The sequence below is a fragment of the Paenibacillus sp. YAE3 genome, from assembly GCF_057546105.1.
The window spans coordinates 1-57,671 of record NZ_BAAIYF010000001.1 but is presented as its reverse complement, the minus strand read 5'-3'; the positions used below and the strand labels follow the sequence as shown (position 1 = coordinate 57,671).

The following is a 57,671-nucleotide window of genomic DNA, read 5'->3' as shown; positions in this document are numbered from 1 at the left end:
GCCGAAATTAAGGCGTCGCTGGACCGGGGAATTGGAGCCGTGTTCTGGAAGGACTGCTTTGCCGTTGCAGCCGGATATGACGACGAAAAAGGCATCCTGTATTACGACGACGGCTCCGGGCATGGGCTGCAGCGATTGCCGTACGGGGAATTCGGACAGAATCGTTCCCCCTACTGGTATTATCAGATACTCGAAGATACGGTTGAGCTCGATCCGATCGAAATTTATAAGGAATCTCTTATGCAAGCAATCTACAAATGGGAGACGCATGACCGGATGCTCCCCGAAGCGGATTATGCCTGCGGCTCTAAGGCTTATGATGCGATCAAGCAGGCACTCCATGGAGGTGCATTCGATCCCGTTCAGGCCGGCGAGGTTTTCGAATGTTATGCGGCCGCCAAAAGGGATGTCGGCGAATATACAGGCGTGCTGGCGTCTTTATGGCCGCAGCTTGAACCGGCGGCCCAAGCTTACCGAAAGACGGCACAAGCGTTTCGCGAGGTGCTGGGCCTCATTGCCGAGGATCCAAGCATGAAACGACAGGCCCGAAATCTCGTTCGATTATTCGATGAAGCGCAGCGTGCGGAGCAGGAGGCGATCGGACGGATCAAGACGTTTATGCATGAACGGATCCGGAACCGCTTTGACCATGTCGGGCTGAGATAGGGTTTCGGGTTGCCGGCATCGTATTGAAGATAAGCACGATTTACCTCCATACACGAAAGAAAAAAGGCGTCCCCGAGCCATGCATCATGGCTGGGGACGCCTTTTTCATTAAGCTTATTATTGGTTTGCGATCATTTGGCGAAGCACGGTTTGCAGAATACCGCCGTTGTGGTAGTAATCCACGTCCACCATGCTGTCCAGACGGGCCGTAACCGGGAATTCGAAGGTCGTGCCGTCCTCGCGCGTCGCTTTCACGGTCAGCGTCTGGCCAGGTTGCACCTCGTTGCTCAGACCCACGATGTCGAAGGTCTCCCTGCCGGTCAGGCCAAGGCTCTTCCAGCCGGTTCCTTCTTGGAACTGCAGCGGAAGCACGCCCATGCCGACGAGGTTGCTGCGGTGAATCCGTTCGAAGCTTTCGGCGATAACGGCTTTGACGCCAAGCAGGAACGTTCCTTTGGCCGCCCAGTCGCGGGAGCTTCCCGTGCCGTATTCCTTGCCTGCGATGACGACCAGGTTGCGGTCTTCGTTTTGATACTTCATGGATGCATCATAAATGGACATCACTTCATTCGTCGGCAGGTACGTCGTAACGCCGCCTTCCGTTCCAGGCGCAACCTGGTTGCGGATCCGGATGTTGGCGAACGTGCCGCGCATCATGACTTCATGGTTGCCGCGGCGGGAGCCGTAGGAGTTGAAGTTTTTGCGTTCAACGCCGTGCTCTTTCAGGTACAGGCCTGCAGGGCTTGTCGGCGAGATGTTGCCGGCAGGGGAGATATGGTCGGTCGTGACGGAATCTCCGAGCAGTGCCAGTACGTTAGCGGCGTTGATGTCCTTAATGTCATCCAGCTGCGTGCCGAGGTTCTTGAAGAACGGCGGATTCTGGATGTAAGTGGATTTTTCGTCCCACTCGTACAGTTCGCCTTCCGGAACCGGAATCGCGTTCCAGCGTTCGTTGGCGGTAAAGACGTTCGCGTATTTTTTGCGGAACATTTCCGCGTCCATGGATTGGTTCATGGCTTCCTTGATTTCCGCGGAAGTCGGCCAGATATCCTTCAGATAGACAGGCTCGCCTTCCTGGTCATGGCCGATCGGATCGTTTTGCAGATCGATGTTGACCGTTCCGGCCAGCGCGTAGGCTACGACGAGCGGAGGCGAAGCCAGGTAGTTGGCTTTGACCTGCGCATGGACGCGGCCTTCGAAGTTCCGGTTGCCGGACAATACGGCGGCTACGGTCATGTCGTTGTCGGCGATCGCCTGGCTGACTTCGTCCGGCAGCGGGCCGGAGTTGCCGATGCAAGTCGCGCAGCCATAACCTGCAACGTAGAAGCCGAGGGCCTCCAGGGATTCAAGCAGGCCTGCTTTTTCCAAATATTCGGTAACAACCAGGGAGCCCGGCGTCAAGCTGCTTTTTACGTAGCCCGGTTTTTTCAGGCCGCGTTCAACCGCTTTTTTCGCCAAGATGCCCGCGCCCAGCATAACGCTTGGGTTGGACGTGTTGGTACAGCTCGTGATCGCGGCGATGACGACGGCGCCGGTTCCCATTTGGCTGGTGGTGCCGTCCGCATGTTTCACGGTCACTTTCTCTTCGATTTTGGCATCGCTGAGACCGTATCCGCCTTTTTCGATCGGCGTGCGCACGATATCGTTGAAGGCTTTTTTCATGTTCGTCAGCTCGATGCGGTCCTGCGGACGTTTAGGTCCGGCAAGGCTCGGTACGACGGAAGCCAGGTCGAGTTCGATGATGTCCGTGAACTCAGGGTCTTCCATGTCGGCCGTACGGAACATGTTTTGTGCTTTATAGTAAGCTTCAACCAGCTCGACTTGCTCGTCGGAGCGGCCGGTGTTGCGCAGGTAGGCCAGCGTTTCGCTGTCAACCGGGAAGAAGCCGATGGTCGCGCCGTATTCCGGTGCCATGTTGGCTACGGTCGCGCGGTCCGCCAGGCTGATGTTGGCAAGCCCAGGGCCGAAGAATTCGACGAATTTGCCGACGACGCCTTTTTTGCGCAGCATTTCGGTGACCGTCAGGGCCAGGTCGGTAGCGGTTGCGCCTTCTGTCAGGCTGCCTGTCAGCTTAAAGCCGATGACGTCCGGCGTGACGAAATAAAGCGGCTGTCCGAGCATGCCGGCTTCGGCTTCGATGCCGCCGACGCCCCAGCCCACGACGCCGAGACCGTTGATCATCGTCGTATGGGAGTCCGTTCCGACGAGGGAGTCAGGGTAAACGACGGTTTCGCCGTCAACCGTTTTGGTGGCTGCCACGGACGCAAGGTATTCCAGGTTGACCTGGTGAACGATCCCCGTTGCCGGCGGAACCGCGCGGAAGTTATTGAACGCCGTTTGCGCCCAGCGCAGGAAGCGGTAGCGTTCTTCGTTGCGCTCGAATTCGACTTCCATGTTATAGTTCAGCGCCTGGCTTGTGCCGAAGGCATCAACCATAACGGAGTGGTCGATAACGAGGTCGACCGGTACGAGCGGGTTGATCTTCTTCGGATCGCCGCCGGCTTTTTTCACGGTGTCGCGCATCGCGGCAAGGTCGACGACGACCGGAACGCCGGTGAAGTCCTGGAGCACGATCCGCGCCGGGATAAACGGAATTTCTTTGTTGCGGCCTACGCCTTCGTTCCATTTTGCCAGCTGTTTGATATGCTCCTCGGTAATCGCGCGGCCGTCAAATTGGCGGACGGCGGCTTCCAGAAGCACTCTGATCGAGAACGGGAGCTTGGAAATGCTGCCGAGTCCCTGTTCTTCAAGCGCCTTCAGGCTGTAGTAGCGGTATGTTTTGCCGCCGACTTCCAGGCTGCGGGCTGTGGAGAATTGATCCTTTGCTGTCATACATGTACCTCCTTAAGAATGTGCTCTCGTGAACATTTTCGGTGGGATGCGGTAAGCGATAGGGCAATCACTTTGCCGTTCCTGTTTCACTAGATGAAACATAATTTCAAAATAGTGAGGTTTGCTTTTAGTATACCGTTTACAAGCCGGGGAGTAAAGAACTTTTTGCGTCTATTTATATGAAACGAAAGGCGGGATAAAAGGAAGAAGGACGACTGCCCGGGAGGCCTCCCGATCCTTGCGGCGCCAAGGAATTCGCATTCCCAAAAACCGCCGGATATCATTCTTTCCCCGGGCCGCCCCTTTCAACCGCGGATGAATGAAGTTCATAGCGGCTCGTTTCGGTTCATATACGTTATATTAGGAAGCCGTTTCATGGCTTGTTCGAGCCTGAAGCCCGTTCAGGGCCTGAAAACGGCTGCAAGTAACGGAAACGAGAGGGGATTAGAGCGGATGGAGAAGGAATGGAAACAGACACTCTACACCTATGTGAACCAATATAATCAGCTGCAGATCGATTACCGGTCGCAGCAAGGGGAGCAGGTCGTCACCGACCCGGGTTATCTGATGGCCAAGGCGGAGCGTTCCTTCCGGCTTTCGCAATGGTACGAAGCGCGCGGGGCCCGGCCGCTTCGCAGCGAAACAAGGGCCAAGCTGCTGCGGACGATCCAGGACGCCCCGGATCAAGCGGTCGTCGACGTACAGCTCCATGTGCAGCTTTTTTATGAAAAAGGAGGGGTGACCCATGCGGAGGAAACGATCCAGAGGGAGCGCCTGACGCTGATCCGCGACGGCGACGATTGGGTCATCGTGTCCGTGGAACATCTCACGCCGGAAAAGCATCCGTCGGCGGCGGGCATCGACGTCTTGGCGGAACCGCAGCAGTCCGGTGACCCGTCCTACGGCAGCAGTCCCCAGCCTTACCTGAACCCGTACATTCTGGGCGGGGGAATCAACCGGAAGTCCGTCCGGTACCGCCGGGAGGAAGCGGCTGCGTATGCCGACCGCTGGTGGAATTCCTATAATCCCGAGTTTGCGGTTTTCGACGTGGATTGCACGAATTACATCTCCCAATGTCTCTTTGCAGGCGGTGCGCCAATCAACTATACTGGTAGAAGAGAAACGGGCTGGTGGTACAAGGGATATGTCGGCGGCAAGGAATGGTGGAGCTACAGTTGGGCCGTGTCCAACGCGTTGTCCGCTTTTCTCGCGGCGAGCACCTGGGGAACCCGGGGGGAATTGGTGGAACGTCCGGAGCAGCTGATGCTCGGCGACGTCATTTTTTATGATTGGGACGGGGACGGCTCCTTCCAGCATTCGACGATCGTCACCGCTTTCGATGCCGGCGGGCAGCCGCTGGTGAACGCGCACACGGTCAGCAGCCGGCACCGTTACTGGGATTACAGGGATTCCTATGCGTGGACCGAAAATACCGCGTACCGTTTTTTGCATATCCCGGACTACTTCTAGAGCGTTATAATGATAAGGTACGACAGCAGGAGCAGCCTGCAATACAGTAAAAAAGAGAGAGGTTAGGCATGGGGAACAACAAAACAACCGTAGGGCTGGTATACGGCGGCAAATCAGGCGAACACGAGGTGTCGCTGCAAACGGCTTTTGCGGTCATGAACGCCTTTGATTACGATAAATACGAGCTGATTCCGTTTTACATCACGAAGCAGGGGGAATGGAAAAAGGGACCCGCGCTGTCCGCTCCGCTTGACAAGGTGGAAAAGCTGAAGCTGGAGGAAGGCGGGGAAGGCACCGAAGCGGCGCTTGGCGCGATTTTCAGCCGATTGTACGGCGGAGATCCGGCCGTAGATCTGATGTTTCCGCTCCTTCACGGAACGTTCGGCGAGGACGGCACCATCCAGGGGCTGTTCGAAATGGCGAATATCCCTTACGTCGGGGCGGGCGTGCTGGCATCGGCGGCCGGGATGGATAAGGTCGTGATGAAAAAGCTCTTCGCGCAGGCCGGCCTTCCGCAGTGCAAGTTCTGCCATTTCACCAAACATCAATGGGAACAAGGCAGCTTTAATCTGATCCGAGGCGTAGAAGACGATCTGGGGTACCCATGCTTCGTCAAGCCGGCCAATCTCGGCTCGAGCGTCGGCATTTCCAAAGCGAGAAACCGCGAGGAGCTGGAGCGTGCGGTCGAGCTTGCTTTCCGTTACGACCTGAAGGTCATCGTGGAGGAATTCGTCGATGCCCGCGAGGTGGAGGTGGCCGTTCTCGGCAACCAGGAGCCGATGGCTTCGGTTCCGGGGGAAATCGTATCCTCCGCCGATTATTACGATTACGCCGCCAAGTACACCGACGGCCAGTCGGAGATGATCATTCCGGCTCCGGTGGATCCGGACGTGGCGGACCGCCTGCGCGAGGCGGCTTTGGTCGCGTTCCAGGCGATCGAAGGCAGCGGCATTACCCGGGCGGACTTCTTCCTCCGCAAGTCGGACGGCGCGATTTTGATCAACGAGGTCAACACGATGCCGGGCTTTACGCCGTACAGCATGTATCCGCTGCTCTGGCGGGAAACGGGGCTCGGCTATCAGGCGCTTCTCGACCGGATGATCGAGCTGGCGTTCGAACGCTACGAAAACAAGCAGGCGCTGAGCTACACGAACGAACCGTAAGCGGCTGCCCCGCTCGAAGATGAAGAAACGTTTCATAAGGTGTCCGGCCGGCGCAGTCAAAGGCCCGGGCACCTTTTATGCATGAGGGAACGCCATTATATGGGGAAAGGGAAGGTGCATGGATGGGATTTCAAACGGAATTCAACTCGGTATGCAAGTTCAAGAGCGACCAGGAGCTGTACGAACTGATGGAATACGGGCGCGGCAAAATGGTGAAGCAGGGCTTCCGCGTTTTTCCGACGGGGCAGAAAGTGATCGCGTATACGCCGGACAACGTCGCGGTGGCCATCGTAAAAATCGTGGGGTGCATTGCCGAAATCAACTTTCAGGGGCAAGAGGTGACCGAGGTCGAAATGGAGCTGATCCGCAAGCTGAATGACGAGGAATCGCGGATTCAAACGGCTTTGGCTTACGAAATGTTTTTTGGGGAACATAATCCTTAAGGTATAATCATTTACTAAGACCCTAAGGAGCGGAATTATGATCGTAAGGTTCGGCTACGTGGCCATGTCGATGGAGGTTCAGGACGCTTCCCCGTCCAAAACGATGACGATGACGAGTTTTCGCAAGCTGAGCGACCGGGATGCGGCCATTCGCAAGCTGGAGAGGATCGCGGAAGGGAATCTGCACAACACGCTGCGGCTTCTGAAGCATAACCATGCCCATGACATCCGGGTATACCGCTTTTCCTCCAAGCTGATCCCGCTGTCGACCCACGAGGACTTGCAGGATTGGGACCCGTTTGCGGCGCTGCATGGGGCTTTCGGAGAAGTGGGGCAGTACGTCCGCGACCATGGGATGAGGGTGTCTTTTCATCCGGATCACTTTACGGTGCTTAGCACGCCGAGGCCGGAGGTATTGCGCAATTCGGTACGGGATCTGAAGCATCACGTCGCGATGCTGAAGGCTATGGGACTGAATGCCACCGCGAAAAACAACATCCACATCGGAGGGGCCTACAAAGACAAGCCGTCCGCCGCCGATCGCTTCAAAGAGCATGTCGCTATGCTGGATCGGGAAATCCAGGAGCGTTTGACGCTCGAAAACGACGACAAAACCTTTACCGCGGCCGAAACGCTGGAGGTCTGCCGGGCGACGGGCCTGCCCATGGTGCTTGATCTGCATCATCAATGGGTCAATAACGACGGCGAACAGCCGTGGGAGCTTTGGCCGGGCATTCAGGAAACGTGGGCCGGAGAGCTGGCGCAAAAAGATGCGGATCCGAACCACCCGCTGCCGCCGAAAATTCATGTATCCAGCCCGAAAAGCGAAAGCGATCCGCGCAGCCATGCCGACCTGGTGGATCCGGGCCCGCTGCTTGCCTTTTTGCGGCATATCGCAGGCAGCACGCCCGCCATCGACGTGATGATCGAAGCCAAACGGAAGGATGCCGCCCTTTTTGACTTGATGAATCGTTTAGCCGATTACGAATCGGAAGGAGTCCGGATGCTGGACGGGGCGAGCATCGAAATTTCGGGTTGAATCCCGGATGGAGCGAAGCGGCGATTGTGGACTGTCGCCAAGGCCTTTTCAGGCTGCCGCCGGATTTGAACCGCCTTGTGAAAAAGGGCGAAACTTTAAATCTTTCATCACGTATATTTTTAAAGATAATAACTGCAAGAATCGGTCTGTCTTCAAGGAATCACATCGATCAGATGTTTGACTTACGATAACACGGAAAGTAGAGTGAGCGCTTTGAACCAAAAGGAAACAACTCCTTATGTCGTGACGAGCAAAAGCTATACCGCTGTGGCGATCAATGCCGCTTCCAAAGCGGGGGAATGGATTAAAACCAGATTGGGCACCGTAAAACAATTAAATACCAAGTCCGCGGTGAGCGATCTGGTCACGGAAGTGGACAAGGGTGCGGAATCGATGATCCGCAAGCTGATTTTTACCCATTTCCCGGATCACGCCATTCTCGGCGAAGAGGGCGTTGCGCCCGGTCCGGAGGCTTCGGCCCAAGCGCTCGAGAAATATGCGGAAGAAGAATACTTGTGGATCGTCGATCCCGTGGACGGCACGACCAATTTCGTGCACGGCTTCCCGTTTTTTTCCGTATCCATTGCGCTTGCGCATAAAGGCGAGGTGATCGTCGGCGTCATTTACGATCCTTCGCGGGACGAAATGTTTGTCGCCGAAAAAGGCAAGGGAGCTTACGTCCACGGCAAACGCATGCAGGTATCCGGCGAGGCCAAGCTGGAGGAAAGCCTGCTGGCGACGGGATTCCCCGTAGGCCGCGAGAGCACGCTTCCGGTCAACATGGCGGGGCTGATGCATTTGGCTCCGAAGGTCCGCAATATCCGCTCCGGCGGTTCGGCGGCGCTGCATCTGGCTTATGTCGCCGCGGGCCGGCTGACGGGATTCTGGGAAATCGGCCTGAACGCCTGGGATACGGCCGCGGGCGCGCTGATGGTTACCGAATCCGGCGGACAAATCACCGATACGGCAGGGAACCCTTATTCCCTTCGTACGCGCCATGTTGCCGCCACGAACAAAGCGGTGCATTCGGAGCTCATTCAGGCTTTGAAGGAAGCCGCGGCCACCGGACTGGAAAACGCGTGATCATGCCGGAAGGCGTTTCATTTCCCGATTGACGGGATAACACATATCGTAAGCACCTACCCCGGTGCGGAATCTATCGCAAGGAGTGTCTTTGCTATGAGTGAAAAACATGAACTGGAGCGTCAGCTTAGTGAGATGCTAACCGAAGGCGAAATGGAAGATCAGGGTGACCGCAAGGAGCAGGAGCGGGAGCTTATTTCCCCCCGATATGAAATCCGGATTCAGACGAAAATGGATCCGATCGTGGAAGAAACGTTGAAATACCGCAGCATCGCGCGCGAGCTGGATGACCGGTACGACCGGTATCTGGAACGGGCGAAGAAATGGGAACACACGCCCGATCACGAGGCGAATCAGGAATAAGAGGCAAAGCGGACGGAGTGGATATGTCACTTCGTCCGCTTTTTTTTGCGTCGTCAAGAACTTGATTGTACCTTCAGGCGCGTTCAGTCAAACATCCGCCAAAATTTTGCGACATGCAGTCCGCTTTTACGGCTTAAACGTTGCTATTAGTGAACCAGGACGCGGTAAGGCATCCGGATATGCTCCGCATACCGCTGCCCTTCTTGCCGCAAGCGGGAACCGTCCGCCCGGTTGGCATCGTAAACGACGAATGGGGGGAGAAACACGCCGCTGCATTTGTTGACCGTCCCCTGAATCGGTTTCAGATATTCGCTCATCGCATACCAGTTGTCTCCGCCGGCTTGGAAGGATTTCTCCGTTCCGCCCGCCGTGGTGGCCACCATGAATTCCTTCCCCTTCAAACGGTCCCCGCCGGGGCCGTAAGCCCAGCCGGATAGGATCACGTCGTCGAACCACTTTTTGAGGAGGGGCGGCGTGCTGTACCAATAAAAAGGAAACTGCAGCACGATCCGGTCATGTTCGGTCAACAGCCGATGCTCGCGGGCGACGTCGATGTTCCAGTCGGGATATTCCGCGTAAAGGTCGTGGACGAAAATGCCCTGCTCTCCTTTCACCGCGTCAATGAGCGCTCGATTGGCTTTGGAGACGCCAAGATCGGGATGTGCCGCAATAATCAATGTTTTCATATGGAATCATCCTTTCGTCGGTTAACGTGGGTTTCAAAATGATGCATGCGTTTGATTCATCTCCAGTATGGTTCCGATTCCGTTTTCTGAAAAGTACGCTTTTTTTTCATACCAGGTCTCTCAAACCGTACCATCCGTTCGGACGCGGGTTGCGGAATGGTACCAAAAAACGTACTATGTCCGAGAAATGAGAGTACTGTAAGATAACGGTGCGTTTTGGTAAAATGGCAAAAAAGCCGAAACCGCATCAAAGGGAAGGGGGACGAAAGAACGTGAGCACGGACGAACGCCGCCCCGGGAACACGGAAGGAATCATGGCGACGCTGCATGCGATCGGGGGGAAATGGAAGCCGTTGATATTGTTCATTTTGCTCCACGAGGGAACGAAACGGTTCGGGGAACTGCGGAGGCAGCTTCCCAACATAACGCAGGGCATGCTGACCAACCAGCTTCGCGAACTGGAGCGCGACAAGCTGATCACCCGGAAGATTTATCAGGAAATTCCGCCCAAGGTCGAATATTCCCTGACGGAGCACGGCAAGTCGTTAAGCTCGGTGCTTAAGGATATGTGCTCCTGGGGATTTAAGCACCGGGATTATGTGGAAGGTTATGAGGAGGAGCGGGCAAGCAGGTAACTCGTCATGCCTGATTCAGCACCGCCCGTTTTCGGATTGAACTGAATATGGAGGCGCCGGGGGGAATCCTTCGGCGTTTTTTTTGCGCCGTAATAATTTCAACCTCGAATCGAAATATTGTCTCCTCAAAATTTATGGCCCCCTCGATTAGACTAAACCTTAGACGACGTCAAACTTATTTTCGAGAGGGGCAAAAGAAAAATGAAACGAGGCAAAAAATGGCCGCTGCTGCTGCTGTCGCTGCTGCTTACGGCATCGCTCGCGGCATGCGGCGGAAACGGCGGCAAGCAAGAAACCCAAACGACGCCCGGGAACACGACGGACAACAACGCCGCGCCGTCCGGCGATGCAAAAGGGGACTCCGGCGAAAAAGTGGAGCTGACCTTCTGGTCGCTCGGAACGACCAACTACGAGGAACTGGGCAAGGAATACACGAAGGAACATCCGAACGTCACGATCAAGTTTCAAAATACGTCGGACCAGACGGCCCATCACAACAACCTGACGACGGCGCTGTCCGCAGGCTCCGGGGCGCCCGACATCTTCATGCTTGAAATCGGATTCATGGAGCGGTTCATCACCGCCGAGGACAAGTTTTACAACCTGAACGAATTGGGCGCCAAAGATATCGCCGGCAACTATCTGGACTGGAAATGGAAACAGGGGTCTTCCAAGGACGGCAGCTTCCAGATCGGCCTTCCGACCGACATCGGCCCGACCGTCGTCTATTTCCGCACCGATTTGGCGGAGCAGGCCGGGCTCCCGACCGACCCGGAGGCATTCGGCCAAACGATCGATACATGGGATAAATTCGCCGCTACGGCGAAGCAGTTCAAAGAAAAGACGGGCAAACCGTTCGCGGATCTGACCGACCTGGTATACAACGCCATCCGCGACCAATCCGAAGGGGAAATCTACTTCAGCAAAGAAGACGGCTCTTTCATCGGCGACAAAAACCCGCAGGTGAAAAAAGCTTACGACTTTACCGTCAAAGGCATCCAGGAAGGCTGGATCGGCAATACGCTGCTGTGGTCTCCGGAGTGGGGACAGGCGACCAATGACGGCGGGTTCGGCGTGATGCTCGGCCCGGCTTGGATGGCGGGCAACATCAAAAGCAACGGTCCGGACTCCGCGGGCAAATGGCGGATCGCCCAGCTTCCGGAGGGCGCCGGCAACTGGGGCGGCTCGTTCCTGACGCTGCCGAAGCAGGGCAAACATCCGAAGGAAGCGTACGAATTCATCGCATGGCTCGACAGCAAGGAAAACCAGCTGGAATCGTTCAAAACGAAAGGGCTGATGCCGTCCATCCCGGCCTTGTATACGGATGAGGCGTTCACAGGCTTCAAGGACGACTTCTTCGGCGGCCAGGCGACGGCGGTGGAATACGGCAAGGCGGCGCAGCGCGTCAAACCGATCTATTACGGTCCGCTGCACGACCAAACCGATACCTACTTCAAGGACGCGCTCAAAAACGTGCTGGAGAAAAAAGCCGATCCCGCGAAAGAATGGGACGCGGCGGTGGAGAAGGCGAAGACGCTGGCGGCCCGCAGCTAAGCAGGCAGCCGGCAGACCAGGCATGACTGGCAATCGGCGGACCGCCTCAAAGAGGCGTTGACGCTTCGGGAATCGGCGGTTCGCGCCGCGGTTGCCGTCAGGCCCGAAGGACTCTCCCGAAGCAGGCCGGAAGCAGGCACGAGCCTCATTCCGGTCTGCTCCGGGCATATCACAAGCGACTTCATGGAGGTGCGTCATGGCAGAACCCGTCACCGCCGCGCGGCCCGTTTCGGCAGGCAAGCGGCCGTTCTGGACAGAGCAAAGGCGAAGCCGGTTAACGGCTTATACGTTCATATCGCCTTTTTTTATTTTGTTTGCGATTTTCGGCTTGTACCCGATTTTCTTCACGATCTATCTGTCTTTTTTCAAATGGGATGCGCTCGGGCCGATGACCTATGTCGGCATGAAAAATTACGACCTGGTCACCGGCGATCCCTTGTTTTGGACTTCGTTCACGAACACGCTCATCATGGGCGTCATGGGCACCGTTCCGCAGCTCGTTATAGCCCTGCTGCTGGCGGTTATGCTGAATTCGGCGATGACCCGGTTCAAGAAAACGTTCCGCGTCCTTTTTTTCATGCCCAACATTACGTCCATCGTGGCCGTCACCCTCGTGTTCAGCACGCTGTTCGGCAACAACGGCATGATCAATTGGCTGCTGAACCATATGGGCATGGAGAGCATGGCGTTCAACTCCGGGTGGTGGGGCGTCAAAATCGCCATTTCCACGATGGTCATGTGGCGCTGGACGGGCTACAACGCGATCATTTTCCTGTCGGGCCTGCAGAGCATCCCGTTGGACCTGTATGAAGCGGCGCGCATCGACGGCGCCAATCGGCGCCAGCAGCTGCTGTACATTACGATGCCGCTTCTGAAGCCGTTCATCGTGTTCGTTACCCTCATTTCGACCATCGGAGCGCTGCAGCTCTTCACGGAGCCGTACGTGTATCTCGGACAGTCGGGAACGGGCTCGACGCGCGAGGAAGGCATCACCATGGTAACCTATCTGTACAGCGAAGCGTTCCGCAACGGCTTTTTCGGCACGGCGGCCGCGACCGCGGTCATACTGTTTATCATTACGATCATCTTTTCGATGATCAATATGTGGGTATCGAACCGCATGGAAGGCAGTACGGGAGGTGGCAAAGCATGAGCTCGAGCAGCTGGTCCCAACCTTCGAAGGCCCCCGGCGGAGCCGGAATTTTCGGCAAAACCGTATTTTATGTCCTGCTCATCGCAGGTGCCCTGATCTCGATCTTTCCGTTCTACTGGATGTTCGTCATCGCCACGAACGACCGCGGCGCGGTTTTCCACATTCCGCCCCTCTTGACGATCGGAGGCGAGTTTTTTAACAATTTTCAGCGCGTGCTGGAGCGGACGGATTTTTTCCAGGCGCTGCTGAATTCCCTGTTCGTCTCGTCGATGGTGACGGTATCCGTCGTTTTTTTCTGCACGCTGGCGGGGTATGCTTTTGCCAAATATGAATTCCCGTTCAAAAACGCGCTTTTTTATTTCGTCATCGCCACCTTGTTCGTGCCGTCGCAGCTCAGCGTCCTTCCGACGTACATCATCATGGCGAAGCTGCAGTGGATCGACACGTACCGCGCCTTGATCGTTCCGGCCATGGTCAACGCGTTCGGCATTTTCTGGATGCGGCAGTATGCGGCCACGGCGGTGCATTCCGAGCTGATCGAGTCGGGGCGCATCGACGGGGGCGGGCATTTCCGGATTTTCTGGAACATCGCGGTTCCGGTCATTACGCCGGCCATGGCGACGTTAGGCATCCTGAATTTCATGAACGTATGGAACGACTTTTTCTGGCCGCTTGTGGTGCTGAAAAACAGCGAGCATTTTACGATCCAAATCGCGCTGCAGCAGCTTTTTGCGAACCGGGACGGCCTCGATTACGGCATGATCATGTCCGCGACCTTTACGGCGACGCTTCCGCTGTTGATCGTGTTCCTGCTGTTCAGCCGCTGGGTCATCGCCGGCCTGACCTCCGGCGCGGTCAAAAGTTGAAAGTTTCCCGCTTGGTGCCGGCAAGCCCGGCACTGCTTGCGGCGGGACCTTCGCCCGAAAACGTTTCATGCAAGGAATATTCAACCTGATGAAGAATAATAGAGTGAAGCCACAGATCAAGGCGCAGGAGGGACTGTCATGAAGCTCCGCCGCAAAATCTTGCTTGCTATTATTCTTCTTGTGTTTATCCCGGTTATCGTCATGGGCGTCGTCTCCTATTACAATTTTTCGAGCGCGATGGAAAAGAAGTCGAGCAATTTTTATTGGATCTCCCTCCTGGAGACCGACAGGAAGCTGAAATTCGCCCTCAGCGAAATCAACTCCATCTCGAATGCGGCGATCACGCAGCCGGCCATCCAGCAGGCGCTTAAAAACCACGGCTCCGGGTTGACCTATGACCGCAAGCAGGAAATCAACAATCTGCTCATCAACCATCCGATGATCGCTTCGTTCAGCCTGTATTCCAAAACGGATCTCGTCTACCAATACAACGCGCCGTTGCCCTATGGTGACATGAAGCGGCAGGCATGGTTCGCCGACATGGAAAAGGCCGAAGGCAGGCCGGTCTGGTCCGGTCCCGGAGAAAACGGCTCCGCCGCAGGGGGAAGGCCGGTCATGATCCATGCCCGCGTCATCAAAGACTACTACTCGCTGGAGGATATCGGGTATTTGGTCATATACGTGAAGCCGGACATTTTGGACCAGGTATTTTGGGAGTCCGCCACGCTCAAAAGCGGGGATATTTTGCTCGTGAACAAAGCGGGCAGCATCGTGTTCAACAAATCCGGGGGCCATGTGGGCGAAAAGGTGCAATTTCCGTTTTTGTCGGACGGTTACCGCCAGGAGAAGGATTACTACGTCGATACATACCAGCATGAAAAATCGCTTATTACCTTTTTGCCTTCCCATAACGAGCAGTGGTACCTGGTCGCCGTTACCCCGCTGAAGCTGATCCGCTCCGAGTCGTTGTCGATCCGCAACATCGCGGTCATATTGGTGCTGTTTTCGCTCCTGTCGGCCTTATGGTTCGACCAGTTTTTCATCCGCAGGCTCGTGCGCAGCATCATCAGCGCGGTTAACGGCATGAAGCGGGTGAAGCAGGGCATTTTCGTGCCGATTCAGGCGCATGTGGAGCGCTTCGACGAGACCGATCTGTTGATCGACGGCTTCAACCGCATGAGCAGCCAAATCCAGGAGCTGCTTCAGCAGGTGGAAACCGAACAGACCCGCAAAAAAGAAGCGGAAATGCAGGCGCTGGTCGCCCAGATCAACCCGCATTTCATATACAATTCGCTGGAGTCCATCAACTCGATGGCCGTCCTGGCCGGCAACCGGGATATCAGCAAAATGGTCGTCTCGCTCGGCAAGCTGCTCCGCATCAGCATCAGCGAGAACCAGGAGCTCATCACGATGAACATGGAGTTTGAGCATGTCCGCCATTACATGAACATCCAGAAATACCGCTTCGAGGACCGCTTCGAATACGAGCTCGTGCTGCCGGAACCGCTGAAGCTGTTCATGACGCAAAAGCTGATCGTCCAGCCGATCGTCGAAAACGCGCTGTACCATGCGATCGAGCCGATGGAAGGCAAAGGCCTTATCCGGATCGAAGCCAGGGATGCGGACGGGGATATCATCATCGACGTGACCGACAACGGCCCGGGTTTCGATGAGCATACGCTGCGGCATTTGGCGGACGACAAAGCGGGCGGCGCGAAAAAATACCGCGACAGCGGCGTGGGGCTGAAAAACGTGCATGAACGGCTGCGCATCCGGTTCGGCGGACGTTACGGCATTTTTGTCTGCTCTTCACCGGGCTGGGGTTCGGTCATCCGGATCCGGCTGCCCAAAATCACGCCATGAGATGGGATACCGGAAGCGGAAGGGGGAACGGGACGTGAAGCGAGCGCACTTAAAAAAATGGCTGAACTGGAGCTGGGCCCTGCTGTACGCGGCGGTGCTCACCGTCACGGTTACGCTGGTGGCCAGGAGCAACCACGGCGGGATCGAGGAGCAGACCGAGGAAAAAACGACGCTGACCTTCCGACATTTCTGGATCGCCGAGCATGACCGCCCGATGCTGGATATTTTCGAGGATGTCGTCCGGCAATACGAAAGCAGCCATCCCAACGTCAAGGTGAATTTCGAGGGCATGGATCAGACGATCCACCGGGAACAAAAGCTGAAAAGCGAAATGGTGACCGGCGCGCCGCCGGATATGTTCGTCCTGTTCGGCGGGGCGGAGATCGAGCCGTATATCCGTTCCAACCGCCTGATGGACCTGACGGCGTTCGTCCAAGAAAACGGCCTGGAGAAGGAATTCAAAGATTTGAAGTTATGGACCTACGATCAGCGCATTTACGGCCTGCCGATCGAGGGGAACGCGGAGCCGCTGTACGTGAACACGGAAATTTTCAACAAGCTGGGCTTGGCGCTTCCGGAAACGCTTTCCCAGTTGAACGAAGCCGTGACGGTGCTGAAAGCAAACGGGTATATCCCGTTTGCGCTCGGGAACGAGGACCGGTGGCCGGCGGCGGTGTTTGCCCATTATTTGATGGACCGCTACGGCGGCCCGGAGCAAATCGACGGGATCGTCCAAGGGAACGCCGGAGCGGTATTCGACAATGACGGATATCTGAAAGCGTTTGAACAGTTGGCGGAATGGGGCAAGGAAGGCGCCTTCGGGCCGGACCCGAACGGTTTGTCCACCGAGGAAGCGATCGGCCTGTTCACGCACGGCAAAGCCGCCATGTACCTGAACGGGAACTGGGACATCACCTTGTTCCACAACGAGAAGGCGCCGCCGGACTTTCAAAACAAGGTGGGCGTGCTCCCGTTTCCCGCGCTGCATCCGGGAGGGGAGCGATCGATCGCGGGAGGTTACACGTTCGGCATCGGCCTTTCCTCGAACTTGACGGCGGCGCAGCAGAAAGCGGCCCTGGAGCTGATGAAGGCGTTTTATTCGGAGGACGTGCAGAAACGAATCGTGTACGAAGGGCTGCGGATCCCGTCCATGCGGATCGACTTCGATGCGCAAAAGACCGGTCCGGTGTTCACCCAGGTGACGGGACTCATGGAACAGGAGGCGCAGACTTTTGCGCCGTACGACAACATCCTTTCGCCTGAGGTCAAATGGTCGTTCCTGACCGCCGTGGAGGAGACGATCAGCCGGCGGATCGCTCCCGATGCGGCGCTCCGCCGCATGGATGAATCGGTGCGCCGGTATTGGAGCCTGCGCAGCAGCTCCGGGTTGAAATGAGCAGGAGGTGAGGGAGTTGGGGGGATCCGGAAAATATAAAGTCATTCTCGTCGACGACGAACCGATCATTCTCCGCAGCCTGCAGGCGGCCATCGGCTGGGAGGAGCTGGGGCTTGAGGTCGCCGGAACGGCACGCAACGGGGAAGCTGCGCTGAAGCTGATCGAAGCGCATGCGCCGGATATCGTCATCAGCGACATCCGCATGCCGGGCATGGACGGGATCGCGCTGATGAAGGAAGTGCTGGCAGGCGGTCCGAAGCGGATCTTTATCGTCATCAGCGGCTACGGCGAGTTCGAATATGCGAGGGAGGCGCTGCGCCAAGGGGCGTTCGACTACCTGCTGAAACCGATCGACCATGAGGAGCTGACCGGCATGCTTGAACGGGCGGCGGCGCAGCTGGAAGCGCGGGCGGAAAACGAGCGGCTGCTGCACTCGGCCAAGGCGTTGTCCGTCATGGCGCGCGAGCGGTTGTTTGCGGAATGGATCGAAGGCAACGACCGGCCGCTCGGGCATATGCAGTGGATGGAAAACAGCGAGCTGGAGCAGGAATACGTGATGGCGGTCGTGCAGCTTGACCGTTATCTCCGCCTGAACGAGCAATGGATGATGGACGAGAAACGCCTGTGGCTGTTTGCCATCCGCAACATTTTGGAGGAATGGTCCCTGCAGCATGGCGCGCTGACGATGTTTCCTTTCCACAGCGGCGAATGGATCGTTTTGTTCCCGTCGGGAGGGCAAGCGGATGCCGCGGCGCTTGGCCATGACCTGATCAACCAGATCAAGAAATACGCCAAGCTGGGCTGTTCCGTCGGCTTAAGCCGGCCCTGCACGGGGATCAGGCAGCTGAGCGCCGCTTATCAGAGCGCAACGCGGGCGCTGTACCGCCGTTTTTATTCCGAACGGGAGGGAGTGTTTGCCGACGAAGAGGGGCAGCAGGCTGAGGCCCGGCCTTCGGACCTGAAGTATCCCCGGCAGCTGGAGAGCGTTTTGGCGGAAAGCGTCCGTACGCTGGACCTGCAGCGGATGGAGGCGGCTTTTGACGATTTGAAGCTGTACATCGAACGTCATGCCGCCGCTAAAGATGCAGCCGAACGGCTGCTGGTGGAAATCGCGGTCGTTTTGTATAGGCAGCTGGAGTACGCAAGCGTGCTTGCGGACTGGCCGCTGGACGGGCTGATTCAGGCCCTTCACGAGGCGGAACATTTGCAGGAAGCGATCGACCTGCTGAAAAAGGCTTTTGCGGGACAAATGGAAGAGAGCATGAAAAGCCAAACGAAGGAGGACGCCCGCTCCTTGATCGAAAAGGCCAAGCTGTACATGATGAACCATTACCATAAGGATCTCAGCATCGAAGAGGTAGCGGAAGTGGCGGGGCTGAGCATCAGCCATTTTTGCACGCTGTTCAAGCAGGCGACGGGCTACACGTTTTTGGAATATTTGACCGAATGCCGGATGGAAAAAGCGAAATACATGCTCAAGCATACGAGCGTCAAAGTCTACCAAATCGCGCCGATGGTCGGCTACCAGGACCCGAAATATTTTACGCAGGTGTTCAAAAAAGCGACGGGACGCACGCCTTCCGAATTCCGTGAAGAAAGCAGTTACTCCGTCTAGCAGAAGATGGTAAAATGGGAGAAAGCCCTGCGCCGCCAAGGTGGAAAGGGCTTTCATAGGCGGAAAGAGGAGTGATGGATCGGATGCGAAAGTCTATTCAAAGGTACATATCGGCCGTTTCGGCGGCGGTGCTGACGTCTTCCCTGCTGCTGGGAGCGGCGTCGGCCGCGCCGGAATCGGCACAAGCTTACGCGAAGCAGCCTTACCGCATCGTGGCGCTTGGCGACTCGTTGACGGTGGGTTACGAACCGGGCAAAGGCGAAAAGGAACGCCCTTACGGGTTCGTCGACCGCCTGCAGGAACAAGCGCTGCTGCACGGGCGCGCGGAAACGGTGAACGTCGGCATTGCCGGGCTGAAGAGCAAGGGGCTGGAAAACTTCGTGGAAGCGGTCAAAAACGGCCGAGCGATTTCGGCCGACGACATCCAGCCGAAGCTGCCCGACCCGCGCGCGTCCCAGATCGGGGCCGCGGCGCCAGAGACGAAGGAAGCGCTTGAAACCGCAGATGCCGTTACGATTACGATCGGCGGCAACGACATGTCCGAGCTGCTGACGACGGCTGGAAAAATGTCCGATGCCGATCTGCAAGCCCGCGTCCAGGAGCTGTTCAAGCTGTACACCGACAGCGTCGGCGCGGTCATCACGGATCTGCATGAATTGAATCCGGATGCGCTGATCGTCGTCGCGGACCAATACCAGCCCCTGCCGGAAATCGCCGACAAAGCGCTGTATCCGAAGCTCGGCAAGGCGGCTGAAGCCTTTACCGGCGTGATCGACCAGATGGCCGCCGGTTTCGCGGCGCAAGGGGTCGAGGTCAAAGTCGCCCATGTCGCCAAGGAATTCGTCGGCGGAGAAGGCACGATGACCCATATGATCAAGGATCATGATTTCCACCCGAACCAGCTCGGCTACGAAGCGATGGCCAAGGTATTCTCCGAAACGATTTGGGGCAGCTATACGAAGCTGGCGGTGCATGAAGCAGGAACGCCCATGGGCATTTACGTGGGCGGCAAAGAGCTGAACACGCCTTACAAGCCGGTCATCCGGCAAAACCTGAACTTCGTGGCGATCAAGGATATCGTGGACGCGATCGGCGCCACGTCGACGTGGGACAATAAAACCTCCAGCGCGACGATCACGCACGAAGGGCACAAGGTCGTCATTACGATCGGATCCAAAACGGTGAAAGTGGACGGCAAGGACGTTCCGATCGATGCCGCGGCTTTCCTGAACAAAGCGGGCAAAGAGTCGAAGACCTACGTGCCGGTTGCGGCCCTTGCGCAAGGCCTGGGGCTGGACGTACAGTACGTAAACAAACTTAGAACAGTATTCATCAATCCATAATCAGAGGTCAAAAAAACCAGCTGCTTCGGCCATCATCCGGCCAAGCAGCTGGTTTTTTTGAATGCAGGGAAACGCCAAACCTCCGGCGGCTTTGAGTACGGTTATCCGACGGTAAGAACGATCTTTCCGCGGCCATGGCCCTGCTCGATTTCGCGATGGGCGTCCGCCGCCTGCTCCAGCGGGAATGTTTGCCGGACATGAACGCGGAATTTTCCTTGTTCGTACCAGCTGGTTAGCTCCGCCAACCGCTGGGCCGAACGCTGGTTGCGGATCATGCGCACTCCGAGCTGGGCCGCGAGCTCGGGGGAGACGATCGTGCCGATCCGGTTTTTATCGGGGACAAGATCGACGGAAGCTCTCAGCGCGTCTTCCCCGGCGGCATCCAGCGCCGCATCTACGCCGTCCGGAGCGAGGGCCCGGACCCGTTCGGCCAGACCTTCCCCATAGGCGACGGGAATGGCGCCAAGCGAGCGGAGATAATCGTGGTTTTGCGGGCTGGCGGTGCCAATGGGGGTCGCCCCCCACAAGCTGGCCAGCTGTACCGCGGCCGAACCGACGCCTCCCGCGGCCGCATGGATGAGGACGATATCCCCCGGGCCGACGCCGAGCTCCTTTAAGGCCGTGTACGCGGTCAAACCGCCGGCCGTTAAAGCCCCGGCTTCCTCCCATGGCATATTCCGGGGCTTGCGGACGATCTGATCGGCTGGGATGGTCACATATTCGGCATAACAGGAAAGGAGCGCCCAGCCCAGCACCTCGTCGCCGGCGGCGAATGTCGTGACGCCTTCGCCGATCTGGTCGATGACGCCGGCGAATTCATTGCCAAGGATCTGCGGATAGACGATCCGGCGCCCGGGCGGCGCCCAGCCGTTTTTCCGGACGGCCACATCGAAAGGCTGAACGCCTGCCGCCTTGACCCGCACCCGCACTTCTCCCGGGCCTGCTTCCGGCAAGTCGAAATGGACGACTTGCAGCACATCCGGCGCTCCGGCTGAATAAAATGCCGCAGCTTTCATTTGTCGCTTCATGGTTTCATCCGCCTTTCTGCTGTTCTATGTCTGAGCCGTGTTTCACACGATTGCGTTTTTAAGCATCGCATTGCTTCAGGGATTATTTTATAATGAACTCTAGATAATGAATAATATATATATCTGTATTTATTAATATACTGAAGTATATCAATGAGGTGGGAAAATGGAGTTTCTGCAGCTGCAGTATTTTCGGAAAGTGGCGGAGCTGGAGCATATGACCAAAGCGGCTGAAGAGCTGCATATAGCCCAGCCCGCTTTAAGCAAAACGATTTCCAGGCTCGAAGAGGACGTAGGCGTGCCGTTGTTCGACCGCAAAGGGCGGCAAATCCGTTTGAACGCTTATGGCAAAGCGTTTTTGCGGAGGGTCGACACGGCCCTGCAGGCGCTGGAAGACGGGCGGAAGGAAGTACAGGATATGGCGGGTCTTGAGCGCGGCCGCATTTTTGTGGCAACCACGACGCATAAATGTTTCTCCGATGCGATTGGCGATTTTATCGCCCGGCATCCCGGGGCAAGGCTGCACATATCCCAGGCTTCGGAGACGGAAAAAATCGGAAAGCTGCGCAAGGGAGAGTTGGATTTATGCATTACGTTCCCGCCGATTCGGCAGCCGGACATCGAAGGGATTCCGTTTTTGACGGAACGGATCTTGCTGGCCGTCCCGCATGGGCACCCTTTTGCGGGCCGCAGCAGCATCCGTTTGGCGGAAGCGGCGGCGGAGCCGTTTATCTGCCTCAAGTCGGAAAACCCGTTCCGGACGATGACGGATGACTTTTGCAGGCAGGCCGGCTTTGCGCCGAACATCGTCTGCGAGGTGGATGAGCATTCCGCGGTCGGGCATTTTCTGCGTGCCGGGATCGGCATTGCTTTTCTGCCGGAGACGCTGCTCGAGAAGTTCGATGCTCCGTTTCACGTGCTGGAGATCGTTGAGCCTGAATGCCTCCGCACCTACCAAATCGCCTGGATGCGGAACCGTTACCTCTCGGCAGCGGCCTGCGAGTTTCGCGATTTTATCGTGCGGCGTTTTGCGTCGGTCAGCATGGAAGCGGGACAATAGGGCAATGGCTTCATGTCTAATTTTTACATGAAAACTGATCTAATTATTAGGGTGTTTTTTAGGGAAACAGTCCCCTTAAAATGAATATACCGCTCTTCGGAAACCGCTTACATAAGGGGTGTTGCAGCTAGGTCGTCGGAAGGCCCGAAGGACGAATGCAAGGCGTCGGGACCCGGAACGATTTCGGAAGGATGGGACCGGCCGGCATTAGAAGCTGGAACCCATCCTCCTCACAGCGGTTTCAAACTGGCGATTTCATGTTTAAGGAGGGAGATTCATGTTCAAGAAGACGTTAAGTTTGGTGCTTGCGGCAGCCCTGGCGGCGCCGCTCGCGTCGATGGGCGGACCGTCCGTTTCGGCCAAGCCGGAAGGCGGCAAAGGTTCGGCGCCTACCGGGCAGGGTTACAGCTGGGACCGGGTGAAGGTCGTCGGCGGAGGATTTGTCCCGGGCATTGTTTTTAACCCGAGCGAAAAGGATCTGATCTACGCCCGGACCGATATCGGAGGAGCTTACCGGTGGGATCCGGCCTTGAAAAAGTGGAAGCAGCTGCTCGATTTTGTCGGGGCCAAAGAATGGAACATGCTTGGCGTCGATACGCTCGCGACCGATCCGGTGGAGACGAATCGCCTGTACGTGGCGGCCGGCACGTATACCAACGATTGGACCGACATGAACGGGGTGCTGCTGCGTTCGACGGACAAAGGAGAGACGTGGCAGCGCGCGGAGCTTCCTTTCAAACTCGGCGGGAATATGCCGGGACGCTCCATGGGCGAGCGGCTGGCGGTCGATCCGAACGATAACCGCATCCTGTATATGGGCACCCGCAGCGGAAACGGGCTGTGGCGGAGCTCGGATTACGGGGCGACCTGGCAGAAGGTGGAGAGCTTTACGGCGGTCGGCAACGTTCGAGATCCGTATAACGACCTGGTGGGCGTCGTATGGGTCACGTTTGATCCTTCCACGGGGAGCAGGGGAAAAGCGACCCGGACGATTTATGCCGGGGTAGCCGATACCGAACATAGCTTGTATCACAGCACCGACGGCGGCCAGACGTGGGAACCTGTGCCTGGACAGCCGGCTCAAGGTTTCATCCCGCATCACGGCATCCTGTCCGCGAACGGAAACCTGTACGTGACGTACACCAAGGAAGTGGGGCCGTATAACGGAGGCGAAGGTTCCGTTTGGAAATACGAGACCGCGTCCGGCAAGTGGACCGACATTAGCCCGACGGGGGCGGGGAAGACCGACAGCCCTTACGGCGGCTTGGCCGTGGATGCGCAGCATCCCGATACCGTCATGGTCGCAACGATGAACAAATGGTGGCCGGACGAGTTCATCTACCGAAGCACCGACGGCGGCAAGACATGGAAGCCGTTTTGGACGTTTGATGATGCCAAGGATCCGGTCCGGACCAATCAATATACGATCGATTATTCGCTGGCTCCCTGGCTGGATTGGGGAGAGAAAAAGAACCTGCCGGAGCAGAATCCGAAGCTGGGCTGGATGATCGGCGACCTCGAAATCGATCCGTTCGATCCGGACCGGATCATGTACGGCACGGGAGCGACGTTGTACGGCTCCAATAACGTGACGGCGCTGGACAAAGGGCAGAACGTCAACATTTCCGTTATGGCCGACGGCATTGAAGAAACGGCGGTATTGGGCCTGATCAGCCCGCCGTCGGGGGCGCATCTGCTGAGCGCCATGGGGGACATTGGCGGCTTCCGCCACGAGGATCTGACCCAGGCGCCGCCGATGATCACCAATCCGTATCTGGGAACCAGCACGGATATCGACTACGCCGAGCTGAACCCGAACATCGTCGTTCGCGTCGGCAACAGCGAAGGCTCGAATCCGAGAATGGGCGTCTCCATGGACAACGGCAAAACGTGGAGACCGGCTGCCAACGCCTGGGTTTCGCCGTCCAATGACGCGACGCAGGGCGGTTATGTTGCGGTCGGTGCCGACGGCTCATCCATGGTCTGGAGCCCGTCCAATGCGGCGGATCCCAAGCCGGTGAGCTACTCGAAAGACCTGGGCGCGACCTGGAAGGCTTCGTCCGGCATCCCAAGCGGTGCCAGAGTCTCCTCCGATCGGGTGAATCCGAAGAAATTTTACGGCATCGCGGACGGCGTATTCTACGTCAGCATCGACGGCGGGGCGACCTTTGCGAAGGCGGCTACCGGATTGCCGAAGTATTTGAACAGCAATTTCAAGGCGATGCCGGGAGTGGAAGGGGACATTTGGGTAGCCGCGGCAGAGGATAACACCCATCGGGACAGCCCGTATGGACTTTGGCATTCCACCGATTCCGGAAAGACGTTTAAGAAATTGGATCAGGTGCAGGCCGCCGCGGCCATCGGGTTCGGCAAAGCCGCGCCGGGCCAAAGTTACATGGCGCTGTACGCCCATGCCTCCATCGGCGGCCGGGACGGCATTTACCGCTCGGACGATGCGGGCAGAACATGGATACGCATCAATGACGACCGGCATCAATTCGGCGCGGCGAACACGGCGATCACCGGTGACCCGAGAGTGTACGGACGGGTGTATTTGGCCACGAACGGCCTGGGGATCGTGCTCGGCGAGATGGCCGGGACTCCGGGGACGGCAGCGCCCGTGATCACGGTAGACGGCACAAACAAAAAGCAAAACAACAGGAACTACGTGCTTTCCGGACATGTCAGCAAGCCGGTGGCCGATGCCCGGATCAGCGTCCGCTTGAATGGCGGAGAGCCGGTGTATCTCAAGGTAAACAACGGCAAATTCAACGGGAAGCTCACCTTGGCAAACGGCACGAACCGCATCGTGCTCGAAGCCGCCGATAGCGACGGGAACAAGGCAAGCGTTGAAATGACGGTAGAATATAACGCTAAAAAGTAGGAGCAAAACGCAAGGAATAGAACAAAAAGGGATGCCCCGGTCCACCGGCCGGAAAGCATCCCTTTACTTTTTGCAAGAATCAGGCGGGTTGCCGTCTGATTCGATCCTATTTGAAATAGCGGATACCCATAGCCTCGCGTACCTCGCCCATCGTCTGCCGGGCAGCGCTCCGAGCTTTGGCCGTGCCCGCCATCAGCACTTCGTCGATATATTGCGGACGATGTTTGTAGGTTTCGCGCCGTTCGCGGATCGGCTGCATGACCTTTTCGATCGCATCCGTTACCATGGCTTTGCAGGCGGCGCAACCTATGGCGCCTTTTTGGCAGTTTTCCCGGATGTCTTCGCTGCCATCAGGGCGGAAAATGCCGTGGTAGCCGAACATCGTGCATCGATCGGGATGGCCCGGATCGGTTTTATGAATGCGCGAGGGATCGGTTTTCGCCTTGCGGATTTGCATGCCCACCTCCTCGGGAGAAGCGTCCAGCGTGATGGCATTGCCGAGGCTTTTGCTCATTTTGCTGCCGCCGTCGAGTCCGTCCAGACGTTCGCCGACGAGAATATCCGGCTCCACCAGCACGGGGGCGTATAATTCGTTGAATCGGCGCACGATTTTGCGGGCCTGCTCGATATGTGGAATCTGATCTTCCCCGGCCGGGACAAGCGTCGCCTTGAAGGCGGTAATGTCGGCCGCCTGGCTGACCGGATACCCGAGAAAGCCGTAATAAAGATCTTCGTAGCCGCGTTCTTTGGCTTCATGTTTGACGGTGGGATTATGCCGCAGCGAGCTGACCGTGACGAACATCGAAAAGATGACGGTCAGCTCCGCGATTTCGGGGATCATCGACTGCACGAAGATGGTGGAGCGCTCCGGATCGATCCCGACGGACAAGTAGTCCAGCGCGACTTGGCGCACGCTTTTGGCAAGCAGTTCAGGCCTATGGAAATGGGTCGTCAGCGCCTGCACATCCGCGAGCATGATATAGGTCTCATATTGCCGCTGCAGCTGCAAGCGGTTTTTGAGGCTGCCGACGTAATGGCCAAGGTGCAGCTTTCCGGTCGTGCGGTCTCCGGTCAATACGATCTCCCGTTTGGTTTGCGTTGTCGTTTGGGTTGTCATTGGAATTCCTCCTAAGGGTTAAGTTGTTCTTTTTCGTTCCGACGTTGAGCCGCCACCAGCCGTCCTCCATGGCCATCACCTCCCATAAAAATCTATGAACCATAAGCCCGAATTCCAAAGGGCCAGCCGTAAAACCTGCATCGGCGAAAAATGGCCTGCGGCCTCGGCGGACTGCATTCCATGCCCTCCCCGATGTTCCCGAAATCAAAAAGGCCCCGTCCTGCGAAAAGCGGCATGCCGGGATTTCCGGTCATATCGCTTTCCAAGGACGAAGCCGTCAGCTTCGCGGTGCCACCTTGTTTGGCCGCTCTTTTCCATGGGAAAAGGCCGCCCTGCTCATCAGGTACGGAAGCGGCAGCCCTTTAAGCTCCTCTTCGATACCCTGCCCCGGCTAACGGTGGGGACACGCCGCCCGTCCTACTAATCGCCGCCGAAAATCGCGGTTTACGTTCAGACCGGTCGCTCCGAAGCCCACTTCCGCCAACGCAGCCACCGGCTTGCACCACCCGCCGGCTCTCTTGAGGCTCGCAGTCCGCGTACTCTTCTTCATCATCGCGAATATGGGGTTCATTGTACCGCATTTGCCGGCAAAAGGGAATAGGCGGGTTAATATTAGAGTTGACGCCTTTAGTGCAGAAAAGGCATTAATCACAGTAGAGTGGGTCCTCCAATGCAGATATAGTTGTCTCCAAAGCTAATATATATTCATGATTACTTGTATTTCCACGAACAAAGGATGTGTCTATACCAGATTTTCGAAGCTTTTCAATCCATAGAAGCGCAGCTTCTTTGCCAATACCTTTGTTGAGCATACCATAGTACAAGTATGCTAACTCATTGCTAACATTGGTATTAAAAACCATTGGATCGTCCGAGTTTACGTTAACAATGATGTTGGATAGCTCAATGTTGTCTGGAGACTGGACTTTAAAGAGCTGATTGCCGAATATGGAATCAATTTCTCCTATCGCTTCATTAGATGAAGGATTAACTTCAATAACAATACCAGCCTTTGAAATTTTGCTGATAAGATAGTTTTGCATATCTAATGACATACTTAGTTCAACATCCGTCGTATTTACATATATAGGTTCTGATATGTTTTTTAGATAATTTTTACAGTGATAAGCAATATAGAGGTTGTCTTTGTTCCAGATATACTCATGTTGGACGCTCTTGCATGGACAGTTGCAGTTTTTTTCATACTTCAGTTGATTGCTCTCATTTTGTATATCCCTGAATCTTCTTTTATAGACCTCAAATAATAATGGGATCGTCAATCCGGTCGAATTTTTAAAGATATCCTTGGCAATCTCGTAAATACGTTGTTCCAAATAGACATAGGTTCTGGAATTGAGATTTGTTGATTTGCTGTATACCCCCCAAATCCAGAGTAAATTATCCAGAAATTCACCACGAGGTAAAATAACGACAGGATTATTGCTCACCCAGTCTTCGATATTCACTCCAAGAGCTATACCATGACCGATTCGATCTCCAGCATGGAACTTACAGTAATCAATGACTTCATCGATCCGTCGAAGTCCGGAGTTAATATGCCTAAAATCCTCCCCAGCATGAAAGGTAAAGAAAAGGCTTTGGTTTTTAAGAATATTCCCATCACGGTCAATGATACGAATAGGATCATATTTACTGTCTCTTGCCTTCTCGAACACAGGTGCGAATACTTGGATCGGGGTGTTATTCTCTAAACTCGCTGCATCAAGACCCACAATAAAGTTAGATAAAAGCGGCACTCTTTTCCGCAAATTTTGCAGCATCTCGACTTGTTTTAAATACTTCTCCTGTATACTGCCAAAATGAAGATTTTTTATCGTATGTTCTTCGCCTCTCTCATACGAGTTCCAGCATTTCTCGATATCGTCTGTTTGCTTGATAAGATGGTATATGATTCCGATCCTAGGGAAATCCACTTTTAGATTTTTGCCTAGACCGTAATCCTCTTTAAGGATCTCATAGTATGATTTGAGGATGCGCAATATATTTATTCGGTTTTGTCCCTCTTTTTTTAATAACGATAATCGAAGCTCGACTTTTTTTAGATATGTGTTCTGAAATAAGGTTCGGAGTAGACTTTTATAATAGTTATTGTTTTTTGTGAACCCGTCCGTAGCCCGGTCAAAGTAACCTCTGAAAAAGTCAAGACCTCGAATGGATGTCGACTGAGTTACTTGCTGGTAGAATTCATTTTTTATGGCGACATATTTAAAGAATACTCTGAAGAATTGTTCGAAATGACTTATCTTCCCATGTGAATTGGAATGAGCCATCTTATACTTCATAACCATTTGAAGAAAAATATTCTCGCCGTAAGTTTTGATATGCTGATCACGACGGATAATGGAATAGATATAATCATAATCTCTATCCCCATCATCTAACCCGAAATGTTTTTTTACATTTTCTAGAACTTCCTTCAAGCAATAAATGTCCTTAAATTCGTTTTTATACCCTGCCAAAATAGATAGGACGTGCTCTAAAAGACAAGGTGAATGTTTAAGTTCTGTTTCTAGCCAATTGAATAATTGTAGATCGGTGTTTTGGTTTAAATAAAGCGTCATAATCATACGCAGAAGCTGAGCAGTCAGGATATATGAATGCACTTTGGTCGATGTAGCTAAGTGATTTGTTTCGAATTTGTGCAAGTAATCGGTTGCTTGTTTATCATTCATGACTGATTCCCAAAGAATGGAGAAATTGAAAGCAGCTGTTGCATGGATATGATTCTCTGCGACGCCCCGCTGCAATACATCATGCAAAGGAGCGTCGGCCAAATTGATATGCTGGTAGAAGCCGTCAAGGTGAATTGGTTCATGAATTCGATTGTTGGAATAATGTACGGCTACAAGAAGATCCATAGGAATAAAACGGCTTATTAAATGAAAAAAGTGTACTTTATCCTGCTCGTTGTATTCGTTAAGAAATTCAGTGAATTTGCTCTTTTTCTGATTGTACATTCCATTTTTCCAATACTTAAACACGATCTCTCCATCCCGATGAGAAATCAGGGACTCGGAGAATTCCCCTAAGATGGTGAAATAATATTGGTATAATGCATACTCCACATGCTTTGAAGTTATCGGAGTGTCGCAAAGCATAGGGTAAAATTTCTCCAATATTAAATTGACCTCATCCAGGCTGCTTGGAAAGCATTTTAATAAGACATTGTTGTATAGTTTACGAATAAGCTCTTTATGGTTGCTTTTCTTAGTTGCTTTTTTAATGTCGTTATGGATGTCTTGTACATCGGATGCTACCTGCAAAATCTCTTTTTGTCCATAAAACTCAAGATCCTTAAACGGAAAGGTAGCGATATGCATAAGTAAATTAATTTTCTTCAGCATCAGATTCATCATCTTCCAAGGTTAATTCGAAATTTTCAAGAGCTTTCGCTGTATTTGTCCGAACAATATCATAAGCAGATTCTAACATATCACGCATATCTTCTTTAGCTTCTTCAAACTCAAGATCCTCAGAAATAGCTGAATTACTACTTTCATATTTTACAAATTCTTGTAAGAGAGAGGATTCTATTCCTTCAAAGAATAACTCCGAGTTAAGACATGCTGTTCTTTTTATAGCTGACAGAAATCGTATAGCTTCAGAGCGCCCATACCAAATTTTATTATTTTGCGACAAACTTTCTATTTCTTTAAACATTTCTGTGAAAATATCAATATTTTTGAGCTGGCTTAAATCATTGTCTGTTAAATAAAATAATTTAGTTTGAACAATGTGATATTTTGTAGTAGAGGAACCATTTCTAGTTCCATTAACGAATTTCAAATATTCTTCTTTAAATTCTTTGTTAAGAACAATTTCTACCTTTTCAGGATGACTTTCAAATCGTTTATAGAGTACCTCTCCTAAGTTCTGTAAGGTAGTGTCTAGTGTTCTAATTAATGCAGCAGAATTACTTTTACGTTCGTTAATGTTTTCATTTATTTTTCTGAGTATTTTAAAAGTTTTCGACAGATTGTCTTTACCAGAGACAATAATACTACTAGTAAGATTATTACTATTATGTTTAGACGTACTATTTGTTTCTATACTATCAGACAAGTAAATTAGAGTATTTATAAACAGGAACCTTTTAATATAATCCTCTTTATTTTTTTGAGTATCCTTGTTTTTATTATAGAAATTGCTCAATAACTTTCCGAATATTCTTTCTGTGATGGAAAACTTAGAAGAAACGATGGAAATACCAGTAAGGAAGTTGATACAATCATTCACTTCTTCTACTTTCAAATTATGAGATATGTCAAACAAATTGATTAGAAAATTTTTATCTTCAAGACTTACTTTGTAAATGCTCATAAAAATAATACGATCTTTTTGATATCGATTTGATAAATAATAATTTTCATAATAGTATTTGTCATTATCCTGGGATAAATACTCTAATAACAGTAATGCATTTCGAGCCTTAGAATGAATAAGAATACTTCGAACAATATAATAAGGTGTATACCACCATTTGCTAGCGTTTTTCTTTATTTGATCTCCATCAAATGTCCCTCTGTCATTTTTCACAAGTGCATATTCACTGAAAAGTTCCTTTTTCAAAGCGAGGAAAGCATTTTCGTCATATCTGATGTTTGGTAGCAATGTTTTGATCATTTCTCCGACAATAAATAATTCGAGTCGTAATTTTGTTGTTTCATAGTCAATGAATGAACTTTCAGAATTGTTCCCCCAACGTATAAGTTTATCAAAAAAAGTTTTCTGATTATCAGCGAGCTCTGTAGATGATAGGATTATCGTATCAATAAGGCTTTTAACGTTAATATATTTTATTTTTTTCTGTTCCTCCATAGAATATTGCCGATATTCAGTGCTTGATAGTAATTGATTGACTTGATGTATGTGATAATAAACATTCACCAGACCGCGAGCCTTTTTGTCGAATATACTAAAGCTATTTTTAATAGGATGCATTTTATCTGAATTATGTTGGTTAAATATGAAGATTTGATTGTTTTCCATCAATGTCTTTAACTGAGAGGCCAGAGTAATATTGCCAAAAGAAAAATAAGGAATGGTCTCTAAGTTCCAATTAACTAGCTGATGCCTGCGCGCAGGAGGGATAATTTTCTTTAAATATTCATGTGCTAGCTGCCATTTTCGTTGGATAATCGTCATATGAATTCCTTTATTATCTTCTTCATCTTTTGTATAGAGACTAAGTTGAGGAGATAGCCCGCTTACAGCAAGATTTTCATCTTGAAGGAGAGCCATCGTAAGAGACTCTGTCAAGATTTCGTAATCTCCTGATAAAATGGTTACAACATTCGGATGATTTGCATACTGAAGGATAGAGTCCACCAGTTCACGGGTTTTTGTTGTCTTCAAATCGATATCATCGATGAAAATAAACAGCAATACTTCATTTTCATTATGGTGTAGTTGCTTCTTTGTTTGGATAATTTCATTAATCAAAGCAGTTAGCTTCTCTTTGAATTTAATATCTGGTATGAGCAATCTTGAAGACTTTTTAATATGAGAAGCAAGGTCATCGTAATTTTGACTGAGAAGTGTTCGATACTGGCTTTCCGTGTACAGATGGTATTCGATAAGTTCATTCGTTTTCTTAATCAGGTCATTGTTATCTTTGAGCACACAGTTGTTATATAAATGGCTAAGTCCTTCATTGTCGTTCCCGTTGTAGGTTTTAATCTCTTTTAAAAGCTCATAAACGGTTTTTTTCAACAATCCAACGATTGAACCCATAATTTTCGTATTCTCCCCGAAATTATCGGGCTCAATGATTGGGAGCAAAACGTTTTCGTTTTTTCTGTTTCCAGTTGTCAAATATTCTTGAATGGTATAAATTGCAGATGTTTTACCCGTTCCTCTCGAACCGAACACCCCGATAGTATTATTAGTTTCTTTTTTTACTACACTGGTACCCTTTTTGAAAGAGGATTGTTGAGCACTTGTTCTAATTTGTTCAATTTGTGTTATTAACAAGTCATAGGTTGGCATGATCATATAGATTTGGTCTTTAAGTGGTCTGGCTCCTATGTAAATTTCCTGTTGCATTGCATTATTTTGTTTCAATTCAGACATATGATAACCGCTCCTGTTCAATGATTATGAGATTTTACCGAATAGCTCTTGAAGAAATTTCTCTAATGCAATTGCGGGATTATCTTCACCGGAAGAAATCAAAGAGATCCCTGTGACTCTAATATTTTTTCTTTAATGGGAATGGGTTTTGGCAAGAGAATATAAGATTTGGGACGCCCCTTTGATTTAGAAAAGTTCTCCCATGTTTTATGAAGTTTTATAGAATAATTAATATCAGGCAAGACCCTTCAAAAATTGGGCAAGGCCTCCTTTGGAAATAATTGGGGGACTTTACAAATAATGCAATGTGTTCAACGGCTAAGGGTTTTCAATTTTTTCGAAATACTAGTTTGCAATTCCTCGATATTGGTCTTACAAGGTACGATTTTATTTCTGCTTCCTGCTAATAACAATTGTACTTCTCTAATTTTTTTATTATTTTGGATACAAACCTTACCTCCATTACCGATCACCTCAATCTATTTCGATGATTTAGACCTACGATAACAGAAAACTATATTATTAGTTCTGAAGTTATATATACAGTGTTTATATTTGATGCAAAGGAACTAATAAAATTAGAAACAAATCTCAGTATACGGTAATTGGTAAATTAGGTAAATAAATAATTTGCGAAGCTACTAGATTCGTGACTAGTTGCTTGCCTTTAATAGACAAAGAGGGATTAGAATTAAATTCGACTGTTTTATACTTTAGTTCGATTAGATTACTAAACGTATCAGACTACAATTTAAAAAAACATCGCATGTTGCGTTATGGCTTCAATACGGCCAAGTTTTCTCGAAGTACTTTTGTTCGATATTAAAAAATCTCCGTCCTACGAAAAGCTGTAACCAGGGTTAAAATTTCCTTTCCAAAAACGAAGCTGTTTGCCTAATTACGCCGCGTTTTTGCAGTTTTTGTATAACGCATCTTCTTTAAGTTTCTTTAGGTTTTTTTGAAAAATAGCAAAGACCTGCAGGGTATCCTTGAAATCAGGAACGGCGAAAATGCCTGAATCGAGACATGGCTTAGGATTAGGAAGCATGTTAAGGAGGACTATTTCCATGTATGACCAACAACTGCGACATGAACGATATCACCAGCAAAATAACAATGCCGGGGCCCGCCCAGCCGATTCGAATCCGGCCCATGCCGCGATCAAGCTGGGCGTGATCCTGCTGTTCGTCGTGTACCTGTACGCGCTCGTCAAAATCATCCTGTTCAAATTCGGCAGCATCAGCCCGGCGTATTACTTGCGGGAGCTGGTCGATCATATCCTGCATCCCGGGATGATCGCCGACCGGCTTCGGATGGCCAGCAATCTTATGCCGCTCCGGGAGATCGAGGGCTATCTCCGCGACCTGGGAGACGGGGTCAACTTCATGAACTTTTTCGGAAACATCGCCGCGTTTATGCCGCTCGGCTTTTTGCTGCCGATGGTGTGCGGCGTCCGCTCGATGACGCTTCCCAAAGTCCTATTGATATCCTTTGGCGTCAGCCTGGCGTTGGAATCGCTGCAGCTCGTCCTTTTTATCGGCACCTTTGACGTCGACGACATCATCATGAATACCGCCGGGGGGCTGCTGGGGTACGCGGCATACCTCGTGCTGTATTTTCTTTTGAAGCAAGGGGAGCAAGATAGGAACAGGAATCAACCGTTTTAAACGGCAAAAGCCGTCCCGGGTCCATCATTGGACCTTTCGGGACGGCTTTTTTTATAGCCAAGGCATCGCGAACTCGAATCGTGCGCTGCCTTTGGCGCTATAGCTTATTTTTTGCTCATTTCGCGGAAGGAGGCGTCGGCCGCTTCGAGCGTGTCGATGATATCCTGCTCGGTATGGGCCGTCGTCAGGAACCAGGCTTCATATTTGGATGGCGCCAGGTTGACGTTGCGGTTCAGCATGTTGCGGAAGAACGCGGCAAATGCTTCGCCGTCCGTATCCTGCGCCTCGTCGTAATTGGTGACCGGATGGTCGCAGAAATGCGTGGACAACGAACCCCGGATCCGGTTGATCGTCAGCGGCACGCCGTAACGGTCGGCCGATGCCTGCAGTCCGTCCGCAAGCTTGGCGGCCAGGCGGTCCATCTCTTCATAGACGCCTTCGCCCTGCAGCACTTCCAGGCAGGCGATGCCCGCAGCGATCGAAGCCGGGTTGCCGGCCATCGTTCCCGCTTGGTACGCCGGGCCGAGCGGCGCGACCTGCTCCATGACTTCCTTGCTGCCGCCGTAAGCGCCGATCGGCAGCCCGCCGCCGATGATTTTGCCGAGCGCGGTCAGGTCGGGCTTGATCGCTTCGTGGTTGGCCAGGCCCGCAAACGTTTGGGTCGATCCGTAGTGGAAGCGGAAAGCGGTGATGACTTCGTCGTAAATGACGAGTGAGCCGTTATCGCGGGCCATCCGGCAGAGCCCTTCAAGGAATCCGGGCTTCGGCATGACCATGCCGAAGTTGCCGACGATCGGCTCGACCATGACGGCGGCGACGTCTTTGCCCCAGGTATCCAGCGCTTGTGCGAGGCCGTCCAAATCGTTGAACGGAACGGTGATCACTTCCTGCGCGATGCTGGACGGCACGCCCGCGCTGTCCGGGGTCCCGAGCGTGGAAGGCCCGGATCCCGCCGCAACCAGCACGAGATCGGAGTGTCCGTGGTAACAGCCGGCAAATTTGATGATCTTGCTCCGGCCCGTATACGCGCGGGCGACGCGGATCGTCGTCATGACCGCTTCGGTGCCGGAGTTGACGAAACGGACCTTGTCCATGGAAGGGATGGCTTCTTTGAGCATCCGGGCCATGCGGATTTCAAGTTCGGTCGGCGTGCCGTACAGCGTGCCGTTTTCCGCGGCCTGCGTTATCGCCGCGGTGATGTGGGGATGGGCATGTCCGGTAATGATCGGGCCGTAGGCCGCCAAATAATCGATGTAGCGGTTGCCGTCTTCATCCCAGAAGTAAGCGCCTTTGGCTCTCTTCATAAAGACGGGCGCCCCGCCGCCTACCGCCTTAAACGAACGGGAAGGGCTGTTGACGCCGCCGACGATGTGCTGAAGTGCTTCCTGGTAAAGCTGTTCGGAACGAGAACGATTCATTGAATTTCAACTTCCTTTCGATGTATGTGAAAATCCTCCATTTAGAAAAACAGGCGGGCAGCCGTTAATCGCTGCTGCCCGTACTGCCGCTTTTGCCGGACGTGGCGTCCTGCGATTCGGTATGGGTTGTTCCGGACCCGGCGGTTCCGTCGCTCGAAACCGGTACCGTGGCCGGTTTGTTGAAAACGTCTTGAATATAATCCTTCAATTTCGATTCGCTCGATACGGTAAGCACCGCCGCTCCGCCGATGGTTCTTTCTTTCAGCAGCTTCATGGGCGGAATTTGCTCGCTGCCGGCCATCTGGCTTTTGTAGCCGACCGTCGCCAGCTTCCACATGTCGTTCACCGATAAATTCGTATCGATGTATGGACTGACCCCCTCCAAAATATCCGGAAGTTTCATGATGGAGGTGGTGGACTGCATTTTTGCGGCGACGGCTTTCAGGAAAGCGCGCTGGCGCTCGGTCCGGGAGAAGTCCGAAGTCGCGTCGTGGCGGAAACGGACATATTGCAGCGCCGTTTTTCCGTCGAGATGCTGCATGCCTTTTTTCAGGTCGATGTCGTATTCGTGTTTATCCGCGGCGCTGGGATAATACATGTCTTTTTCCACGTAAAAATCGACGCCGCCGACCGCATCCACCAGCTTAATAAAGCCTTGGAAGTCGGTGTAAACGTAATATTGGATCGGAATGCCGAGCAAATCGCCGACCGCTTTCATGGCCGTGTTCGGACCGTGGGTGATCGCGGTGTTGATTCGGTCCTTCCCGTGCTCGGGAATGTCCGTGTACGTATCTCGCAAGATGGAAAACAGATGAATCCGCTTTTTGACCGGGTCGAGGGAGGCGACCATCATGCTGTCCGACCTGGGAATCTCGCCTTCGGAGATGCCGCGGGCATCCACGCCCATGAGGAGAATGTTGACGGGTTCGGTGCCTTCCCATTTGGGAGGCTCGGGGACTTTGGCTTCGACGGGAGTCACGTTTTTAAAAGGGGAGGCTTCGCCGGTTTTTTGCAGGCCCTGCAAACCGTTGTATATCGAAGTAAAATAATATACCGCGTAGCCGATGACGGCTACCAAGATGATGGCTATAATCCATAATATCGTTTTTTTCCTTGAAGTCATTCCTTCTCTTCCTTTCAAGTTATGCTGATAAAGGAGGCTTTTGCTGTATCATTCGACAATTTGTAGGATAAGGATTCATTTATTATAATTTTTTTTGACAATACAATCAATTTTACCTTGGGATATTGCATTTGATGGCACCCGATGTTGGCATGGATTGCCTGCCGAAAGGAGCACGAAGAATATGACAGAACTGGCGATCGGACAAGAGGTTCCGGATTTCACCCTCCCGGCATCCAGCGGCGCGGACGTTACGCTGAGCAGTTTCCGCGGACGAAAGGTCGTTTTGTATTTTTATCCAAAAGACATGACGGAAGCCTGCACCAAGGAGGCTTGCAGCTTCCGGGACGCGCACCCTCAGCTGGAAGAGAAGGGGGCGGTGGTGCTTGGCATCAGTCCCGACCCGATCAAATCCCACGGCAAGTTTACGGAGAAATACGGCCTGCCGTTTCTGCTGTTATCGGACGAGGATCACCGGGTGAGCGAGATGTACGGCGTTTGGCAGCTGAAAAAGATGTACGGCCGCGAATACATGGGCATCGTCCGCTCGACTTTCCTCATCGATGAAGACGGCAAGCTGCTGAAGGAATGGCGCAAGGTGAAGGTCAAGGGCCATACCGAGGACGTCCTGTCCGCTTTATCGTAAACTGCAACCCAAAGATCCCGGCGCTGTGAAGCCTCATGGCGGACGCCGGGATTTTTGGCGTTTTGCTCAGCCTGCTCCGGCTGTTTCCGCAGTGAGTGCCTAAGAATATAAGTTAGAATATTCTAAGCAAACCATGGTGAAATTTCATTGAAAACAAATGTAAACACATCAATATCCATTTACAATTTAGAATATTCGAAGTATAATGGTGATTATCCGGTAAGGAAAGAGGAGAATTACATGGATAAGCAGCCTGAAATTACGGTAGATATGTTATTTGATGTATACAGCGAGCTGTCCCGAAAAATGACTGGCCAGCGCATTCGTGCCTTGATGGATCATCTGCGCAAGCACGAATTGTCCCTGAACCAGTTTTTTATATTGAATATTATCGAACGGGGCGGCGCATGCCTGTCGAGCCATCTGGCGAGCCATTTGAAGCTGAAGGCGGCGTCCATTACGTATTTGGTCGATTCGCTGGAGAAAAAGGGGCTTGTGGCCCGGACGGAAAATCCCAGCGACCTGCGAAGCCATTTCATCAGCTTGACGGACGAAGGGCATGAAATCTCCTCTTTCCCGTTCGAGCATTCTTTTGCCGCTGACTTTTTCAAAAAGCTCAGCCAGGATGACCTCGAGGTTCTGTACGTGATGATGCGGATCATGAACCGTAAATTGGACTCGGAATCAAGCGATATGCAAAAAATATGAATCATAACTTAAGGGAAGTGTTATTTTGAAAAGGTTACTGAAGGTTAAAATCGCCTGGTTCCCGGTGTGGTGCACGGCCTTTCTCATGCTTTGCATGCTTAGCATATATTTGCCCGTATTCGGCGGGCAGTCGCAAAGATTGACGGATTTTCCGCTGATCGTGGTGAATGAGGATCAAGGCGCCGCCTCGGTGAACATGGGCCAAAAGATCATGGACAATCTGATTCAAACGCAGGACGGACATTCCTTTAAATGGACGATCGAGTCCAGCAGGGAAAGAGCCGTCGAACAAATCAAAAACAACAAGGCATACGGGGCGCTCGTCATCCCGGCCGACTATTCCGCTTCGCTGTCCGGCGTGCAGAAATCGCTGATGACCGGACAAACCGGCGGCAAACCTGCACGGATGGAGATATTGGTTAACGAAGCGGGCGGACAGCTCGCCTCCTCCGTCGCTACCACCGCGATTCAAACGGTCGCCTCGACCGTGAACGCCGGCGTCAGCCAGCAAATCAAGGCGGGCATGACGAAGCTCGGCCTGGAGGTATCGCCGCAAGCGGCAACGCTGCTGGATAATCCGGTACAGGCGAAGACCACCAATGCCTTGGGCTTGACGGGGAACATCAACAAAGGGATGACGCCTTTCGTCGTCGTTATGATCTCGTCGATCAGCGGCCTGCTCGGGGTCAACATGATCCACGGATATGTGGAAAAAATCGCCGAAAACATGAGACGCAAAGGTCATCGCCTAAGCCATGCCAAACAACTGCTGACCGAAATATTGCTTGGAGTCATTACGTCGGTGCTCGTGACATCGGTGATCATGATCTTCGTGTTCGGCGTTTTCGATAGCGCGCATACGACGGCCGTTTGGCGCATTTATCTGTTCCTGCTGTTAAGTTCCCTCACGATGTTTTTCTTATTCAAAATGCTCAGCCTGTTCCTCGGCAAATGGGGGATGCTTGCGATGTTCCCGGTCAACATCATGGGGATCTTCGGGAGCGGCGGCGCTTTTCCAGTCACGACGCTGCCCGAGTTTCACCGCGCGCTCAGCTCGTTTTTGCCGACGCGGTACATGGTGGACGGGTTCCGCGCCTTGTTTTATTACGGCGGCCATATGGAAGCCGGGCTTGGCACGGCGCTGCAATACATCGTTACCTATTTGATCATGTTCCTGTTCCTTTGCGGAGCAAAGGTCATCATGGCGCATCATCAGGATAAAAAGGGCGCTGCCATCGAGGCGGTACAAGGAGCATCCGCATCCAAAGGAAACGAAATGGGCGCTTTGGCCGCGGAATAATGCAATTTTTCTTTATTTGTGATCCTTCAAAAGCCGGTTTCCGTACCCGCTGCTAAGCGGCGGCGGAGACCGGCTTTTTTGCTGTTCCGGGGATCTAGTTCGGGCTAAGGGGACATGTCTAATCCGAAATAGTTGTTTTCAGATAATTTATGAAATATTATTGTAAAAACATATGTAAATTTGTTCGTATATTTTTATTGACATGGAAACAGGCAGGCATTAAACTAATTCGTATGCGAAATATTAGGTTATGAAACAGGGGGGCAGGTTTTGGAATCCCGGGAACAGGAACAAATCATTGAAGTGCTGTATTCTTTTCGCCAAGTGCATTTAAGCTTCTACCAGCTGTTCTGGAAGAGAGCGGAATCGCTTGGGACCACCTGGATTCAATATCTAGTGCTGCGAACGCTCCGTGACCATCCGGACATCGGACTCACCGAGCTCGCGGATTTGATTCTTATAGGCAACAGTACGACCAGCGGCGTCGTGAACCGGCTCGTCAAGGCGGGGATGGTGGAACGCAAACGCTCCGAGACGGACCGGAGATCGATTACGCTGAGAAACACGAAGGAAGGAGATGAACTGCGGAAACGCACCGAGGCCATTTGCCAGGACTATCTTGAACCTCTTTTACATATCAAGGAAGAGGACCGGCGTCACATGTTAAGGACGCACAAGCAGATTATCGACATATTATCCGAAAAAGGGAGAGAGAGAAATCTATTATGAATAGCAGCGAAGCTCAGTCCATCGAGCATATAAAAAAAGGGCCGATTATCGCCGCCCTGCTCATCGGCGCTTTCGTGGCGTTTTTGAACCAGACGCTCATGAACGTGGCCCTGCCCAAAATCATGGCCGACCTCGGGATTACCCAAGCCGCGACGGGACAATGGCTGACCACCGGCTATATGCTTGTCAACGGCGTGTTGATCCCGGTCACCGCCTTTTTGATCGCCCGTTTTACGACACGCCAATTGTTCATTTCGGCGATGTCCCTGTTTTCGATCGGCACGCTCATATGCGCCTTGGCTCCGTCATTCGGCGTATTGATGGTCGGACGGTTGATCCAGGCCGGGGGAGCCGGCATTTTGATGCCGCTGATGACCGTCGTGTTCCTGAACATTTTCCCGATTGAAAAACGCGGCTCCGCGATGGGGATGATGGGGATCGCAATGATTCTCGCTCCGGCGATCGGACCGACGCTTTCCGGTTACCTTGTGGAGCATTACAGCTGGCGCGTCCTGTTCTACATCATTCTTCCGTTTGCCATTATCGCGACGTTGATCGGAATTTTCTTCTTGAAAAACGTCACGAAAGTCACCAAGCCGAAATTCGACGCCGTCTCGGTCATTTTGTCCACGATCGGCTTCGGCGGCCTGTTGTACGGCTTCAGCGACGCGGGTACGGACGGCTGGGGAAGCCGGGAGGTCGTATGGTCGCTGGCGGTCGGCACCGTGGCTTTGATCGCGTTCGTGTGGATGCAGCTTAAGTCCAAAAATCCGATGCTCGAATTCCGCATTTTTAAATACAACATGTTTACGCTGACGACGATCATCAACGTGATCGTCACGATGGCGATGTATGCCGGCATGATCCTGATGCCGTTGTTCCTGCAGAACATCCGCGGCTTTACGCCGTTGGAGTCCGGCCTCATGATGCTGCCGGGGGCGATCCTGATGGGGATCATGTCGCCGATTACGGGGGCGATCTTCGATAAAATCGGCGCAAGATGGCTTTCGGTCATCGGCCTGGCCATCACGACTTACATGACTTATGAGTTCAGCCGCTTGAGCGTTGAAACGACTTATGCGCATTTGATCACGATTTACACGATCCGCATGTTCGGCATGTCGCTGATGATGATGCCGATCCAGACGGCGGGCCTCAACCAACTGCCGCGCAGCTTGAACGCGCACGGTACGGCGATGTCCAATACGCTGCGGACGATTTCCGGTTCGATCGGTACGGCGATCCTGGTGACGGTCATGACTTCGCAAACGAAGCATTACGTGACCGAAGGGCTGAAAGCCGGCGCCGCCAAAGCGACCGACAAAGCGCAAATGGCGGCCCTGTCGGCCCAATCCATGGTGCACGGCATCAACGACGCGTTCGTGATCGCCACTTGGCTGAGCGCCGTTTCGCTGGTGTTGGCGTTCTTTATCAAAAAGACCAAACCGCAAGACGAAAACATGAAGTCGGAAAAGGCGGAGATGCCGAACGTCGGCAAAGCCGTGAACGCGAAAGGGTAATGAATCGCACGCAAAAAAAGGGTGTCCCGACAGGTTTGAACAACCTGGAGGGATACCCTTTTGTTTTATTTCGATGGACCTTGTACGTTTTTCAAACGTTGCCATCCGATTAACGCGTCTTTGATACGGTCTTTGCTTTATTTTTGCGGAAAAGCTTGTGCATCAGCGCCGAGAGAGGTTTCCGGTAACGAACGGCCAGCAGGACGATCGCGAGCAGCAGGATGGCGCCGACGATCCAAACGGAATATTTCTCTACCATATGAAAGGCCATGTTCCACTGAGGACCGAACACCTTGCCGATGCTGATGAAGAGCACCACCCAGAACAGCGCCCCGCTGTATGCATACAAAGCGAACTTCCGGAAGGGAACGGAGATGATTCCCGCAAAATATCCGGTAAAATGGCGCACGCCGGGGATGAAATACCCGATGAAAATGAGGCCTTGCCCGTACTTGTTGAACCATTTTTGCACGTGATCGATTTTGCTTTCGGAAAGCAGCACCCATTTGCCGTATCTGTGAATGAAGGGAAGGCCTGCCTTGAGGCCGATAAAATACGTGATGGTCATGCCGATGGTCGTCCCGAGGAAAGCAAGCACGATCAGCCAGCCGAAATTCAGATTCCCCGCGTAGGATAAATACCCCGCATAAGCCATGGTCGTCTCACCCGGAAAAGGGAGCGCAATAAACTCCAGAACCAGTCCCAAAAACAAAACGATATAACCGTAATCTCCAAACAATAGCTGTATCCACTTCAGCAGTTCCAACATTCTCACTCCAAACCAGATCCAAGATGTTCTTGCCAAAAGACTGATCCGTAAAGTCTATTTTCGAACCTCCCACCATATAATCTACCAGAAAGCAGAATTCATAGAAATAGTGGAGGTTTTCCCGATGGTAAAACGATTATTGATTGCTTTGCTGCTCCTCATGATCCTACCGTTCATCAGCAGACAGGAACTGGTTCGGCAGCCTCAAACCGCGGAAGCTTCGGTGCAGGAACAGGTTCTGCAGCAACTTCCGCCGATGTACGCAACCACATCCGCATCCCCGAAATCCAAACATCCAACTTCAGCCGGAAAAACAGTCTTCCTTACGTTTGACGACGGACCCAGCGCTTTAACCGGCAAAGTTCTCGATATTTTGAAAAAAAATAATATCCGCGCCACGTTTTTCGTTCTGGGCGAGCAGGTGAAACGGTATCCCGAGCTGCTGCGGCGCATCCACGAAGAAGGGCACGCGATAGGCAATCATTCCTATGATCATCATTATACCGAACTTTATAGCGGATTTCCCGCCTTCTGGAACCAGATCAAACGGACCGAAGAAGAAGTTTATGCCGTCACCGGGGTTCGGCCGCAATTGGTCAGGGCCCCGGGCGGTACGGCCGGCCATTTCGATGATACCTATTTTCGCCTGATGAAGCTGGGCGGATACGTCGTGACCGACTGGAACGTGGACAGCGGCGATTCGAAGCGGCGGGGAGTGCCCGCGGCTGAAATCGTGAAAGGGGCCAAGGCCCCGGCGAACTCGGACCGCGTCGTGCTCCTGCTGCATGACGGCAGCGGCCATGAGGAGAGCGTGAAGGCTTTGCCTGAAATCATTGCGCATTACAAAAAGCAAGGGTATCGTTTTGACGTCCTGTCGCCGGACGAAGAACCCGTGCAGTTCAAAGTGAACGAAAAGGCGAAAAAGCTGAAGCGCGCCGCGCCAAGCGAGTCGTGGGTGCAGTCGCATGTCGCCGGCAACGGCGCCTTGTTCGCGAGCGGCAAACCGCTGCGCCTCGAAGTCGGACCGATGGAAACGACGCTGAATCCCGGAGAATACCTCTATAAGGACGGGCATTATCTGGTTCCGGTCCGTGCCGTAGCCGAAAGGCTGGGCGGGAACGCCGTTTGGGATCCGAAAACGCAGACCGCCAAAGTGACCTTGTCGGCGGATTCGGATACCGTGCTGAACATCCAGGTCCGGACCGGACGGCTGACGGTGACCAAAGCCGGGAAAAACGTCTCTTCGGTCACGACGTCCGTCACCATGATCAACGATGCGGTTTGGATTCCGCTGCGGGACTTGTTCGCCAATGCCGGATATGCCGACGCGGCGGCTTCCGAAAACCGGGAGGAGCGGCGGGTCAAGGTGTCCTAACCGTTTCTATGGTAGGCTGCTCAAGAAAAACAACCCGGGCAATCATGTCTACTTCCTTTCATTTGTGGAAAAGCTATATTCATAGATTCCGTTTATAGACGGCCACTCCATAATGAATCGGAGGTTTTGACATTGTCCACTTCTTCCTTACCTCATCGGGATTTTGCTCCCGAGCTGCTTGAAAGGGTCATTCACCGCGTCGGCACGGTCATTGTCGGCAAAGAGGAACAAATCCGGCTGACGCTGATGTCGATGCTCTGCGGCGGGCATCTGCTGCTTGAGGACATTCCCGGCGTCGGCAAAACGATGCTGGTCCGCTCGCTGGCGGCCTGTCTCGGCGCGGGCTTCGGGCGAATCCAATTTACGTACGACCTCATGCCGGCGGACATCACGGGAACGTCGGTATTCCGCCAGCAAAGCGGCGAATTCGAATACCGTCCGGGTCCCCTCATGAACAATCTGGTGCTGGCCGACGAGTTGAACCGGGCTTCGCCCCGGACGCAATCGGCGCTGCTTGAAGCGATGGAGGAACGAAAAGTAACGGTGGACGGCCATACGCATCTCTTGCCTCGTCCGTTTTTGCTGCTCGCGACCCAAAATCCGCTGGAGTTCGAAGGAACCTACCGTCTTCCCGAAGCGCAGCTTGACCGTTTCCTTATGCGGATTCAGCTCGGATACCCGGATCCGGACCAGGAGATCGAGCTGCTGACGCGAATGGCCGGGAACGACCCGCTGGACCGGATCAAGCCGGTGATGCTGGCCGAAGAGATGGTCCACATGCAGCGGGAGGCCAAAAGCGTCTTCGTGGACGACGCGATCAAGCTGATGCTGGTCCAGACTGCGGACGCTTCGAGACGGCATGCGAAGCTTCAGCTCGGCATCAGCCCGCGCGGGACGCTTGCATGGATGCAGGCTTCGCAGGCTGCCGCCTACATGTCCGGCCGTTCCTACGTCATCCCCGACGACGTGAAGCATGTGGCGGTGCCGGTGCTTGCCCACAGGCTGGTGCTCAGCCATGAGGCCGTGCTCTCCGGGACGCAAAGCGAGGACGTCGTGAGGGAGCTGTTATCCGGCCTGACGATGCCGGTCGCCGCCCGCAAAGGAGCAAAGCCATGAAAAGGCGGATTGCAGAGTGGTCGGCCGGGGTTTGCGTGTTCGGCGCGTTATGCGCCTTGTATGTTTGGCATGGGGGAGCCTCCGCGCTGTATTTGATGCTGCTCGCGGGGTGGGTCGTGTCGTCCGGCATCCTGCTGCAATGGCTCGGGCCGAGGAACGTAACGGTCCAGCGCCGGATGTCCGCCCCCGTCGTGACGTCCGGAGAAACCGCTGTCATGGAGGTGGAGATCGGGTTCCGATCGTTTCTCCCCGTGCCTTGGCTTGCCGTCGAAGACTATTACACCGGCGGCAGCAGCCGGCAGATCCTGTTCCCGGGATTCCGGCGCCGCCTGGCATATCGCTGCGAGCTGCGCAGCCTGCCGCGCGGCGTATATTCCTTCGATGCCTGCCGGCTGGAATGGGGCGGGCTTTTCGGCTGGTTTAAAGGGGAGCGGGTGCTAAAATCGGAGGGAAACCTCCTGGTGCTGCCCAAGCCGCTGCCCGTCGCCGGCTTGTCGGAATCCCCGGCCGCCGAGGCTTATGGGGCGGCGCAGCCGGCCCAAACGATGGAACGGAGGCAGGGCGTCAAAGGCCCTGAGGTTAGGCCCTACTTGCCGACGGATCCCATGAACCGGATCCATTGGAAAAGTTATGCCAAACGCGGCAGCCTGGACACTTTTTTGCCGGAAGACGAACGCGATCCGCATTGTCTCGTTGTTCTGGACCGTTCCTACGCCGGATATGTTGCGTGGGAAGGAACGGACGAGGAGCGGGTGAAACGGGCAAAGCGGGATTTTGAGCAGGCGGTATCGGCTGCGGCCGGCATCGTCAGCGAGATGAGGCGTTCCGGAGCCAAAGGCAAGCTGGTCTGCGGCGCATCGGACCCGCTCGCGTCGTTTGCCGCCGCACCGGCGGAGGAACGGATTTCAGGCAGCGGCGGTTATTCGCGCATGCTTGCCGCCCTGTCTTCGGTTGAACTGGCCGAGGGCCCGGCCTTGGGCTCCTTGCTGGAAACGGAACTCAGGCATGCGGCCCCCGGGACGCGAGTCCTGCTCATCACCGGGACGCTCAGCGAGCCAACGTCCGAGGCGGCAGCCCGGCTGCTGGCAAGGGGCGTCCAGGTTCATTTGTATTGCACGGCCCTGAATGCCGGGATGGAGGAGGCTGACGGGAAACGCGAGAAGCGTGCAGGGAAATCTTCGGCTTTTGCGGCGGCCGTTCGCCTTTCCCGGTTGGGTGCCGGAATCTATGCCGTTCATTCCGAAGGCGTGACGAAGGTCGGCTTGACCGGTCCGTTTCGCGCCGGAGAGGGGGCGGTGTAAATGGAAACCGGCAAAGATCCTTTATGGTTCCGGCTCGCCATCTCCGCTCTCTTGATGGGGTTGTTCATGGAATGGATCGTTCCGCTGCAACCGCTGGATGTGCTGTCCGTCAGCCGGGAATGGTTCGGCGTCATGTACGGCTTTACGGCCATGCTTTTGCTGCTCGGGGCCTTTTGTCCACGGCTGCCCCTTTTGGCGCCTTTGTACGGACTTTGCACGCTTCTTTTTTGGGCGGATGTCATCGCAAAAAGCGGGGAGAAAGCTGGCCTGGCTTCCATGTTATCCGTGCTGCGCCAAGATGCCGAACAGCTTGCCGCTACCTTCAGATTTTCGGCATTAAGCCAAGATGCGCGCATGCTCGTGCTCATGGTCGGCTGGGCGCTGCTGGTCTATTCGGTCCAATCCTTGGCCTTGCTCCGAAGCAGCATCCTCCTGTTCGCGGGAGCCACGCTGCTGTATTTGTTCTGCCTTGAAACGCTGCTCGGCCTGTCCGTGTATGGAGACGTGGTCCGGACCAGCGCCTTGCTGCTTCTGCTGCAGGGCATGGTTCATTTCTCGCGTTTAAGGGAACGTTCGCTTCCTGGCAGCCGCCGCATGGCGAAACCGGAGTACGGTCGATGGGGGGCCTCCCTTGCCGCGGTCGTGCTGACGGTCGTTGCCGGCAGCTGGATGCTGGGGAGCCTGGCGGAGCCGAAGCCGGCTGCGGGTTTTTCGCTCCAGCAAGCCGCGAACCGTCTGGCGAATTGGGTTCAATCCGAATATGGGTATGGGGCCAAAGAAGCGGCGGCGGTGACGGGCTATAATTTATCCGGCGAAGAGGAGGACATGGGCCTTCCGCTTCAGCAAAGCAGCCGGATCTATTTCACGGCCCAAACCCCGGTTCCGACCTATTGGCGCGGCGAAACCTTCAGCGAATATAATGGAAGGAAATGGTCGGAGCCCGGCGCTGACGTCAAAACGGGGTATGCCCCCGGCGTGATCGCGGAGCAAGGGGGAGACGCTTCGGCAGGGCTGGCGACAATCACCCAGCATGTCTCGTTCGAGCAACCACTGCGGCAAAGCTTTCCGTTGTTTGGCGGGGGCAGGGTCGCCGAAATCGTGGACATGCGGCTGTCCCCGGGAGGTTCGGCGCTGCCTGCCGCCATCGAAAGAAACGTTGGCGCCGGCACGGTCAAAGTCGTGCTCGACGGAGGGCAGCCGCAAATTGAAGGGTATACCGTGAAAGTCGCCATACCGGACAAAAACCCCGAGCGGCTGAAACGGGAGTCGGGCCCGGATCCGCTCGCCGTACGCGAACGGTATTTGCAGCTTCCCGAGGAGCTGCCGCAGCGGGTGAAGGATCTGGCGAAGGAAATGACGGCTGGGGCCGGCAGCCGTTACGACCGGGTTCAAGCGGTCCTGAATTACTTGAAGGAGCACGAAAAGTATACGCTGGACACGAGGGTTCCCCCGGCCGGCACGGATTTCGTCGATGACTTCCTCTTCGAGACCCGTGCCGGATACTGCAATCATTTTTCGACCGCCATGGCCGTGCTTTTGCGTAGCGAGGGCATCCCGGCGCGGTACGTGAAGGGATTTGCGCCGGGAAAACAAGAAGTCGGCCAAGAGGGCACGTATCTGGTCAGCGAAGGCGATGCGCATTCCTGGGTGGAGGTTTATTTTCCGGAGTCCGGCTGGATTCCGTTCGATCCTACGCCAGGCTTTGCGTTGACCGGCGGCGCGTCGGAAACGGCAGCGGCGTTCCGTCCGGCCGCGGCAGACGGGCATGTTCTGAAAGCGTTGGCGGGCACGGCCGTTGACGGTTTGCGTTCGACGCTGGCTTTCATGCTCCGTCACGCGGCATGGTTCGCCGTCGGAGCCGCTTTGGCGGGAGCGCTTGCCCTGGCGGTAGTCTGGGCGCTGCCATGGCTGGGGCTTTTGCCTCTATGGCTTCGCCTTTACGCGACCCGACGGCGGTTTCCGGGAAGAAACGAGCTGATCCAAAGCGCGCGCCCTGTCTGGCGGGCCCTGGCGCGCCGCTTCGGCGCCGCCCCCGCAGGCTGCACGGTCCGGGAGTATATACGGTCCCTCCCTGTTGAACAAGACGAAATACGCAGGATGTTGTACGATTTTGCCGCCGATTGGGAAATGATAGCTTATGACGAAGGTCCGATGGAACGGGGCAGATGCATCGCCTATTTGCGCCGCTGCCTCCGGATCTCCAAAAAAGTGGCATAAGCTTGCCGCCCCGGTTTCCTTGACGGTATGAATTATCGTTGCGTATAATTAATTTCAACAATTGAGGGAGGCACGTTCATGAACAAACCAAATGAAATCATCGTCGTCTTGGACTTCGGTGGACAATACAATCAACTTATTGCACGACGCATTCGCGATTTGGGAGTATACAGCGAACTGCTGCCATACAATACGCCGATCGACAAAATCCGCGAGATCTCCCCGAAAGGGATCGTTTTTTCCGGCGGACCGATGAGCGTATATGCTGAAGACGCACCCCATGTGGATCCGGCGATTTATGACCTGGGCGTACCGATCTTCGGCATTTGCTACGGCATGCAGCTGATGGCCCATCAGCTGAACGGCAAAGTGGAGCGCGCGGCCAAACGCGAATACGGCAAAGCGGACCTGGAATTCAATCCGGGCACGACTTTGATCAAAGGTCTGGATGCCAAACAAACCGTATGGATGAGCCACGGGGACCATGTCGTCGAGCTGCCTGAAGGCTTCAAGCTCGATGCAGGCACGGAATCGGCGCCGATTGCGGCGATGAGCAACCTGGACAAGCAGCTGTACGCGGTTCAGTTCCATCCGGAGGTACGCCACTCCGTGAACGGCAACGAAATGATCCGCAACTTCCTGTACGAAGTGTGCCATTGCGAAGGCAACTGGAGCATGGAAACCTTCATTGAAGACGCGGTGCGCGACATCCGCGAACAGGTCGGAGACCGCAAAGTGCTTTGCGCGCTCAGCGGCGGGGTAGATTCTTCCGTCGTGGCCATGCTCGTCCACAAAGCGATCGGCGACCAGCTGACATGCATGTTCATCGATCACGGTTTGCTGCGTAAGGGCGAAGCCGAAAGCGTCATGGAAACCTTTGTCGGCAAATTCGACATGAAAGTCGTCAAAATCGACGCCCGCGACCGTTTCCTCGGCAAATTGGCCGGTGTGGAAGATCCGGAGAAAAAACGGAAAATCATCGGCAACGAATTCATTTACGTCTTTGACGAAGAATCCGCCAAGTTCGACGACTTCGATTTCCTTGCCCAAGGCACGCTGTATACGGATATCGTCGAAAGCGGCACGGCGACGGCGCAAACGATCAAATCGCACCACAACGTCGGCGGCTTGCCTGAAGACATGAAGTTCAAGCTGATCGAACCGCTGAAAACTCTGTTTAAAGACGAAGTGCGCAAGGTCGGTTTGGAATGCGGCCTGCCGGAAGCCATCGTATGGCGCCAGCCGTTCCCGGGTCCTGGACTTGCGATCCGCGTGCTCGGCGAAGTAACGGAAGAGAAGCTTACGATCGTGCGCGATTCCGACTACATTTTGCGCGAAGAAATCGCCAAAGCCGGTCTGGACCGCGAAATCTGGCAGTACTTCACGGCATTGCCTAACATGAAGAGCGTTGGGGTCATGGGCGATGCGCGTACGTACTCCTACACCGTCGGCATCCGCGCCGTAACGTCCATCGACGGCATGACCGCGGACTGGGCGCGCATTCCTTGGGACGTGCTCGAGAAAATCTCGGTGCGCATCGTGAACGAGGTGGAGAACGTCAACCGCGTCGTGTACGACATTACCTCCAAGCCGCCTGCAACGATCGAATGGGAGTAAGCCGGGTAAATGTCCGTCCATGCTTGTCCCCCCTTGGAAGTAAGAGGGGACGGCATGACGGTACAGCTGTTTTTTACCTGCGGGCGATCATCTGAAACAACAACTCTCTTTTATCTGCTTTTTTTGGCAAATAAAAGGGAGTTTTTTTATCGTTCAGGTTCATGCGTTTTTTTCCGCTTTGAAAGGGTTAAGATATATTTGACATTTTGAAAAAATACATAAAAATTGAGGTTTGATTTACATGCTTGCAGCCCTTGGACTGACTTCTCTTGCGTTGTTTATGGTGTTCCTGGCCTTTTATTTGACGGACCCGAGACGAATGTTAATTTTTGACCGCATATTTGCTGTATCAATTGAACAGACCTAAATATCATCAGGATTTTATTATCGTTCTTGGCAGTGGATTGATTAACGACAAGGTACCGCCGCTTTTGGCCAGCAGAATTCAAAAAGCCATTGATTTTTACCGGAAGCAAGCGGCGGCGGCTTTTCCGCCGACGATCATTTTTTCAGGCGGAAAAGGCTCGGACGAGAATATTTCAGAGGCGGAAGCGATGCAAAAATTTGCGCTCGAGCGCGGCATTCCTTTGGAGCACACGATAACGGAAACGGAATCGGTAAATACATACCAGAATATGCTTTTTTCGAAACGAATCATGGAGTCGATAAAGGGACGCGAATATAACAGCATTTTTACGACGAACAATTTCCACTTGTTCAGAGCCAGCTTGTACGCGAAAAAGGTAGGTTTGAAGAGCCAGGGAATCGGTTCGAAAACAGCGTTTTATTACTGGCCGAATGCCATGATCCGCGAATACATCGCCATCGTCGTCATGCAGCGGAAACGTCATACTCTTGTGGCGGGGAGCATTTTCGGGGTTTCGCTCCTCGTTACCCTTATTTATTTGTTCATTGGATAATCGGTTCGAAAAGTCATTCATCGTTTACGGCGAATGGCTTTTTCTTTTTGCTTTTTCTGCCGCGCGAGGCTTTACATGGCAAAGCTCCCTCAAAGCAGCTGGACTTATGCATGTCCTGTCTACCTTAAGGGAGCGTCACTTGGGCATGCCGCCGGTTATTCGCCGTTTTCGCGCTCGTTTTGTTCGTCCGTCATCAAATCTTCGGCCGGATAGTCCCGGCCCGAACCTTCATGGAGCTGCAGGTTTTCGTAACCGTACGGGCGCGGGCCGTTTTGGCCTTTTCCCCAAGGGGCGCTTTTGCCGATCGATTCGGCTTCCAGGCCCGAGCCGTAAGGGCCCTCCGGAAACTCCTCGGCCGTCAGGTCGTTGCGCTGGGACTCGACGTTGGAGAAGTCGCTGTATTCGGGTTCGGATTTCGATGTCGTCATGTTCTTTCGCACCTGCCTTTCGATGTATAAAAAGTAATGTCTCCGCCGCGCGGAGATTTCATCCCTTTTCTTCGGGGCATTCGGCGATTCCGCAACCGATTTCGTTGAATTTTATCATTTCCTTCCTTTCCTCCTATTGTTTATCCTATATAATGGGCTTATGTTAGGAATTGCAAATTACAGGCGTACGCGAGAGGGGAGAGGTTTAAGGCATGGTAACGAAAGAGCTGCTGGAGACGCCCTGCATCCTGATCGATGAACAGGTTATGCAGCGCAATATCGGCCGCATGGCCGACATCGCCGCGCGGAACGGGGTACAACTTCGCCCGCATATCAAAACCCACAAAGTTCCCGAGTTTGCGCTCAGACAGCTTGCTGCGGGGGCATCCGGCATCACGGCGGCCAAAGTGGGGGAAGCGGAGATGATGGCGGCACACGGCATTGACGATATTTTTATCGCCTACCCGATCGTATCCCCGTCCAAAATCAAGCGGATCCTTGCTTTGGCGGAAAAAATCCGCATGATCGTCGGCGTCGAAAGCATCGAAGGCGCACGGAATCTCTCCCAAGAGGCTGCGCAGGCGGGAATCACCTTGTCGGTCCGGCTTGAAATCGACACGGGGCTGGCGCGCACGGGGGTGCGTCCGGATGAGGCCGTAGAGCTGGCCAAACAGATTGCGGAGCTGCCGGGGCTCGATTTGAGCGGTATTTTTACGTTTAAAGGCGCGGTGTTCGAAGGGGCAGGGACGCTGGACCTCGAAGCGGCAGGAAAGGAAGAAGGACGCATCATGGTCGAAACGGCCGAAAGGCTGCGCGCCGCGGGCATCGCCATCCGGGACGTCAGCGTCGGCTCCACGCCAACCGCTCCTTATGCGGCAGCCGTGGAGGGCATCACGGAAGTGCGGCCCGGCACCTATATTTTTTATGACCGGATGCTCGCCGTGATGGGAGCCTGCTCGAAAGAAGATTGGGCGGCCAAAGTATTGGTTACGGTTGTAAGCGTTCCCGCGGAAGATCGGCTTGTCGTAGACGGCGGCAGCAAAACCTTTGCGACCGACGTGCAGCCCGGGCAACCGCCGCTGCATTTGAAAGGTTTTGGCGAAATCGTCGGCCATCCGGATGCCGTATTCGAAAAAATGAATGAAGAGCATGGCATGATCCGAACGCAAGGCCCGCACGGCCTGCATGTCGGCGACGTTCTCGAAATAGTCCCGAACCATATTTGTTCGACGGTTAATTTGCATAACGAAGTTTTTGCTTCGAAAGACGGCAGCATTCGGGCCATCCCGGTCTTGGCAAGAGGGAGACTGGCCTAGCGCAGCGGGAGGGAGAAGAAGATGCTTGATATCGTCATCGAAAACGGAAGGATTGTGGACGGCAGCGGAAATCCGTGGTATTTTGGACAGCTGGGCGTCAAGGATGGGATTATCACGCATGTCGGCAGAACCGACGCCGAAGCTTTGGAGCGGATCGACGCGCGCGGGCAGGTGGTAGCCCCCGGTTTTATCGACGGGCATTGCCATTCCGATTTGCTTGTTTTGGACCAGCCGGACAGCGAGTTCAAGATGCAGCAGGGCGTCACGACGGAAGTCGTCGGCAACTGCGGCCTGGCACCTGCCCCCTACGTGAAAAACCGGGCTGCCGAGCTGAAAAGCTATATCGAGCCCGTCATCGGACGCACGGATTGGCCCTGGCCTTGGGAAAGCATCGAGGAATACATGCAGCATTTGGCGAAGTCTCCCGCGTCCGAAAACGTCTCCACTTACGTGGCGCACGGCGCGCTTCGCATCTCCGTCATGGGGTTCGAAAACCGCCCGGCCACCAAGGACGAGCTCGACCGGATGAAACGGCTGCTGGAAAACGGCTTGAAGGCCGGTGCGATCGGCTTGTCCATCGGTCTGTTATACGCTCCGGGAAGTTATACGCCAAAAGAAGAGCTGGCTGAGCTGTGCAAGGTCGTTGCCGCGTACGGCGGCTTGTTCTCCACCCACATTCGCGGCGAAGGCAACAACCTGCTGGCATCCGTGCGCGAAGTGATCTGGATCGCGGAGCAAAGCGGCGTTTCGCTCCATGTCAGCCATTTGAAGGCAGCGGGCAGGATCAATTGGGGCCAAACCGGGGCCGCGATGGAGCTGATCGACGAAGCCAGAAGCCGCGGGATGGACGTCACTTGCGACGTGTACCCGTATTCCGCGGGCTCGACGACGCTGACGACGGTGCTCCCCCCATGGGTCCTCGAAGGCGGAATCGAAGCAACGCTGGAGCGGATCGCCGATCCGGCCATCCGGGCCCGAATCAAGCAGGAGCTCCGGGAAGAACAGACGACTTGGGACAACCTCGTGTGCTCGACCGGCTGGCAGAGCGTTTTCGTATCCTCCGTGCCGTCGGCGGCGGGCAAGCTGCTCGAAGGGAAGCATATGATGGAGATCGCCGAGCTGTGGGGCATGGATCCGGAGGATGCCGCGCTGGAGCTTTTGCTCAGGGAAAACGGACAGGTATCCATTGTTTATTTCCATATGTCCGAGGATGATGTGCGGGAGGTCATTCGCTACGACTATTCGCTGGTGGCGTCGGACAGCCTGGGCTGCGTCACCGGCAAACCGCATCCCCGTTCCTACGGCACATTTCCGAGGCTGTTCGCGGAGTATGTCCGAAAGAACAAAATACTTACGCTTGAGCAGGCGGTACGCAAAGTAACATCGTTCCCGGCCCAGCGGTTCAAGCTTGGCAAACGCGGGCTCCTCGTTCCGGGGTATGCCGCGGACATCGTCATTTTTGACCCGAACCGCATTTCCGACACGGCGACTTACCAGGACCCCATCCGGCATCCCGAGGGGATTTCCGCGGTGCTCGTCAACGGCCGCAAAACGATGGAGCATCGGCATCATACGCATGAACGGCCGGGCGTGTTTATCCCCGTGCAGCATTGCTGCCGGCATGAATTGGAACGGTAAATGCAAAACAGGTTCGTATCGAAGCACAAGCTAAATTTAAAAGGGAGATGACTATCATGGCAAAAATCGAAAAAATTCTCGAAGAAAAAGGGATCGTCTTAGAAAAGGTTCCGACTCCGGTAGCGGAATACGTTCCGGCCAAAACCGTAGGCAACCTCGTGTATACCTCCGGCAACGACTGCCGCGTCAACGGCAAGCTGAAATATACGGGGAAAGTGGGCAGCGACCTGACGGTGGAGCAGGGGTATGATGCGGCGCGCCAGGTGATGATCAACCTGATTTCCGTGTTGAAAGAGCATTTGGGCGATTTGGACCGGATCAAACAGGTGGTAAAAATGCTGGCCTTCGTCAATTCCGCGGACGGATTCGTCGAACAGCCGTACGTCATTAACGGGGCTTCCGAGCTTCTGGTCGAAATTTTCGGGGAAAAGGGCAAACACGCGCGTTCCGCGATTTCCGCGAATGAGCTGCCTTTTAATACGCCGGTAGAGATCGAATTGATCGTCGAAATCGAATAAAATTTAGATAAAAAATGTTAATTCCGAACAATGGACATTATTTGGCGATTTAATATTCGTTTTTTATATTGACAATTTTCGCGCGTCTCCCTAGAATAAATGATGTAAGAAACGACAATACATCATCATTTTTTTCGTATAATCCCGGGAATCGGCCCGGGAGTCTCTACGAGATCACCGTAATGATCTGGCTACGAAAAAGAAGGGATGCGGATAACCTGCATGCGCTTGGCACACCTTATGCGTAAGGCTGTTTGTCAGGACGTGCACGGGTAGCGATCTCTTCCTTTTGCATAATGCCTGCGGATCTGTAACGGTCTGCGGGCCTTTTTTTTGTCGTCCTGACACATTTTCTAAGGGGGATTCTGTAAAAATGGAGCGTTTCTTTAAGTTAAAGGAACACGGAACCAATGTAAGGACAGAAATCATTGCCGGTCTGACGACCTTTATGGCCATGGCGTACATCCTGTTCGTCAACGGGCTGTTTTTGGGCGAAGGCGGAGCCGGCATCCCGAATGAGGGAGTATTTTTTGCGACGGCTGTGGGAGCGGGCTTGGTAACGATCCTGATGGGATTATTCGTCAACATTCCGATCGCTTTGGCGCCGGGCATGGGGCTTAACGCTTATTTTATGACGGTGGTGCTCAGCTCGAACGGAGCGATCACTTGGCAGGCGGCGCTGGGCGCCGTATTTATCTCGGGTATCGTATTTCTCATTTTGACCGTGACGAAGGTTCGGCAGATGCTGATGACGGCCGTTCCGCAAAACCTGAAAAACGCGATTACGGTCGGCATCGGTTTGTTTATCGCGATCGTTGGCTTTAAGCTGAGCAACCTGATTTCCATTTCGGTCAACGCGGGCACGGATGCCAGCAAGCCGGTCGGCGGCGCGAACTTCAACTTGATGCTTAGCGACTTCTTTACGCATAAAGACGCTCTTCTTGCTTTGATCGGTCTGTTGTTTATCGCCGTCCTGATGGTGCTGCGAGTAAAAGGCGCCTTGCTCATCGGGATTGTCGTAACGACGTTGATCGGCATTCCGATGGGCGTGACGGACCTGAGCGGCCTGGCGCATGCCAATTGGATTCCTTCCTTTACGAATCTGGCCGTCGGCCAATTGGATCTTAAGGGCGCTCTTCACATCGGTTTGTTTGATATCGTATTTATTTTCACGTTTGTCGAATTGTTCGATACGTTCGGAACATTGGTCGGTACGGCGACTCGCGCTGGCCTGATGAAAAACAAGGAAAAAGGCGAAAAAACGATCGGGAAAGCCATGCTGGTCGATGCCGTTGGCGTCAGCGCAGGCGCGGTTTTGGGTACGAGCACGGTGACGGCTTTCGTCGAAAGCACCGCGGGCGTCGAAGCAGGCGGACGGACAGGTCTGACGGCGGTCACGACGGGCGTGCTGTTCATTTTGTCCCTGTTTATTGCTCCGCTTGCCCTGGTGGTTCCTTCGGCGGCAACGGCACCGGCGCTGATCGTGGTAGGCGTGCTTATGATGAGCCAAGTCCGGAACATCGAGTGGGATGATTTCTTTGAAGCTTTCCCTGCGTTTTTGACGATCATTTTGATGCCGTTCACCGGCGGGATTGCGAACGGTATTTCGGCCGGGATTTTGTCCTACGTCATTTTGGCGATCTTCGCGAACATCGGGATGAAGCGCAAAGTGAAAATCCATTGGCTGATGTGGGTGCTTGCGGTTATCGTTATTTTCCGTTTCGTGTTCCTGGGAACAGAATAAATATTATATAGTAGAAAAAGGGTTGCTTTCCTTCGAATGGAGAGCGGCCCTTTTGTTTGTTGTGCTGATCTTGCCGTTATCGAATGTCCTTTGGGTTTCTTTTCGATTGGCAGCAGCTTAAAAGGTTTACCTGGCTCATTGCCTCTGGCTTTGGACGTAACTAGGTGATGTCGGTTACCGCACGGTTTTGGAGAATGAAAAGTAAAACGAATCATTTATTTTTTAAAAAAAAGGTTGCATTATGTTTCTGTACATGGTATATTCTAATTCCGGCCAAGAAAACATGATGTTGCGAACCACGAAATGGGATGAACAACATTCATGAATTCGAAGCAAGCAGTGCTTCAAAAAAGATTTTAAAAAGAGCTTGCATAAAACAGTCGGACATGTTATAATATAAAAGTTGTCGCCGATAAGAACTTCGACGATGGCGAGTGAAGTTTGATCTTTGAAAACTGAACAACGAGTGAGATACAGGCTTTGCTTGCAAAGCCGATCGCGAAGCAAATCGGTCCAAGCCCTATGGCCGGATGATTTGTGGAGCACAAATGAGAATTAATATAATGAAATTTCCGATTAGGCTTTGCTCGATCGAAAAATTCATTATTTCTCGTCAGATTCAAAATGAGTCACAAACTTTCTTGGAGAGTTTGATCCTGGCTCAGGACGAACGCTGGCGGCGTGCCTAATACATGCAAGTCGAGCGGAGTTGATGGAGAGCTTGCTCTCCTGAGACTTAGCGGCGGACGGGTGAGTAACACGTAGGCAACCTGCCCGTAAGACCGGGATAACTACCGGAAACGGTAGCTAATACCGGATAATTTATCGCTTCGCATGGAGCGGTAATGAAAGACGGAGCAATCTGTCACTTACGGATGGGCCTGCGGCGCATTAGCTAGTTGGTGAGGTAACGGCTCACCAAGGCGACGATGCGTAGCCGACCTGAGAGGGTGAACGGCCACACTGGGACTGAGACACGGCCCAGACTCCTACGGGAGGCAGCAGTAGGGAATCTTCCGCAATGGGCGAAAGCCTGACGGAGCAACGCCGCGTGAGTGATGAAGGTTTTCGGATCGTAAAGCTCTGTTGCCAGGGAAGAACGTCGGGTAGAGTAACTGCTACCCGAGTGACGGTACCTGAGAAGAAAGCCCCGGCTAACTACGTGCCAGCAGCCGCGGTAATACGTAGGGGGCAAGCGTTGTCCGGAATTATTGGGCGTAAAGCGCGCGCAGGCGGTCACTTAAGTCTG

42 protein-coding genes, 1 rRNA gene, 1 pseudogene, 1 riboswitch and 1 other annotated feature (1 of these 46 running past the window's edge) are annotated in these 57,671 nt (G+C 53.6%); of the genes and pseudogenes, 34 read left to right on the top strand and 10 right to left on the bottom strand.

Features of this window, described 5'->3' with window-relative positions:
* Positions 1 to 666, top strand: the 3' portion of a protein-coding gene (locus AC27KL_RS00220; protein WP_487168392.1) for a hypothetical protein. 300 nt of this gene lie to the left of the window's left edge; only the last 666 of its 966 coding nucleotides appear in the window; its start codon lies beyond the left edge, outside the window; its stop codon occupies positions 664 to 666.
* 117 nt (positions 667 to 783) lie between these two features.
* On the opposite strand, the gene acnA is transcribed toward AC27KL_RS00220, so the two are convergent.
* Positions 784 to 3,498: an aconitate hydratase AcnA gene (gene acnA / locus AC27KL_RS00215; RefSeq protein ID WP_487168391.1), complete on the bottom strand. Its 2,715-nt coding sequence runs from the start codon at positions 3,496 to 3,498 to the stop codon at positions 784 to 786.
* Between the two features lie 453 nt (positions 3,499 to 3,951).
* Here acnA and AC27KL_RS00210 point away from each other — a divergent pair, with 453 nt between their 5' ends.
* The 6 genes from AC27KL_RS00210 to AC27KL_RS00185 all read left to right on the top strand — a co-directional run bounded on the left by AC27KL_RS00210 (position 3,952) and on the right by AC27KL_RS00185 (position 9,059).
* Positions 3,952 to 4,968 carry an amidase domain-containing protein gene (locus AC27KL_RS00210; protein WP_487168755.1) on the top strand — a complete coding sequence of 339 codons (1,017 nt, stop codon included), beginning with the start codon at positions 3,952 to 3,954 and terminating at the stop codon, positions 4,966 to 4,968.
* Between the two features lie 68 nt (positions 4,969 to 5,036).
* Positions 5,037 to 6,131, top strand: coding sequence for a D-alanine--D-alanine ligase (locus AC27KL_RS00205; RefSeq protein WP_339323405.1), 1,095 nt, complete (start codon positions 5,037 to 5,039; stop codon positions 6,129 to 6,131).
* Positions 6,132 to 6,253: 122 nt separating this feature from the next.
* Entirely contained in the window at positions 6,254 to 6,574 is a 321-nt protein-coding gene (locus AC27KL_RS00200) for a hypothetical protein (protein ID WP_036707456.1), read from the top strand.
* A 37-nt stretch (positions 6,575 to 6,611) separates the two neighbouring features.
* On the top strand, positions 6,612 to 7,613 hold the full coding sequence (uvsE, locus tag AC27KL_RS00195; protein WP_487168390.1) for a UV DNA damage repair endonuclease UvsE: 1,002 nt from the start codon (positions 6,612 to 6,614) through the stop codon (positions 7,611 to 7,613).
* A gap of 213 nt (positions 7,614 to 7,826) precedes the next feature.
* On the top strand, positions 7,827 to 8,696 hold the full coding sequence (locus tag AC27KL_RS00190; protein ID WP_487168389.1) for an inositol monophosphatase family protein: 870 nt from the start codon (positions 7,827 to 7,829) through the stop codon (positions 8,694 to 8,696).
* Between the two features lie 96 nt (positions 8,697 to 8,792).
* Positions 8,793 to 9,059: a hypothetical protein gene (locus tag AC27KL_RS00185; RefSeq protein WP_487168388.1), complete on the top strand. Its 267-nt coding sequence runs from the start codon at positions 8,793 to 8,795 to the stop codon at positions 9,057 to 9,059.
* A 146-nt stretch (positions 9,060 to 9,205) separates the two neighbouring features.
* On the opposite strand, the gene AC27KL_RS00180 is transcribed toward AC27KL_RS00185, so the two are convergent.
* Positions 9,206 to 9,745, bottom strand: a complete 540-nt coding sequence (locus tag AC27KL_RS00180) for an NAD(P)H-dependent oxidoreductase (RefSeq protein ID WP_339323409.1) — start codon at positions 9,743 to 9,745, stop codon at positions 9,206 to 9,208.
* Between the two features lie 314 nt (positions 9,746 to 10,059).
* On the opposite strand from AC27KL_RS00180, the gene AC27KL_RS00175 reads away from it, so the two are divergent.
* The 8 genes from AC27KL_RS00175 (at position 10,060) to AC27KL_RS00140 (ending at position 20,170) form a co-directional block, all read left to right on the top strand.
* A complete protein-coding gene (locus AC27KL_RS00175) occupies positions 10,060 to 10,380 on the top strand; it encodes a winged helix-turn-helix transcriptional regulator (RefSeq protein ID WP_445164786.1) in 321 nt (106 codons plus the stop codon).
* Between the two features lie 201 nt (positions 10,381 to 10,581).
* Positions 10,582 to 11,934, top strand: a complete 1,353-nt coding sequence (locus AC27KL_RS00170) for an ABC transporter substrate-binding protein (RefSeq protein ID WP_487168387.1) — start codon at positions 10,582 to 10,584, stop codon at positions 11,932 to 11,934.
* 196 nt (positions 11,935 to 12,130) lie between these two features.
* Positions 12,131 to 13,087, top strand: coding sequence for a carbohydrate ABC transporter permease (locus AC27KL_RS00165; protein ID WP_339323412.1), 957 nt, complete (start codon positions 12,131 to 12,133; stop codon positions 13,085 to 13,087).
* Positions 13,084 to 13,953, top strand: a complete 870-nt coding sequence (locus tag AC27KL_RS00160; protein WP_339323413.1) for a carbohydrate ABC transporter permease — start codon at positions 13,084 to 13,086, stop codon at positions 13,951 to 13,953. The genes AC27KL_RS00165 and AC27KL_RS00160 overlap by 4 nt, the downstream gene beginning before the upstream one ends.
* A 138-nt stretch (positions 13,954 to 14,091) precedes the next feature.
* Entirely contained in the window at positions 14,092 to 15,816 is a 1,725-nt protein-coding gene (locus AC27KL_RS00155; RefSeq protein WP_487168386.1) for a sensor histidine kinase, read from the top strand.
* Between the two features lie 34 nt (positions 15,817 to 15,850).
* Entirely contained in the window at positions 15,851 to 17,212 is a 1,362-nt protein-coding gene (locus tag AC27KL_RS00150) for an ABC transporter substrate-binding protein (protein ID WP_487168385.1), read from the top strand.
* 16 nt (positions 17,213 to 17,228) lie between these two features.
* The gene (locus AC27KL_RS00145; protein ID WP_487168384.1) at positions 17,229 to 18,827 is read left to right on the top strand and encodes a response regulator; all 1,599 of its coding nucleotides are present in this window, start codon (positions 17,229 to 17,231) and stop codon (positions 18,825 to 18,827) included.
* 83 nt (positions 18,828 to 18,910) lie between these two features.
* Positions 18,911 to 20,170 carry an SGNH/GDSL hydrolase family protein gene (locus AC27KL_RS00140; RefSeq protein WP_487168383.1) on the top strand — a complete coding sequence of 420 codons (1,260 nt, stop codon included), beginning with the start codon at positions 18,911 to 18,913 and terminating at the stop codon, positions 20,168 to 20,170.
* A gap of 101 nt (positions 20,171 to 20,271) precedes the next feature.
* Here the strand turns inward: AC27KL_RS00140 and AC27KL_RS00135 are convergent, their stop codons facing one another.
* Positions 20,272 to 21,186, bottom strand: coding sequence for an NADP-dependent oxidoreductase (locus tag AC27KL_RS00135; RefSeq protein WP_487168754.1), 915 nt, complete (start codon positions 21,184 to 21,186; stop codon positions 20,272 to 20,274).
* 178 nt (positions 21,187 to 21,364) lie between these two features.
* Between AC27KL_RS00135 and AC27KL_RS00130 the strand changes: the two genes are divergently transcribed.
* Both AC27KL_RS00130 and AC27KL_RS00125 read left to right on the top strand, forming a co-directional pair.
* On the top strand, positions 21,365 to 22,258 hold the full coding sequence (locus tag AC27KL_RS00130) for a LysR family transcriptional regulator (RefSeq protein WP_487168382.1): 894 nt from the start codon (positions 21,365 to 21,367) through the stop codon (positions 22,256 to 22,258).
* Between the two features lie 277 nt (positions 22,259 to 22,535).
* Positions 22,536 to 25,142 (top strand): xyloglucanase, encoded by a 2,607-nt coding sequence (locus AC27KL_RS00125; protein ID WP_487168381.1) that lies wholly within the window; start codon positions 22,536 to 22,538, stop codon positions 25,140 to 25,142.
* Between the two features lie 106 nt (positions 25,143 to 25,248).
* On the opposite strand, the gene trpS is transcribed toward AC27KL_RS00125, so the two are convergent.
* The 3 genes from trpS to AC27KL_RS00110 form a co-directional block, all read right to left on the bottom strand.
* Positions 25,249 to 26,259 carry a tryptophan--tRNA ligase gene (gene trpS, locus AC27KL_RS00120; protein WP_487168380.1) on the bottom strand — a complete coding sequence of 337 codons (1,011 nt, stop codon included), beginning with the start codon at positions 26,257 to 26,259 and terminating at the stop codon, positions 25,249 to 25,251.
* 261 nt (positions 26,260 to 26,520) lie between these two features.
* Positions 26,521 to 26,821, bottom strand: a binding site (T-box leader).
* Between the two features lie 82 nt (positions 26,822 to 26,903).
* A complete protein-coding gene (locus AC27KL_RS00115) occupies positions 26,904 to 29,624 on the bottom strand; it encodes a hypothetical protein (RefSeq protein ID WP_487168379.1) in 2,721 nt (906 codons plus the stop codon).
* On the bottom strand, positions 29,608 to 32,352 hold the full coding sequence (locus AC27KL_RS00110; protein WP_487168378.1) for a hypothetical protein: 2,745 nt from the start codon (positions 32,350 to 32,352) through the stop codon (positions 29,608 to 29,610). The genes AC27KL_RS00115 and AC27KL_RS00110 overlap by 17 nt, the downstream gene beginning before the upstream one ends.
* Before the next feature lie 1,067 nt (positions 32,353 to 33,419).
* Here AC27KL_RS00110 and AC27KL_RS00105 point away from each other — a divergent pair.
* The gene (locus tag AC27KL_RS00105) at positions 33,420 to 34,019 is read left to right on the top strand and encodes a VanZ family protein (protein WP_487168377.1); all 600 of its coding nucleotides are present in this window, start codon (positions 33,420 to 33,422) and stop codon (positions 34,017 to 34,019) included.
* Between the two features lie 104 nt (positions 34,020 to 34,123).
* On the opposite strand, the gene AC27KL_RS00100 is transcribed toward AC27KL_RS00105, so the two are convergent.
* Both AC27KL_RS00100 and AC27KL_RS00095 read right to left on the bottom strand, forming a co-directional pair.
* Positions 34,124 to 35,437, bottom strand: a complete 1,314-nt coding sequence (locus AC27KL_RS00100; RefSeq protein WP_487168376.1) for a glutamate-1-semialdehyde 2,1-aminomutase — start codon at positions 35,435 to 35,437, stop codon at positions 34,124 to 34,126.
* A 64-nt stretch (positions 35,438 to 35,501) separates the two neighbouring features.
* Entirely contained in the window at positions 35,502 to 36,560 is a 1,059-nt protein-coding gene (locus AC27KL_RS00095; RefSeq protein WP_339323423.1) for an LCP family protein, read from the bottom strand.
* A 184-nt stretch (positions 36,561 to 36,744) separates the two neighbouring features.
* On the opposite strand from AC27KL_RS00095, the gene bcp reads away from it, so the two are divergent.
* The 5 genes from bcp to AC27KL_RS00070 all read left to right on the top strand — a co-directional run bounded on the left by bcp (position 36,745) and on the right by AC27KL_RS00070 (position 41,463).
* Positions 36,745 to 37,206: a thioredoxin-dependent thiol peroxidase gene (gene bcp / locus AC27KL_RS00090; protein ID WP_339323424.1), complete on the top strand. Its 462-nt coding sequence runs from the start codon at positions 36,745 to 36,747 to the stop codon at positions 37,204 to 37,206.
* 240 nt (positions 37,207 to 37,446) lie between these two features.
* Positions 37,447 to 37,914 (top strand): MarR family winged helix-turn-helix transcriptional regulator, encoded by a 468-nt coding sequence (locus tag AC27KL_RS00085; RefSeq protein WP_052146821.1) that lies wholly within the window; start codon positions 37,447 to 37,449, stop codon positions 37,912 to 37,914.
* Between the two features lie 25 nt (positions 37,915 to 37,939).
* Positions 37,940 to 39,214, top strand: coding sequence for a YhgE/Pip domain-containing protein (locus AC27KL_RS00080; protein ID WP_487168375.1), 1,275 nt, complete (start codon positions 37,940 to 37,942; stop codon positions 39,212 to 39,214).
* 270 nt (positions 39,215 to 39,484) lie between these two features.
* A complete protein-coding gene (locus AC27KL_RS00075; protein ID WP_036707485.1) occupies positions 39,485 to 39,943 on the top strand; it encodes a MarR family winged helix-turn-helix transcriptional regulator in 459 nt (152 codons plus the stop codon).
* Positions 39,940 to 41,463: a DHA2 family efflux MFS transporter permease subunit gene (locus AC27KL_RS00070; RefSeq protein ID WP_339323426.1), complete on the top strand. Its 1,524-nt coding sequence runs from the start codon at positions 39,940 to 39,942 to the stop codon at positions 41,461 to 41,463. The genes AC27KL_RS00075 and AC27KL_RS00070 overlap by 4 nt, the downstream gene beginning before the upstream one ends.
* Before the next feature lie 109 nt (positions 41,464 to 41,572).
* Here AC27KL_RS00070 and AC27KL_RS00065 read toward each other — a convergent pair whose 3' ends face one another.
* Complete coding sequence (locus AC27KL_RS00065; RefSeq protein WP_487168374.1) at positions 41,573 to 42,229, bottom strand: DedA family protein; 657 nt, start codon at positions 42,227 to 42,229, stop codon at positions 41,573 to 41,575.
* Positions 42,230 to 42,356: 127 nt separating this feature from the next.
* Between AC27KL_RS00065 and AC27KL_RS00060 the strand changes: the two genes are divergently transcribed.
* From AC27KL_RS00060 to AC27KL_RS00035, 6 genes and pseudogenes are all read left to right on the top strand, one after another.
* The gene (locus tag AC27KL_RS00060) at positions 42,357 to 43,607 is read left to right on the top strand and encodes a polysaccharide deacetylase (protein WP_487168373.1); all 1,251 of its coding nucleotides are present in this window, start codon (positions 42,357 to 42,359) and stop codon (positions 43,605 to 43,607) included.
* Positions 43,608 to 43,739: 132 nt separating this feature from the next.
* Positions 43,740 to 44,723, top strand: a complete 984-nt coding sequence (locus AC27KL_RS00055; RefSeq protein ID WP_487168372.1) for an AAA family ATPase — start codon at positions 43,740 to 43,742, stop codon at positions 44,721 to 44,723.
* Positions 44,720 to 46,024: a DUF58 domain-containing protein gene (locus AC27KL_RS00050; protein ID WP_487168371.1), complete on the top strand. Its 1,305-nt coding sequence runs from the start codon at positions 44,720 to 44,722 to the stop codon at positions 46,022 to 46,024. Before AC27KL_RS00055 ends, AC27KL_RS00050 begins: the two co-directional genes overlap by 4 nt.
* Complete coding sequence (locus AC27KL_RS00045) at positions 46,025 to 48,241, top strand: transglutaminase TgpA family protein (RefSeq protein ID WP_487168370.1); 2,217 nt, start codon at positions 46,025 to 46,027, stop codon at positions 48,239 to 48,241.
* A gap of 78 nt (positions 48,242 to 48,319) precedes the next feature.
* Positions 48,320 to 49,858, top strand: coding sequence for a glutamine-hydrolyzing GMP synthase (guaA, locus tag AC27KL_RS00040; RefSeq protein ID WP_339323431.1), 1,539 nt, complete (start codon positions 48,320 to 48,322; stop codon positions 49,856 to 49,858).
* A gap of 326 nt (positions 49,859 to 50,184) precedes the next feature.
* Positions 50,185 to 50,778: pseudogene (locus AC27KL_RS00035) on the top strand (YdcF family protein); the annotation flags it as partial.
* 155 nt (positions 50,779 to 50,933) lie between these two features.
* Here AC27KL_RS00035 and AC27KL_RS00030 read toward each other — a convergent pair.
* Entirely contained in the window at positions 50,934 to 51,206 is a 273-nt protein-coding gene (locus tag AC27KL_RS00030; protein ID WP_212950109.1) for a hypothetical protein, read from the bottom strand.
* Positions 51,207 to 51,418: 212 nt separating this feature from the next.
* Here AC27KL_RS00030 and AC27KL_RS00025 point away from each other — a divergent pair, with 212 nt between their 5' ends.
* The 5 genes from AC27KL_RS00025 to AC27KL_RS00005 form a co-directional block, all read left to right on the top strand.
* The gene (locus AC27KL_RS00025; RefSeq protein WP_487168369.1) at positions 51,419 to 52,522 is read left to right on the top strand and encodes an alanine racemase; all 1,104 of its coding nucleotides are present in this window, start codon (positions 51,419 to 51,421) and stop codon (positions 52,520 to 52,522) included.
* 21 nt (positions 52,523 to 52,543) lie between these two features.
* A complete protein-coding gene (locus tag AC27KL_RS00020; protein ID WP_487168368.1) occupies positions 52,544 to 54,160 on the top strand; it encodes an N-acyl-D-amino-acid deacylase family protein in 1,617 nt (538 codons plus the stop codon).
* 56 nt (positions 54,161 to 54,216) lie between these two features.
* Positions 54,217 to 54,678 carry a RidA family protein gene (locus tag AC27KL_RS00015; protein WP_036707512.1) on the top strand — a complete coding sequence of 154 codons (462 nt, stop codon included), beginning with the start codon at positions 54,217 to 54,219 and terminating at the stop codon, positions 54,676 to 54,678.
* Between the two features lie 114 nt (positions 54,679 to 54,792).
* Positions 54,793 to 54,892: riboswitch (purine riboswitch) on the top strand.
* Between the two features lie 159 nt (positions 54,893 to 55,051).
* Positions 55,052 to 56,422, top strand: coding sequence for an NCS2 family permease (locus tag AC27KL_RS00010; RefSeq protein WP_487168367.1), 1,371 nt, complete (start codon positions 55,052 to 55,054; stop codon positions 56,420 to 56,422).
* Positions 56,423 to 57,060: 638 nt separating this feature from the next.
* Positions 57,061 to 57,671: ribosomal RNA gene (locus AC27KL_RS00005) — 16S ribosomal RNA — on the top strand; the annotation flags it as partial.

Coding starts and splice junctions, on each gene's coding strand:
- AC27KL_RS00180 (WP_339323409.1), bottom strand. CDS start 9,745: ATGAAAACATTGATTATTGCGGCACATCCCGATCTTGGCGTCTCCAAA.
- AC27KL_RS00210 (WP_487168755.1), top strand. CDS start 3,952: ATGGAGAAGGAATGGAAACAGACACTCTACACCTATGTGAACCAATAT.
- AC27KL_RS00185 (WP_487168388.1), top strand. CDS start 8,793: ATGAGTGAAAAACATGAACTGGAGCGTCAGCTTAGTGAGATGCTAACC.
- AC27KL_RS00010 (WP_487168367.1), top strand. CDS start 55,052: ATGGAGCGTTTCTTTAAGTTAAAGGAACACGGAACCAATGTAAGGACA.
- AC27KL_RS00050 (WP_487168371.1), top strand. CDS start 44,720: ATGAAAAGGCGGATTGCAGAGTGGTCGGCCGGGGTTTGCGTGTTCGGC.
- AC27KL_RS00140 (WP_487168383.1), top strand. CDS start 18,911: ATGCGAAAGTCTATTCAAAGGTACATATCGGCCGTTTCGGCGGCGGTG.
- AC27KL_RS00115 (WP_487168379.1), bottom strand. CDS start 29,624: ATGCTGAAGAAAATTAATTTACTTATGCATATCGCTACCTTTCCGTTT.
- AC27KL_RS00125 (WP_487168381.1), top strand. CDS start 22,536: ATGTTCAAGAAGACGTTAAGTTTGGTGCTTGCGGCAGCCCTGGCGGCG.
- acnA (WP_487168391.1), bottom strand. CDS start 3,498: ATGACAGCAAAGGATCAATTCTCCACAGCCCGCAGCCTGGAAGTCGGC.
- AC27KL_RS00045 (WP_487168370.1), top strand. CDS start 46,025: ATGGAAACCGGCAAAGATCCTTTATGGTTCCGGCTCGCCATCTCCGCT.
- AC27KL_RS00020 (WP_487168368.1), top strand. CDS start 52,544: ATGCTTGATATCGTCATCGAAAACGGAAGGATTGTGGACGGCAGCGGA.
- AC27KL_RS00100 (WP_487168376.1), bottom strand. CDS start 35,437: ATGAATCGTTCTCGTTCCGAACAGCTTTACCAGGAAGCACTTCAGCAC.
- AC27KL_RS00170 (WP_487168387.1), top strand. CDS start 10,582: ATGAAACGAGGCAAAAAATGGCCGCTGCTGCTGCTGTCGCTGCTGCTT.
- AC27KL_RS00095 (WP_339323423.1), bottom strand. CDS start 36,560: ATGACTTCAAGGAAAAAAACGATATTATGGATTATAGCCATCATCTTG.
- AC27KL_RS00160 (WP_339323413.1), top strand. CDS start 13,084: ATGAGCTCGAGCAGCTGGTCCCAACCTTCGAAGGCCCCCGGCGGAGCC.
- AC27KL_RS00110 (WP_487168378.1), bottom strand. CDS start 32,352: ATGTCTGAATTGAAACAAAATAATGCAATGCAACAGGAAATTTACATA.
- AC27KL_RS00015 (WP_036707512.1), top strand. CDS start 54,217: ATGGCAAAAATCGAAAAAATTCTCGAAGAAAAAGGGATCGTCTTAGAA.
- trpS (WP_487168380.1), bottom strand. CDS start 26,259: ATGACAACCCAAACGACAACGCAAACCAAACGGGAGATCGTATTGACC.
- AC27KL_RS00060 (WP_487168373.1), top strand. CDS start 42,357: ATGGTAAAACGATTATTGATTGCTTTGCTGCTCCTCATGATCCTACCG.
- AC27KL_RS00200 (WP_036707456.1), top strand. CDS start 6,254: ATGGGATTTCAAACGGAATTCAACTCGGTATGCAAGTTCAAGAGCGAC.
- AC27KL_RS00175 (WP_445164786.1), top strand. CDS start 10,060: ATGGCGACGCTGCATGCGATCGGGGGGAAATGGAAGCCGTTGATATTG.
- AC27KL_RS00130 (WP_487168382.1), top strand. CDS start 21,365: ATGGAGTTTCTGCAGCTGCAGTATTTTCGGAAAGTGGCGGAGCTGGAG.
- AC27KL_RS00085 (WP_052146821.1), top strand. CDS start 37,447: ATGGATAAGCAGCCTGAAATTACGGTAGATATGTTATTTGATGTATAC.
- uvsE (WP_487168390.1), top strand. CDS start 6,612: ATGATCGTAAGGTTCGGCTACGTGGCCATGTCGATGGAGGTTCAGGAC.
- AC27KL_RS00205 (WP_339323405.1), top strand. CDS start 5,037: ATGGGGAACAACAAAACAACCGTAGGGCTGGTATACGGCGGCAAATCA.
- AC27KL_RS00165 (WP_339323412.1), top strand. CDS start 12,131: ATGGCAGAACCCGTCACCGCCGCGCGGCCCGTTTCGGCAGGCAAGCGG.
- guaA (WP_339323431.1), top strand. CDS start 48,320: ATGAACAAACCAAATGAAATCATCGTCGTCTTGGACTTCGGTGGACAA.
- bcp (WP_339323424.1), top strand. CDS start 36,745: ATGACAGAACTGGCGATCGGACAAGAGGTTCCGGATTTCACCCTCCCG.
- AC27KL_RS00155 (WP_487168386.1), top strand. CDS start 14,092: ATGAAGCTCCGCCGCAAAATCTTGCTTGCTATTATTCTTCTTGTGTTT.
- AC27KL_RS00135 (WP_487168754.1), bottom strand. CDS start 21,186: ATGAAAGCTGCGGCATTTTATTCAGCCGGAGCGCCGGATGTGCTGCAA.
- AC27KL_RS00070 (WP_339323426.1), top strand. CDS start 39,940: ATGAATAGCAGCGAAGCTCAGTCCATCGAGCATATAAAAAAAGGGCCG.
- AC27KL_RS00105 (WP_487168377.1), top strand. CDS start 33,420: ATGTATGACCAACAACTGCGACATGAACGATATCACCAGCAAAATAAC.
- AC27KL_RS00025 (WP_487168369.1), top strand. CDS start 51,419: ATGGTAACGAAAGAGCTGCTGGAGACGCCCTGCATCCTGATCGATGAA.
- AC27KL_RS00030 (WP_212950109.1), bottom strand. CDS start 51,206: ATGACGACATCGAAATCCGAACCCGAATACAGCGACTTCTCCAACGTC.